Here is a 57671-nt window from a genome sequence, read left to right on the forward strand (position 1 = left end):
GCCGCTGCCGGGGGGTGCGAGGGCGGCGGCGGCGTGCTGCGCCGTGCACCGCCGGCCCGCTCCTCGATGAGCGAGACGGCGGCCGGCGGCAGCCAGGCGGAAGCGGTGCCGCTGTCGTCCCCGCCGGCGGCGAACAGGTGCGGGGCGAGCTGCGACTGCAGGTCGGCGGGGCTGGGCCGGTGCTCGGGGGACATCTGCATGCAGGACTCGACGAGTGGCCGCAGGTCGTCGGGAAGCCCCTGGAGGTCGGGACCCTCGCGCAGCAGCATGAAGACCGTCTCGACCGGGTTCGCGCCGTGGTAGGGGGCATGGCCGGTGGCGGCGAAGACCAGGGTGGAGCCGAGCGAGAAGATGTCGCTCGCCCCGCTGACGCTGCGCGAGTCACGGGCCTGCTCCGGCGACATGTACGCGGGGGTGCCCACGGCGACGTTCGTCATGGTCAGCCGGGTGTTGGACACCCCGGACGCGATGCCGAAGTCGATGACCCGCGGGCCGTCCCCGACCACCAGAACGTTGGAGGGCTTCATGTCCCGGTGCACCAGCCCGGCCCCGTGGATCGACTGGAGGGCCTCGGCGATGCCGGCCGCCAGCCAGCGCACCGCCTGGGTCGGCAGCGGACCGCACTGGCTGACGATTTCCTCGAGGGAGGGCGCCGGGACGTAGGCGGTGGCGAGCCATGGCACCGCGGCACGCGGGTCGGCGTCCACGACGGCCGCGGTGTAGAAACCGCTCACCGCGCGGGCCGCCTCCACTTCACGTGTGAAGCGGACCCGGAACAGCTGGTCCTCGGCCAGCTCGGTACGGACCGTCTTGATCGCCACGCGCCGGCCGGACGCCGAGCGCGCGAGATAGACCAGGCCCATACCCCCGGCGCCGAGCCGTCCGAGCACCTCGAAAGGGCCGATCCGCCTCGGGTCGTGCTGCGTCAGCTGCTCCACCACTCTGCCTGCCACCTCCCCGTGGGGCCTGAAAACCTTCAGCCCCGTGCAGCGTCTCACCGCGGACCGTCCCGGGGTACGCAGCTTGATTGTTCCTGGCGACGGCGGCAGTTGCGAACTCGGGGGCGAAACGGGGTGTCATCCCCGGCCCCCCGGCCCTCATGAGCGGCGATGCATTCGCCTGACCGCCTGCCTCCGCGCGGCGAGCGCACCCATCGGGCGATGAGTCGCACACATGTGTGTAGCCGATATCCAGGCCGAGTTGAAGGAGGACGCGCCCGAGGCGGGCGTGCCGTCGGTCACCCGAGGCGGCGTCAGTCGCGGGTGAGGGCGATCACGGCGAATCGAGCGCCCTGGTCGTCCGCCAGCACCGCATGACGGCCGTACGGGGTGTCCGCGGGCTCCTCGACGACCCGCCCCCCGAGCCGGACCGCGGTCCGGGCGGACGCGTCACAGTCCTCGACGGCGAAGTACACGAGGAAGTACGGGGGCGTCTCGGCCGGCACCCCGGCCGCCATCACCTCGAGACCGCCGACGGCGTGCTCGGGTCCGGGCGACCGGCCGGCGAGGGACCACACGGTGAAGTCGGTGCCGTCGGTGAAGTCGGCCTGCTGGGCGCCGTAGCCGAACACGTCCTCGTAGAACCGCAGGCACCGCTCCTTGTCGCCGTCGCGGGTGTGCACCTCGGTCCAGGCGTACGATCCCGGCGCGCCCTTCAGGGCGAAGCCGGTGTGGGTGCCCGACTCCCAGAGGCCGAAGACGGCACCGGCCGGATCGGCCGCGAGGGCCACGGTTCCGAGGCGGCCGACGGCCAGCGGGCCGACGAGCACCCGGCCGCCGGCCTCCCGGACCGCGTCGCAGCCTGCCGCGGCGTCCGGGGTCGCCACGTAGACGTTCCAGACCGTGGGCATGCGGCCGTCGCCCTGGGGTGCCAGGGCAGCGACCTCCTTGCCGTCGCGCAGGGCGAGCACGGTGAACTCCCCGGCCCGGGTGCCCTCGCGGAAGGTCCAGCCGAACAGCTCTCCGTAGAAGCGCTTGCCCGCTGCGACGTCGGGCAGCGTGGCGTCCGCCCAGCAGGGCGTTCCGTCTGCGAATGCCACCATGGCGCCGGCCTCCTGTGCTGCGGGTCGGTGGAGCGGCCGGCAGCGGTGCCCCGCAGTCCGGCCCCTGTCGTCACTGCGGGCGTTCGCCCGTCGTCGTCGCGGGGTCCATCACGGCGAACACGGCTCCCTGCTGGTCGGAGACGACGGCGAGGCGGCCGAACGGGCTGTCCGCGGGGCCGGACCTGAGCTCACCGCCGAGCCGGCGGACGGTCTCCACGGCCCGGTCGCAGTCGTCGACCCCGAAGTGGACGAGCACGTGCGGCGGGGTCTCGGGCGGGAACCGGTCGTCCATCCTGAGCCGCCCGGCGGCCGCCGTGCCCCCGGCCTCGAAGACCGTGTAGCCACTGTCCGGGACCGGTACCGCCTCCAGCGGCATGACGTCCGGGTAGAAGGCGTCGGCCGCCTCGGCGTTGCGGACGCAGACGGTCGCCCAGACGTACGAACCCGGCTCGCCGTGCTTCTCGAAGCCGGTGTGGCGGCCGGCCTGCCAGACGCCGAAGAAGGTGCCCTCCGGGTCCTGGGCGATCATCATGCGTCCGTAGTCGGCTACATCCATGGGGTCGACGGCCGACCGGCCGCCGGCAGCCGTGATCCGCCGGGCTGTCCCGTCCACGTCGCAGGAGGCGAAATAGATGCTCCAGCTCGGCGGCGAGCCGGTCATCCCGGCGGGAGTGGGCACGACCGCGGCGACGCGCCGCCCCTCCGACCTGGCCTCGGTGTAGTTGCCGAACTCGGGGGAGCCGGCTTCGAAGGTCCAGCCGAGGAGCTCGCCGTAGAAGCGCTCGGCCGCCTCGAGGTCGGGGACCATGGCGTCGGCCCAGCAGGGCACGCCGTCCGGGAAAGCGGCCATGACGAGTCCCCTCTGTGCTGTAGGCCCTGATTTGTTACGTTAGCCGCCCGTCGGGGCGGCCGCCCGCGAGGAGGGCCCGGCCCGCGCGGACGGGCGGCCCGTCACTCCACCGGCCCAATCGGCTCGGAAGCGGAACCGAGCGGCGGCCCTGCCCGGTCGCCACGGCTGTCCACAGGTTGTTGACAGCGCACCACCAGGGGCCGCCGGGACGGTCGGCAAGACTGCGGAGCGGACGGTTCCGCCGCCACTTCCGCACCACACGCCCCTGGTCGCACCACCCGGCCCGCGACCGTCCTGAGCTGGCCGTTCACCCTACGCAGCCGGGCACTCCCCATTTGCCGCTGCCGAATCGCGCTCTCATCACCCGTCGGTAAGCTGACGACATGACAGGACAAGTTCGCACGGTCGACGGACGGGTCGCCGGGCGCCGCGGACAGGCCACGCGGCAGAAGCTGCTCGACTGCCTCGGCGAGATGCTCAGCTCCTCGCCCTACCGCGATGTCAAAGTCATCGACGTCGCCCGCAAGGCGGGAACCTCACCCGCGACCTTCTACCAGTACTTCCCCGACGTCGAGGGGGCCGTTCTGGAGATCGCCGACGGGGTGACCAAGGAGAGCTCCGACCTGACGGAGCTGGTCGCCGGCCGGTCGTGGGCCGGCAAGGCCGGTCGGCAGTCGGCCGAGGATCTGGTCGACGGCTTCCTGTCCTTCTGGCGGAGGCACGACGCCATCCTCCGCGTCATCGATCTCGGTGCGGCAGAAGGGGATAAACGGTTCTACAAGATCCGGATGAAGCTCCTCAACGCCGTGACCAACCCGCTGACGGAGGCCGTCAAGGACCTCCAGTCCAAGGGCAAGATCGACAAGGAGGTCAACCCCTCGGCGGTGGCCGGCTCGCTGGTCTTCATGCTCGCCGCGGCCGCGTCGCACCAGAAGGGCTTCACCACCTGGGGCGTCAAGCAGGCCGAACTCAGGCCGAACCTGGCGATGCTCGTCCACCTGGGTGTGACCGGCCGCAAACCGCCCCGCTGACCCCTCCGCGGCGCACGACGGCCCCGGACCCGGCGCCACCGCGGGCACCTGCGCACACGTCCCGGAACCGGCCTGCGCACACGTCCCGGAACCGGCCTGCCGCCGGCACCACCGGCGCGTCCCGTCCCGCGCCTGCCGTGCGCTCAGCGCCCCGGCCCGCCCCCCGAGGGCGGCGGATCCGTGGCCAGCCGGGCGTGCAGATGGACGTCGCGGAAGGCGTCCCGGCGTCCGCTCTCGTGCATCGCCCCCCGCAGCACGCCTTCGAAGCTGTAGCCGGCCCGCTCGGCGATCCGGCAGGAGACCTCGTGCCCCAGGGCGTGGCCCAGCTCCAGTCGGTGCAGACCCACCTCGTCGAACGCCCAGCGCGTGCACAGCTCCAGCGCCCGCCCGGCGATGCCCCGGCCGCGTGCCTCGGGCAGGACCCAGTAGCCGACCGTCGCCGAGCCCATCTCACGCTCGATCATGCTGATGCCCACGTGCCCGGCCACTTCGCCGTCCGCGACGACGGCGAAGTGCGCGAACTCGCCGCTCTCCCACCCGTCGGCGCGGCTGCGGACGAACTCCCGGGCGTCCGACAGATCGTCCACGGGCCGCAGCTGCGTGTTCCAGCGCAGGAACTCCGGGTCCGTCAGGCCGCGCAGGACCGCATCGGCGTCCCGCTGCTCCCAGCTGCGCAGCTCCAGTCCGTAGCCGCGCAGTTCGGCGGGCTGCAGCGGTTCCCGCTGATGCGCCATCGCGCCCCCTTCGACACCTCGGTGCGCTCCGGCCCTCGCCCTCGTCGAGGACAACCGGGCCGGAACGCACCCACAACGTGATCCTTCCGCAACCGTATCCGACCCGAACTGACCAGTACGCGTCAATCATCCGGCTACGCTCGCCATCATGTCCGACATCACCCCCACAACGCCCGATGGGCCGCCTGCGTACGTCATAGGCGGCGGTCCGGCCGGGCTCGCCACGGCCGCGGTCCTGGGCGCCTACGGTGTCCCCGCCGTCGTCGTCGAACGATCCGGCGCGGTGGCCGCCTCGTGGCGACGGCACTACGACCGGATGACACTGCACACCACCCGGCGCCGCTCGGCACTGCCGGGCTCGCCGATCCCCCGCTCGTCCGGGCGCTGGCCCGGACGCGACGCCATGGTGCGCTACCTCGAGCAGTACGCCGAGGAGCACCGGCTGGAGATCGTCACCGGGGTGGAGGTCTCCCGCGTCGACCGGGCACCGGAGGGTGCGGGCTGGATCCTGCGGGCAACGGGCGGCCGGGAGCCGCGGACGGACGCCGTCGTGGTGGCCACCGGACTCAACCACACCCCGTTCGTCCCGGCCTGGCCCGGCCGGGACGACTTCTGCGGCGAACTGCTGCACGCCGGCCACTACCGGCGCCCGGACCGGTACCGAGGCCGTGACGTGCTGGTCGTCGGAGCGGGCAACACCGGTGCCGACGTCGCGCTCGACCTCGCACAGGGCGGGGCGGGCCGGGTCCGGCTCGCGGTGCGCACCGCCCCGCACATCGTCCGCCGTTCCGTCCTCGGCATACCGGCCCAGTCCTGCGGCATCCTGGCCCGGCGGCTGCCCCGGCGGGCGGTGGACCGGGCGGCCCGCGGGCTCGCCCGCGTCTGTCTGCCGGACCTCGCCCCGTACGGGCTGCCGCAGCCGGAGACCGGGATGTCCGCGCTCCTGCGGGCCGGTGCCGTCCCGGTGGTGGACACCGGGATCGTCCGGTCCATCGGCAGGGGCCGGGTCGAACCGGTCGCGGCCGTGGAGTCGTTCGACGGGGACAAGGTGCGGCTCGCCGACGGCACCGACATCGCGCCCGACACGGTGATCGCCGCGACCGGCTACCGGCGCGGGCTCGAGGACCTGGTGGGGCACCTGGAGGTGCTGGACGAGCACGGGCGGCCCCCGCTGCTCGGACGGCGGGCCCGGCCGGCCGCTCCGGGGCTGTACTTCACGGGCTACACCAATCCGGTCAGCGGCATGCTCCGGGAGATCGCAGCCGAGTCGCACCGGATCGCGAAGGCGATCGCCCGGGAACGGGCCCGCGCAGCGGCGGCCGGCTCCGGTTGACGTCCTGCGACGACCGCCCGGCAGCCCTCAGACCGCCGGGACCGCCGCCGGCGGCGCCTCCGGGCGGCGGCGGATGACCAGCGCCATCAGGGCTGCCGCCGCACACAGCGCGCCGGAGCCGAACCAGGCCGCGTCGTACGAGCCCGTGACGTCGCGCAGCGCGCCGGCGGCGACGGCTGTCAGGCCGGCCCCGATCTGGTGCGCGGCGAGCACCCAGCCGAAGACGATCGCGCCGCCGTCGCCGAAGTGGCGACGGCACAGGGCGACCGTCGGGGGCACGGTGGCCACCCAGTCCAGTCCGTAGAAGACGATGAAGAACAGCATCGGCGGGTGGACCGCGTCCGCCAGCAGCATCGGCAGGAAGACCAGGGAGACGCCGCGCAGGCCGTAGTAGGCGGCCAGCAGTCGGCGTGCGTCGAAGCGGTCCGTGAACCAGCCCGAGGCGACCGTCCCGAGCAGGTCGAAGACTCCGATGACGGCCAGCAGGCCCGCGGCGGCCGTCGTCGGCATGCCGTGGTCGTGCGCCGCCGGCACGAAGTGGGTGCCGATGAGGCCGTTGGTGGAAGCGCCGCAGATGGCGAACGTGCCGGCGAGGAGCCAGAACACCCGGGTGCGGGCCGCGGTGCGCAGCGCGCCGAGAGCCCTGACGGCCGCACCGCCCGCCACCGGCGGCGGCACGTCGGCATCGACGGGGCCGGCGCCGTAGCGGGTGGTGCCGACGTCCTCGGGCCGGTCGCGCAACAACCACAGCACGAGGGGGACGACGGCGAGCGCCGCGGCGGTGACGGCGAGCGTGGCCGTCCGCCAGTCGTACCGACTCGCCAGCCAGGCGACCAGCGGCAGGAAGACCAGCTGACCGGCAGCGCTGCCGGCGGTGAGCACACCGGTGACCAGCCCGCTCCGGGCCACGAACCAGCGGTTCACCACGGTGGCCACGAACGCCGGCGCCATCGAGCCCGTCCCGAGACCGACCAGGACACCCCAGCACAGGATCAGTTGCCAGCTCGCCTGCATGAGGACCGTCAGGCCGCTGCCGGCGGCGACGAGCAGCAGCGCGCCCGCGGCGACCCTCCGCATCCCGAACCGCTCCATGAGCGCGGCGGCGAACGGCGCGGTCAGGCCGTACAGCACCAGGTTGACGGATACGGCGGACGCGATGGTGGCGCGCGACCAGCCGAATTCCGCGTGGAGCGGGTCGATCAGGACGCTCGGGGCCGCGCGGAAGGCGGCCGCCCCGACGAGGGCGACGAAGGCGACGGCGGCGACCCACCAGGCGTGGTGGATGCGCGGGCGCGGGGCCGACGGGACGGTCGCGGACGGGGACGTCGGGACGGGCGGGGCCGACGGGCCGGAGGAGCCGGAGGAGCCGGACGTGAGGGCAGGCAGCACGCCACTTGCCGGTGCGGACGGCGGGGATTCACGGGTCACCGGGTCATCGTCGGGCATCTGCGAGTACGGTGCGAGTGGCCCGAAGGACATGGTTCGCAAGAATCGGGCCGACCCGGCCGGCCCCGCATCAGGCCGGCACCGGCCCGCCAACCCGGCGCACACTCCCCGGCCCCCCGGAGCGCCCCGAGCACCTGGGAGAACCGATGCCGCACGACACCGCCGTCCCGGGCGGCGACCCGGCGGCGGACCCACCCGGCACGGAACCGACCGCGGACGCACCCGCCCGGCCCCACCGGATCGTCGTGCTCGTGCTGCCCGGTGTGATCCCGTTCGAACTGGGCATCCCGTACCGGATCTTCGGCAAGGCCCTCTCGGCGACCGGCCGCCCCCTGTACGAGGTGGTCAGCTGCACGCCCGAGCCGGGCCCGGTCCGCTCGGACGCCGACTTCGGCCTGCACGTCGACCGGGGCCCGGAGGCGCTGGCCGAGGCGGACACGGTCGTCGTCCCGTCGACGTACGAACTGGGACCCATGCACGAGCGGGGCAGTCCGACGGAGCGGCTGACCGCGGCGTTCGCCCGGGTGCGCCCGGGCACCCGGATGGTGTCGATCTGCACCGGCGCGTACGTACTCGCCGCGGCCGGGCTGCTGGACGGCCGCCCGGCCACCACCCACTGGAGCGCCGCCGGCCACTTCCAGCGGACCTATCCCCGGGTCCGGGTCGACCCCGACGTGCTCTTCGTCGACGACGGGGACGTCCTCACCTCGGCGGGCGTCGCCTCCGGCATCGACCTGTGCCTGCACATCGTGCGCCGCGACCACGGAGCTGCGGTCGCCCGCGAGGTCGCGCGGCGCAGTGTCGTACCGCCGCACCGGGACGGCGGCCAGGCGCAGTTCGTCCACCGGCCGGTGCCCGAGCCCGGGCAGCCCGGCACGGCGGCCGCCCGGGCCTGGGCGCTCGCCCGGCTGGACCGCCCGGTGCACCTGCGGGAGTTGGCGGCACAGGAGTCGATGAGCGTACGGACATTCACCCGGCGCTTCCGGCAGGAGACCGGACTCAGCCCCGGCCGGTGGCTCGCGCAGCAGCGGATCGACCGCGCACGCCACCTGCTCGAGTCGAGCGACCTGTCCGTCGACGGGGTCGCCCGGGCAGCCGGGTTCGGCTCGGCCTCGTCGCTGCGCCAGCACCTCCAGTCGGCCCTCGGGGTCTCCCCTACCGGCGGACGTTCCGCTCCCGCAGCGCTACCTGAACTCCCCTTCCGTGAGCGGGCGTTCAGCCGGCGTAGACGTCCTCCACGTACCGCCCGGCGACGGTCAGCTCGCGGAGCCAGGCGTCGGCGGCCCCGGTGCCGCAGCGGGTGCGGTGCGCGTACAGGTCGCGGAAAGCGGTCCGTACGCCCGGCGCCATGCGGCTGCCGTCACCGCACACGTAGACCTTCGCCCCGGCCTCGAGCAGGTCCCAGATCTCATCGCCCTCCGCGGCGATGCGGTGCTGGACGAAGAGGTGTCCGTGCTCGGGTGCCTCGCTGAACACCGGCCGCAGCGAGACCGCTCCGGCCGCCTCGGCCGCGCGCAGTTCGCCGGCGTGGAGGAAGTCCGCGTCGGGGGCGTCGCAGCCGAAGTACAGCAGCGCGGGAGCCCTGCCCGTGCGGCCGGCGCGGTCGGCGACGGCGCCGCGGAAGGGGGCCAGACCGGTCCCGGCAGCCACCATGATCACCGGAACGTCGGAGTCCGGGTCGATGCGGAACGCCTCCCGGCACGGCTGGACCCGCGCCAGGACGGTGTCGCCGGGCGCGAGCGAGGCGAGATGACCGGAACCGGTGCCGCGGTAGGTGCCGCGGCCCGAGCGCGCCGGGGCCCGCAGCACCGAGACCATCAGGTCCGCGTGGCGCGGATCCACCGCCGGCGACGAGGAGACGGAGTAGTGCCGGGTGCGCAGCGGCGGCAGCAGTTCGAGCACCACCGGCCACGGCAGGGCGTCGCGCAGCGCCGGATGGTCCTCGACCAGCTCGAGGACGGTGCGCCCGTCGGGCTCCGCGGCGAGGGCGCGCAGCGCGGCCTGCTCGGGCGGGCAGGGGTTCAGTCCGGCCAGCCGCGCGATCCGCCCTTCCGTCGCCGGGTCCTGCAACTCCAGGTGGTGGGCGAGCAGGTGACGGACGGCGACCGGGCGGTCGAGCGGGAGGGTGTCGCGTCCGGGGCGGCGGGCGCCGATGTTCAGCACCGTGTCCGGATCGGCGCCGAGGAGGGCCGCGGCCCGCTCCACCAGGCCGGGATCGTTGACCGGGAGGACGGACAGGTGGTCGGCGGTGCGGTACTCGGTGCCCTCGGGGAGCGCGAGTCGAAGGAACCGCTTGGTGCGCGGGTGGCCGGGGGCGGTGAGGTCACGGGCCTCGGTGACGGTCATCGGCGTCAGGTCGTGCCGGGCGGCGAGCGCGTCCAGCGGTTCGCCCGCCACCTCGGTCACGACGTAGGCGGGCCCCTCGTCGGCACCGGGCGCGGCGCCGCCGCTCGCCGGGTCGCCGTACCGGGCCAGGAGGGTGTCCCGCAGTTGCGCCGCGAACGCGTCGACGGCGCCGCCGAGATCGGCCGAGGCGTCCGCCTCGACCCGCGGGAACAGCGACTCCGCTCCGAGCGCGGCGAGCCGCTGGTCGATCAGGGTGGGCACCCGCTGGTAGGTCGCCGCCCAGTTGCGGTCGCCGACCCCCAGCACCGCGTACACGGCGCCGTCGGCGGCCCCCGGCCCGGCCTGTTCCGCCCAGGTGACGAAGGCCGCCGCGTCGTCGGTGGGGCGGCCGTTGTAGGACGCGGCGACGACGGCCATCGGCCGGTCCCCGGGCAGCCCGCCGGCCCAGGCGTCGAGCGGGGCGACGTCGGTGTCCGCACCGAGCGCCTGCGCCTCGTCGGCCAGCCGGAGGGCGAACTCGCGGCAGGTGCCGTAGTTGGTGCCGTGCAGGACCAGCAGGCCGGTGCCCTCGACGACCCGGGTGGGCCGTGCCGGGTCGCCGGCCTCGGCCGCCCCGCGTGCCGGAGCTCCCGCCCGTCCGCCGGACAGTGGCAGGGCCGCCCGGTCCGCCACCCGGTCCGCGGACGTGCGCGCGGCGAGCGTCATCCGGAAGCCGTCGGGCTTGAGGGTGAGCGACTCCTTGATGCTCAGGCGGTAGTCGTCGCTGTCGAGGAACCGGTAGCGGTGGGCCAGCATGCCGAGCAGCATGGTCGCCTCGTGCAGCGCGAACTGCCGCCCGATGCAGGCCCGTTCACCGGTGCCGAAGGGCTTGTACGCGTGCGGCGAGCGGGCCGCCTCGGCCTCCGGCGCGAACCGCGCGGGGTCGAACAGCTCGGGGTTGTCGCCCCACACGGGGTCGCGGTGCAGCATCGGCGTGAGCACGGTGACGCCCTGCCCGGCCGGCAGCGACCAGCGGCCGGCGAGCACCGTGTCCTCCCGCGCCTGGCGGCTGAAGGCGGCCGCGGTGGGCCACAGGCGCAGCGTCTCGTTCAGCACCTGGCGGGTGAACGTGAGGCGGCCGACGTCCTCGAACGTCGGGTCGGGGTCGGTGGTGTCACCCCACAGCTCGTCGGCCTCGCGCTGCACGAGCCGCAGTGCGATCGGGTCCTTGAGCAGGTGGTGCAGGGCGAACGACAGGGCCCCGGAGGTGGTTTCGTGTCCGGCGATCAGGAAGGTGATGACCTGGTGGCGGATGTTGGCCGGGTCCAGCGTCGTGCCGTCGGCCGGGTGCGGCTCGCCCAGCATCAGCCCGAGCAGATCGTCGGTGGAGGTGTCCCCGGAGCGCCTGCGGTTGTCGATCACCTCGTCGACCACGGACGCCAGGAAGGCGGCATCGGCGCCGAACGCCTCGTCCTCGGCGGTGTGGTCGCTGCCGGGCATCCGGCCGAGCCGGCGCATGCTCCACTCCAGGGAGCGCACCATGGCGGCGACGAAGGGGTGCGGCTCGGAGCGGGTGAACGACTCGAAGTCGTAGCCGAATCCGGTGAGCCCGATGGTGTCGAGCGTCATCCGCGTCATGTCCTCGGACACGTCGACGGGTGTCCCCTGCGCGAGGTGCCGGTCCCAGGAGGCGACGAGGCGCCGGGCGACGCGGACCATGGCGGGGTGGTAGGCGCGCATCGCCCCGAGGGCGAAGGCGGGCATGAGGATGTCGTGCGCCTTGGACCAGTTGGGCTCGTCGTTGTAGGCGGTGAACAGCCCGTCGGCCGCGAACGCGCGGACCGCCTCCAGCGCCGGGCTCACCCACTTCGCGAAGCGCTCCTCGTCGGCGAGTTCGGTGACGAGGTCGAGCGAGGTGACGAACAGGGCGTCCCGGCCGTGCACCCGCCGCCGGAAGACCGGACCGTGCCGGCGGGCCAGCTCCATGGCCTGCTGGATCGGGGACGCGAGTCCGGGCGAGTTCGAGACATCGACGACCGGGATGTCCTCGGCCTGCTGCGCGAGGGGCGACGCGTTGATCATGTCTCGAGTCTGACTCCCCCGGCCCGCCGGGGCACGGGGAGTCCCTGCATGATTGTGTAGTGGCCCGCCGCCGGCGGGGCTTGCGCCGCCGCTGTGCACCGGATAGGGAGCCGGCACGTGATCGAGGACCCGGACGACCCCGTAACCTGGCGCAACCGGTTCCTGCTGCTGCTGGACCGGATGCCCGCGCCGATCGCCGTCTGCTGCGCCAACGGCGAGGTCGTCCTCGCGAACCCCGCCATGGCCGCCGAGTGGGGTACCACGGCGGGCCGGCTCCCGGGCTGCAATCTGCGCGACTTCTTCCGGCCGCTTGCCGCCGCCCAGTTCGACCGGCTCGTCGAGGCGCTGCGGCTGGGGCGTCGCTCCCGCTACCGGCTTGCCGTCCGGTGGACCGGCCCCGACGGGACGGAGCGGGAGGGCGAACTCACGGTGGATCCGGTCGGCGCCCCCGCTCCGCCGGGCCCGTTGCTGCTCGCGGTGCTGGACGCGCCGGACGGCCGGCCCCCACGGCCCGCGCCCGAGGTGACTCCCGCGGAGACCCGCATCCTGGCGCTGGCCGCGACCGGTGCGACGACCGCGGAGATCGGCCGGACGATGGGCCTGACGACGGACGGGGTCAACTACCACCTGGGGCGGCTGAAGCAGCGCTGGCGGGTGCCCAACCGGACGGCCGTGGTGGCGAAGGCGTACACGCTGGGCGTCCTGGACGCGGGCCGCTGGCCTCCGGGGCCGGGTGAGCCCGGCACTACCTGAACCGGCGGGCACAGACGCCCGGGCCGGGCGGATCAGGTCGGGCGGCGGCGCGCTCGTGCGCGCCCCGAGCGCGGCACGACGGCCGCCGCCCGGATCCGGTGCGGGGCAGGCGGTGAGCCACCGCGGCACCGGGGAACGACCCGCATTCGCCGAGGACCTGCCGGAGGCCCTCGTCGTCCCCTCGCAACGAATCGCTGAACCCAAGAGTGATCAAGCCGACACGTCACGTCAACACCGCATCCGGAATTCGCCCCGTCATGCACGGTTCGCGACGGCGTACCGGGGGGCGCGGACGTGCGGCCGGGGGATCGCACCGTGGTCCAGTTCGCACCAGACCCGCTTGCCCGCGCCCTCGGCCTGCCAGCCCCAGCGATCGGCCAGCCCGTCGACGAGTTCCAGGCCGCGCCCGTCGGTGTCGTCCCGCTCGGCGTGACGCGGACGGGGCGGGCGGGCGCTGCCGTCGGCGACCTCGACACGCACCATGCCCGCTCCGGCCGCCGCCCCTGCCGCAGGCAACTGTATCCGCAGCACGGCCGAACAGCCCGTGTGCAGAACGGCGTTGGTGACGAGCTCCGAAATGAGCAGCACCAGCGTCTCCGCCAGCGGATCGTCGGCGCCCAGCCCCGCCGCGTCGAGCCGGGAGCGGGCCCACCTGCGGGCGCGCCCCACCTCCGCGGGATCGGGTCGTACCACGAGCTGAACCTGAAGCACCTGCACCGCTCACACCATCCGAACCGGCGGGAACATCGCCGCGCGTCTTTGAGTGATCACAGAATGTGACACCGTCGTGACCCAGCATGAGCGACGCTCCGCGGCCCCAACAAGCGCTTCGGGCATATTCCGACGCAAGGAGTACATGTGCTGCATACTGTGCGACGCATCGGCTCCGGGCTCGAACGCCCCATGCACGCACGACGAGGCCGGCGCCCGGGAGGGAACCCCGGGCTCCGGCCTCGTCGTGAGCCGGTGGCTCAGTCCTTGGGCTCGGACGTCGTGTAGTAGCCGGCGAACGCGGTGATGATCTCCTCCTCGGAGATCATGCCGTCGGCGTCCCCGTCGAGCGCGGAGGCGACCTTGCCGCACATCTCGGGCTTCACGCCCAGGACCCGCAGGACGCGCTCGGCGCGGTCCGTGGCGAGCTTGCCGTTGCGCTCCTCGGCCGCCACGTCGAGGACCGCGTGCAGGAACGGGCGCGCGATCTCGGCGAATTTCATGGAGTCGTCGCGCAGCCGCTTGAGCGCCTGGGTGGTGAACTCCTCACGGGTGATGCGCTGATCGCCGTCACGGTCGGCGATCCCCGCCATGCCCTGCCAGAAGGCCTCGGCGCCCTCGTACAGCGCCTGACCCTCGACGGAACGGGCGGCGGTGCCGAACTCCCGGAGGACAGCGGCGGCAGCGCCCTTGAAGTCCTCGCGGGAGATGTAGCCGTTGCCGTCCTGATCGAACGTGGCGAAACGCTCGGCCACCTTGCGGTCGTAAGACTCGCCGGCGGCGGATTCGGCCTTGTCCACGGAGTTACCTCACGTCTCGTAAGAGGGTTGCCGAGGTCAGAACCATACGGATGTCCCGCCCGGCGGCAAAGTTCGTGCAGCGTGCACCGGCGGGCGGAGCGCGGCGGAAAGCGGCTTCGGGCAGCGGGTCGGACTTTCGGGTGGTCCGCGCCCAATGACAGGTCGCGGAATCAGGCGGAGAGCGGGCTCGCAGCTTCGTCCAGTGCCGACGTCACGTCGGCGTACACGTCGAACAGGCGGCGGACGCCGAGCGCCGCGAGGACCCGGTTCACGTGCGAACCGTCCTCGGCGCCCCGGGCCGGGAGGATCAGCCGGAGACGGCCCTGACAGGAACGCATCAGCCGGCGGGCCGCAATGAGGACGCCGACGCCGCTGGAGTCGCAGAAGCGCACCCCGGACAGGTCGAGGACGAGACTTCGGCGCCCCTCCGCGACCGCGTCGTGCACATGCTGGCGCACCGCGGGGGACGTCACGAGGTCCATTTCACCCGAGACCTGCAGGATCGCCCATTCTCCCTGCTCGCCCTCCAACACTTTCAACGTCACGCGCTCGAAGTCCCTTCGCTCGCCTCGGCCGGAAGCAATCCTTCCGGGTCGGCTGCCCGACCGCTCCGGCCCGAAACACGGTTTCCGGTGCAGACCCCCGCACGACCCTATGCGCAGCACGCCGAGTTGCCACCGGCCCCCGGCCAAAGTGACGAGATCTATACCATCGGTTGCTTCGCCAGAGGTGCACATTGCCGCAAAGGGTCCCGCATTCCGGGCCCCGGCGACTACATTCGACGGGACGGAACGGACGCAGCGGTCCACGGCTGCCCGGACCCCGGCATCACGAACAGGCGCGCCGCGGCCCGCCCGGTGCCCACCGAGACGGCGGAGGAGGTGCTGGATGACACAGGAAGCCCCCTTCCTCTGGGACCGCAAGATGCAGCAGCGCCTGACCCGCGGCGAGGCCGCGGCGCTCGGCGAGCTGTACGACCGGTTCGCCTCCCTCGTGCACGGCCTCGCCCACCGGGTGCTGAACGACGAGGCGGCCGCCGACCGCATCACCCGCGAGGTGTTCGCGACCGTGTGGGAGAACCCCGGCACCTACGACCCCAGGCGCGGTTCTCTCCGGTCCTGGATCGCGGACCTCACCCGCCGCGAGGCCGTCGGACTGCTGCGGCTGACCGAGGCCGAACGCGCCCGCACCGGCGGCGGTACGGCCGAGGACGTGGAGGAGAAGGTCCGCCAGGCGTCCGCCGCCGCCCGGGCCGACTACATCAGGTCCTCCATGCCGGCGTCGCTGCGCGCGGCCCTCGAGCTCGCGTACTTCCAGCGCCGCGACTACCGTCAGGCGGCCCTCGACCTCGGCGTCACCGCCGACGAGGCCCGGCGCCGGCTGAGACTGGGCCTCCAGCTGCTGTCCACCGCCGGAGCCGGCCCCGTCCCCGCGCCTCCCGTGCACCGGCGTGCGCTGTGAACGGCCCCGACCGCTCCGGGCCCGAGGGCCGCGACCCGTCCGAGAACCGGCCCGGCGGGGTGCCCCGGATACCGCCGCCGCGGCCCGCCCCCGACGACAGCGGGATGCTGCCGCCGGTCCGCCCGGGCGGCACCCTGCCCGCGCCCCGTGCGGCGGCCGACGACCCGCACCCCGTGCTCCCGCCGCCGTCCGCCGCCGCACCGGATACAGGACGCTACGAGCACAAGGTGCTCAAGGCCCTGCTCGGCGCCTGGGCACTGTCCGCCTGCTCCGCCGAGGAGACCGCAGCCGTCGAGCAGCACCTCAGCGACTGCGCGGCCTGCGCCGACGAGGCCGTGCGGCTGCGCGAAGCGGTCGGCCTGATGCACCGCGAGGACAATCTCGATCTCGATCCGCTGCTGCGCTCCCGCGTCCTGGAGAGCTGCCTGGACCGGCGTCCCGCACGCATCCCGGTCCCCGACTGGGCCGGACCGTACGACGCCGAGACCGCTCGACTGGACGCCCTGCTGCGCGACATGGACAACGCCGAGTGGTCGGCACCCGTGCGGCTGCGGTGGTTCGAGGGCCGGTCGATGGTGGAGCGGGAGAGCAGCGTCGCGGGTGTGCTCGGCCATCTGATGACCGTGGACGGCGCCGTGGCCACGGCGTTGGGCCTCGACGACCCGCTGGGCCCGTCCGCACCGCCCGGGGGCACACCGACCGCACGCACCGAGGCCTACTGGCAGGGAACGGGCGGGAAACCGGGCGACGTCCACGCCCCGTGGCGCCGGCAGGCCCACACCCTGGTGCGCACGCTGTCCTACGGGCGGCCGGACATCGCCGGACTCCCGGTCTCCTACGGCGCGTTCGCACTGCCGCTGCGCGACTCGCTGCTCGACCGCGCCTTCGAGTGCTGGGTGCACGCCGAGGACATCGCGGAGGCCATCGCCTACCCGTACCAGCCGCCGGCGGCCGCCCACCTCAACCGCATGATCGACCTGGCGATGCGCATGCTCCCGGAGGCCCTCGCCCGACGGCGCCGTGCGGGGCTGGCCGGGCCGGCCCGCGGGCCCGCGCTCGCCGGGGCGCCCGGCCGCAGCCTCCATCTGGAGGTGGAGGGCAACGGCGGCGGCGACTGGTACATCGCGCTGGACTCGCCGGCCGCCCGGTCGTCGGAGGAGGGCGCCGTGGCCCATGTCGCGCTGGACGGAACCGAGTTCTGTCACCTTGCCGCAGGGCACATCCCGCCCGAGGAGGCCGCGGCGGGGCAGCTCGGGGACCGGGAAGCCATCCACGACGTGCTCTCGGCAGCCGCCTCGCTCTCGCGGCTTTGACGGGGGCGCGCCCGGCGAAGGCGGAACCCGGCGGAGGGTTCCGGCCCCTGCCCCGGCCGGGGCGTGCGACGCGTCAGTTGAAGACGACGGTGCGGTGTCCGTTGAGCAGCACCCGGTGCTCGCTGTGCCACTTGACCGCGCGGGCCAGCGCCTGGCACTCGACGTCCCGGCCGACGGCGACGAGCTGCTCGGGCGTCACTTCGTGGCCCACCCGCTCGACCTCCTGCTCGATGATCGGGCCCTCGTCGAGGTCGGCGGTCACGTAATGCGCGGTGGCGCCGATCAGCTTCACCCCGCGGGCGTGCGCCTGGTGGTACGGCTTGGCGCCCTTGAAGCTCGGCAGGAAGGAGTGGTGGATGTTGATGATCCGGCCGGACAGCTCCTTGCAGAGGTCGTCCGAGAGCACCTGCATGTAGCGGGCGAGCACGACAAGTTCGACCCGCTCGGCGCGCACCAGCTCGAGCAGCTGCGCCTCGGCCTCCGGCTTGTTGTCCCTGGTCACCGGGATGTGGTGGAAAGGGACGTCGTACGAGGCCGCCAGTTCGGCGAAGTCCGTGTGGTTGGACACCACGGCCGCGATCTCCACCGGCAACGCCCCGATGCTCGCCCGGAACAGCAGATCGTTCAGGCAGTGCCCGAACCGGCTGACCATCAGGACGATCCGCATCCGCTGCTCGACCCGGTGGATCTGCCAGTCCATCGCGAAGGAGTCACCGACGGCGGCGAAGCTGTGCCGGAGCTTCTCCAGGTCCACCGGCGCCTCGGCCGAGAAGTGCACCCGCATGAAGAACAGCCCGGTGTCGTGATCACCGAACTGCCTGCTGTCCTCGATGTTGCAGCCCGTGATGTAGAGGTAGCTCGACACAGCGTGCACGATGCCCTTTTTGTCCGGGCACGACAGGGTGAGGACGTACTGGTCGGGGGCGGCGGACTGCGAGTCGTTCATGGCTCACACCCTCGCACACCCGTGCCGCCGCCCGTCCGTCAGACCGCCTGCGTCGCCGCGGCCAGGCCTTCCAGTGAGAGCGGCGGTACGTCCGGGTCCTCGCCGTCGTTCCCCGCCAGCCGCACGTGCGCCTCCCGGGCGGCCCGTACGGCCTCGGTCCAGGCGTGGTGGTCGAGGTACGCGGACACCGGCGCGTCCGGACCCACCTGGTGCATGATCCGGAGCACCCGCAGCACGGCGGTGTCGACGAGCGCCGCCTCCTGGGAGTCGCGGAAGATCGTGCCCACGTACTTCTCGGCGGACCAGTTGTCGAGCCAGGTGTCCTCGACCAGGCGGTACACGGCGTCGGTGACGTCCCCGTAGCCCTGGGCCCCGGCGAGCCAGCAGTTCTGCTGGAACGTCGGGTCGGAGAGCATGTGCAGCGCGGAGCGCACATTGCAGCGCCAGCGCCACCACGGCATGTCGTTGAGTGGCATGACGCCCATGGTGGTGGAGCGACGGCCCCTGCGGGAAGAGTTCTCCGTACCTTGCACGGTCATCGATCGTACGTTCCTCGGTCGGCGGGACGAACGGCGCCCGGCGTCGGTCACCGAACGTCCCGGTGGAGGCATCCTGCGGTCACGGTCCGTCCCGGTCACCGCCGGGACGGGCCCCCGGCCCTCAGAGCTGCCCGTACTGCCGCTCGGTCAGCCCGTGCTCCCGGGCGATCGCGTTCCACAACTGCGCGGCCCGCTTCTTGGCGACCGTCGCGTCGCCGCTGGCCCGGTTCCCGGCCGCCGTGTGGGCGGTGGCCCGGGCCTTGCCCTTGTGACAGCCCTTCTTGCCCCCGACCTGCTCCGCCCAGGCGGCGTAGTGCAGGTCCGCGGAGGCGGAGGCCTTCCAGGCGGCGTTGAGCGAACCGGCCAGCTCGGTACGGGCCGGCAAGCTGTCGATCTTCGTCTTCGCCAGCCGGGCCACGAGGCTCTTGCGCTGGTTCGCGGCCTCCCGCAGGTCCTTCGCCGCTGCGTCCAGGTTGGTGCACGTCTTGATGCTCGCGACCGCCCTGATCACCTTCGAGCGGCTGTTGTTGCTGTCCGCGAGGAGCGCGTCGAGTGCCTTCGCCTGCTGCACCGCCGGACCGGGGCCCTTCGGCTCCTTGTCCTGCCCGGCCCCCGCGCCACCGGGCTTCTTGCCGTCCGACGCGTCGTCACCGCTGCTCAGCGCGGCGCCGGCGGCCAGGCCGACCACGGCGCAGGCCGCCACGACGATCCCGATGATCGCGGCCGTCGACAGTCCCCTGCTGGAGGCGGCGTTGCGGCGCCCGGCCCGGCTCTGCGGTTCGTACCGGCTCGGCCCCGCGCCCTGGGGACCGTACGGCGGATGATCTCCCCCCGCGGGCGGCATGTGACGTGTCCGGTCCCCCTCCGGCGCCGAGTCGCTGCGGAACAGGCCGTCGAACTCGGCCGGCGGCGGCCGGTCGCCGGGCATGCCCGGCCGGATGCCGAACGGCGCACTCGAGGGGCGGGGCGGCTCACCGCCGGCGACGGGCGGGGCGTGACGGGGCCCGTCGGCCCCGGGGCCTGTGGCCGGGGGAGGAGCGTGCACGCCCATCACCCGGGTCGCGTCCGCGTCGGCCCCGGGTCCGCCCGGCGCGCCCTGGTGCGGACGGCGCCGCCCCAGGAAAGCCGTGCGCTCCGACGCCGGCTCGGCGGGCTCCTCGGGGGGCAGCGGAGCTCCCGGCGTCCCGGAGGCCGGCGGCATGAACCGGGTGGCCTCGGAGTCCGGTCCGGGCGGCGGCCAGGAACCGGCGCCCGGGGCGCCGCCGCGCTGGCCGGACCCGTCGAACGGCGAGGCGTGCGGCTGCTGCGGCGGCAGCATCTGGGTCTCGTCCGCGGCGGCCGGGGACGGCGGCGGCCCTGCCTGGGGATACGGCGGCTGCTGGTACGGCGGCATCTGCCCCGGCGGCTGCGCGGGGGGCGCCGGCGGAGCGGCGGGCGGCAGCGTTCCCGGCTGCGACGGATACGGCCCGCCCGGCGGCAGGCCCGGTCCGCCGTCCGACCGGTGCGCGTCACCCGCGGCGGTTCCGCCCGGGTACGACTGCCCGCCGCCGGGCTCGGATCCCCAGGCCCCGTCCTGCTGCGGCTGCGCCGCAGCCGCCGAGTCCGGGCCCCAGGGCTGACCCCACGGCTGCCCGGCGGCCGGCGCTCCCTGCGGGTCGGGGGCCCAGGAGCCACCGTGCGCGGGCTCTGCGGAGCGGGGGCCGGAGGAGGGCAGAACGACGCCCTCACGCGCGGGCGGGACCGCGGGCAGGTGCGGTTCGTTCCCCTGTCCGTTCTGCGACACCGGAACTCCTAGCGGCTGGCCTGAGGGCTGGACTGAACTGACGGAACCAGCCGTTCACGCTACCGGTTCCCAACGCCCGGCTGCCATGGCCCTGGTGGGCCGACGCCCGCACCCGTACCCCGCCACCCCGACCCACCCGCCCCCGGCCAGCACCGCCGTCGCACCCGGGCCCGGCACCGAGTGGCGGACGTCACGGTTCCGCTCACGTGCGCACCCGGGCCCGCCCACCCCCTCGACCGCGACGGCCGGGTGCGGCACAGTGATCAGCGCACCCGACCCGGGCGACGTCGAGCGCCGGGCGTACGCCTCTCCGAGGAGCACATGTGAGCTGGGCCGGCCGGACCGCCGTGGACATCGCCGCCGCCGTACGCGAGGGCCGGGTGACCCCGCGCGAGGTCGTCGCCGAGCACCTGGAGCGCATAGAACGCCTCGACGGCGGGATCCACGCCTACCGCACGGTCCTCACCGCCCGGGCGCTCGAGGAGGCCGACGCACTCGCCTCCCGGCCCGGTCTCGACCGGCTGCCGCTGGCGGGCGTACCGGTGGCGGTCAAGGACAACGTGCCCGTCCGCGGCGAGGCGCTGCGCAACGGCAGCGCCGCCACCCCGGACACCCCCGCGGACGAGGACCATCCGGCGGTCCGGCGGCTGCGCGAGGCAGGTGCGGTCGTCGTCGGGCTGACCCACGTGCCCGAGCTGTGCGTGTTCGGCACCACCGACGGCCCGTACGGCGTCACCCGCAACCCATGGGATCCGGGGCACACGTCGGGCGGCTCGTCCGGCGGCAGCGCCGCCGCGGTCGCGTCCGGGACGGTTCCCCTCGCACTCGGCGCCGACGGCATGGGCTCGCTGCGCATACCCGCGGCGTGCTGCGGACTGATCGGTTTCAAGCCCGGCTGGGGCGTCGTCCCCGCCGAACTGGGCGGCAGCAACTGGTTCGGGCTGGCGGAGAACGGTCCGCTGGCCACCACGGCCGCCGACGCCGCGCTCATGTTCTCGGTGCTGGCGGGGCGGACGCCCGTGGACCCCGCCGCAGCACCGGCTCCCGCTGCACCGGCCCGGATCGCGGTGTCCACCCGCAGCCCGCTCGTGGGCGTTCCGGTGACGAAACCGTATGCCGCCGCGGCCCGCGGCGCGGCCGGACTGCTCGCCGGGGCCGGCCACCGGGTGGAGTCCGACGACCCGCCCTACCCGGTCTGGCTGGGCGCGGCCGCGCTCGCCCACTGGACCGCCGGCACCGCCGAGGACGCCGAGGGACTGGACCCGCAACTGCTGACCCCCCGCACCAGGCGGCATGCCGCAGTGGGCCGGTTCGCCGCCCGGACACCGCTGCTGGGCAACGGAACGCGGGAGCGGCTGCGGGAGCGGCTGGCCCCGTTCTTCGCCCGGTACGACGCCCTGGTGCTCCCCGCGCTCGCCCGCCGCGCCCCGGCCGCCGAGCCCTGGCACACGCGGAGCTGGCTGCGGAACCTGGCGTCCAACACGTTCTTTTCTCCGTTCACCCCGGTGTGGAACCTGGCCGGCTGGCCCGCACTCGCCCTGCCGTTCGGCACGCTGCCCGGCGGCGCGCCGTGCTCGGTGCAGCTCGTGGCGCCGCCCGGCGGGGAGGACCTGCTGCTGGGTCTCGCGACGGCGATCGAGTCCGGACGCCCCTGGGAGCGCACGGCCCCGCAGCCGTGATGCGGGACCGGCGGGGTCCGTTGCCGCGGTGTCCTGAGGAGGCCCGGCCGGCGGGTCCGGGTCAGCCCACCCCGGCGGCCAGCCGGGCCCCGAACTCCCGCACCACGGCCTCCCGGGCATACGGTGCCAGCCGCTGCCGCAGATCCCGCAGATACCCCTCGCCGATCTCGGAACGCAGCCCGGCGAGCAACTCGGCGGCGCGCAGCCCCGTGCGGCACGCCTCATCCAGCGCCCGACGCTGCACCTGGGCCGACGCCACCAGCACCAGGGCGACCAACCGGCGGCGGACCCGTCCCTCGTCGTGCCCTGCGAACGCCTCCTGCGCATACCGCAGCGCCTCCTCCGGCCGGCCCAGATCCCGGTAGCAGTGGGCCAGTTCGTCGGCGAGGCAGGCACGGTCGAAGTGTTCGATCCACTCGGGCTCGGGTCCGCTGCCCGTGCGGTCCATGGCCGCCACGGCGCGCTCGACGGCGGACTCGAAGCCCCGGCCGTCGCCGAGCAGCGCGTGCCCGCGGGCCTCCGCGGCCGCGAACATCGCCTCCGCGCGCGGAGGCAGTGCGCCGCGGGTGCCCTCCTGAGCGGTCCGCGCGAGCTGGGTGATCTCCCGCGGGTTTCCCAGCAGGGCGGCCAGGTGGCTCATCCCCCACGCCAGCACATGACCGCCGTACCCGCGGTCGCCGGCGGCCTGGGACAGCCGCAGCGCCTGGATGTAGTAGCGCTGGGCGAGGGCCGGGTGTCCGGTGTCGACGGCCATGTAGCCCGCCAGTTCGGTCAACCGGGCCGTGTGCGCGAACAGTTCACGTCCCACGGCCTCGGTGTACGACCCCTCGAGCAAGCCGGAGACCACGCTGTTGAGGTAGTGCACGGCCACGGAGCGCAGATGCCCGCTGCCGTACCGGTGGTCCAGCGCGGTGAGCGCCAGCGTCATGGACCGGACGGCGGCGGCGTCGGACGCGCCCACCCTCGGCCCGGCGTTGCGCGCGACGTGCGGGTCCGGTCCGGTGATCAGCCAGTCGCGGCTGGGCTCGACCAGCGCCGTGGCCGCGACCCCGGAGCCCGGCAGGAAGTCCCGGCGCCCGACGTCGCTGCGCCACAACTCGCGCGCCTGCTCGACGGCCCCGCCGACCGTTGCGGCGAACCGCAGTCCGAGCGCGGAGGAGAGGTCGTCGCCGGCGGCCATCCCGATCTCGTCGACCGTGACGGTGCGCCCCAGCTTGCGGCCGAGCGCCTCCGCGATCAGGGCCGGGGCCCTGCCGCGCGGTTGCTGCCCGCGCAGCCAGCGGGCGACCGACGTCTTGTCGTAGCGCAGGTCGAGGCCGTTCTCGGCCCCGCACGCGTTCACCCTCCGGGCCAGACCGGCGTTCGAGCAGGCCGCCTCGTGGATGAGGGCCTGCAGCCGTTCGTTCGGCCGGCGGGCGCTGAGCGGCCTTGCGGCCATAGGACTACCCCCTCTGCATGACGCGGCAACGACGCCGCTCGTGCGGATCCGGCGCCGGACCCCGACGGCGGGCGTCGCGCTCGGCGGAAGCCGGAAACACCTGAACGCCCACGGGACCCCGGACCTTCGCGGGGAAAGCCGTCAACGAAGCGGACGACGCACAGGCTCTATGCCCTTCGACTATGACGGGAATTCCTGATATTTCTCCCGGTCATGGCGCAGATTCGCCGGTCGGCGCAGCCTTTTCGGCCACGGGGCCCGGGCGCCGCAAGCGGCGAAACGATGCATCGGCCGGGCCGTGCCATGGCGCATTCCCGCGCCCGGCTGTCCGGTCCTCCCGAACGGGAAGCGCCGGACACGCCGCAGTGGCAGCCGGCGCCCGTAACCGATGCCCCCGGCGGCAGTTGTCATGGTCGTGGAAGAGACCGTGACCCCGACCGGAACCTCCCGTCCCGCCCCGCCGCGGGACAGCGAGCTGCTCGACGCCGCGGTGGCCTACGCCCGGGAGCGGCTGTGGGACGTGCACCCCGGCACCTGGCCACGGGGAAACGGTGACTGCTCCTGCGCGGCTGCCGGCGACTGCCCGGCCCCGGGCGCCCACCCCGCGCAGTCGGACTGGGAGGCGCGTGCCACCAGTAACCCGGACACCGTGCGGACGATGTGGGAACAGCGGCCGCGGGCGTCGATCCTCCTGCCGGCCGGCCGCACCTTCGACGTGCTCGACGTGCCCGAGGCGGCGGGCTGCCTCGCCCTCGCGCGGATGCAGCGGCTGCGGCTGCCGGTCGGGCCGGTGGCGTGCACCCCGCACCGCCGGATGCTCTTCTTCGTGCTGCCCGGCACTGCCGCCCACGTGCCCGACCTGGCACGCCGGATGGGCTGGCGGCCCAGCTCCCTCGACCTGATGGCCTGGGGCGAGGGCCACTTCGTCGTGGCGCCGCCGAGCCGCCATGGCGCGCTGGGACCCGCCCGCTGGATCCAGCCGCCGACGTCCGACAACCGGTGGCTGCCGGACGCCGAGGAGATCGCCGGGCCGGTGGCCTACGCCTGCGCGCGGGACGCCGCCTCCCCCTCCGGGAGCACGATGCCGCCGCTCCTCGTACGGGCGGACCCCGGGCCCTCGCGGGTCGTCCTCCGGAGCGATTCGCGCCCCTGGGCCCCGCACCTACGCTGACCCCCGGGGCGGACCGCCCGCCTCTCCCCGGCCGCGGCCGGAGCAGTGAACGGGGGCGCCGCATGGTGCGCAGCGGGACGGAGCACACGCCGGACCGGCAAGGAACAGCGGGTTCACCGGCACCACCGGACGCGGGAGCACCGGGCACGCCGCCCCCGGGACCACCGGCCGTACGGATCCAGGGGCTGTGGAAGCGGTTCGGGCAGCAGGACGCGGTCGCCGGCGTGGACCTGGAGCTGCCGGCCGGCAGGTTCCTCGGCCTGGTGGGCCCGAACGGCGCGGGCAAGACGACCATCCTGTCCATGGTCACCGGACTGCTGCGGCCCGATGCCGGCCGGGTCGAGGTGGCCGGCCACGACGTGTGGCACGACCCGGTGGCGGTGAAGTCCCGGATCGGGGTGCTGCCCGAGGGCCTGCGCCTGTTCGAACGGCTCTCCGGACGCGAACTTCTCGCCTACGTCGGCCGGTTGCGCGGTCTGCCCGGCCGGGAGGTCGACGATCGCGCCGGCCAGTTGCTCGGTGTGCTCGACCTGGCCGACGCGGGCAGCAAGCTCGTCATCGACTACTCGACGGGCATGCGCAAGAAGATCGGGCTCGCCGCGGCCCTGCTGCACAACCCCGAAGTCCTCTTCCTCGACGAGCCGTTCGAGGGTGTCGACCCGGTCTCGGCGCAGACGATCCGCCGCGTTCTCGAGCGCTACACGGCATCGGGGGCCACCGTCGTCTTCTCGAGCCACGTCATGGAACTCGTGGAGAGCCTCTGCGACTGGGTGGCGGTGATGGCCGCCGGCCGGATCCGCGCCCAGGGGCCGCTGGCGGCCGTGCGCGGCGATGCGTCCTCCCTGCAGGAAGCCTTCCTCGAACTCGTCGGCGCCGACCGGACGTCCGGCGAGCACGAGCTGGACTGGCTCGGCGGGGGTACCCGATGAGAACGCCACCGACGACGCCGCCGGCCGCACCGGTCGCGCCACGGGCCTGGTCCGGCCGCCCCGCCCCGGGCCCCGCTGCTTCGGCCACCGCAGTGTTCGTCCGGCTCAAGCTGGCGCTGCTGCGGGGCGGGTTGCGGCAGTCCTCCGGACGCCGGGCGGCGTTCGCCGTCGCCGCCGTGGTGTCGCTGCTGCTGGCCGCGAGCCAGCTCCTCGTCCTGATCGCCCTGCGCGGCCACGAACACGCGGCGGCGGTGGCCGTTGTCCTCGCCGTGGTCCTCGCGGCCGGCTGGGCCGTGGTGCCGCTGCTGGTGCCCGGCGGCGACGAGACGCTCGACCCGACGCGGCTGGTGATGCTGCCGCTGCGGCCCCGCTCGCTCGTCGTCCCGCTGCTGGCCGCCTCGCTGGTGGGCGTCGGACCGGTCTTCGCCCTCGCCCTCGCTGCGGGGTGTGCGATTGCGGTCGCCCACGGTGCGGCGGGGGCGGTGACCGCTGTGCTCGCCGTGCCGCTGACGGTTCTGGTGTGCGTGGCGCTCGCGCGGGCCGTCGCGGCCGCCAACATCCGGCTGCTGACGAGCCGTCGCGGGCGTGATCTCGCCCTGCTGAGCGGCCTGTTCATCGCCATCGGCTTCCAGTTCGTCAACATCGGGGTGGAGAAGCTGACCGCGCCCGGTGGTCTGGCACTGCTGGAGCCGGCGGCAGGCGTACTGCGCTGGGTGCCGCCCGCCTCGGCGGTGGCGGCGGTCCGGGCGTCGGGCGAGGGCGCGTACGGGGAGGCGGCCGTCCTGCTCGGGCTCACCGCCGCGGCGCCGGTCCTGCTGCTGTGGTGGTGGGAGCACAGCCTCACCCGGCTGATGACGTCGCCCGACGGCTCGACGCTCCGGGCCGTGTCGGCACCCTCGCGCAGGGAGCGCGCGGGCTCCGGTCCGGCCGCTCTGCTGCCGGCGGGGCGCAGCTCGACGGTGATGGTTCGGTCCCTCCGCTACGTCCTGCGCGACCCCAGGACCAAGGCGGCGTGGGCGACCTCTCTGGGCATCGGGCTGCTGCTGCCGGTGGTGTCGTCCGTCCAGGGCAACCGGACCCTGTGGACGGCGTGCTGGGCGGCCGGCCTGCTGGGCATGCAGATGTTCAACCAGTTCGGCCAGGACAGCTCGGCCTTCTGGATGGTGGTGCAGACGGTCTCGTCGCCGCGCGACGCGTATCGGGAACTGCGCGGCCGGCTGCTGGCGCCGGCCGCGGTCGGACTGCCGTACGTGACGCTGGTGACCGTCGGCTCGGCGGCGTTCCTGCACCGGTGGCCGGACCTTCCCGAGGTGCTGGGGGTGGCCCTGGCGCTGTTCGGGGCACTGCTGGGAACGGGTGCGGTGGCCTCGGCCCTGTTCCCGTACTCCATCCCGCAGGACAGCGGCTACAAGAACGTCGCGCCCGGGCAGGCCGGTCTGGCCTGGATGAGCATCCTGGGCGGCGTGTTCGCCGGTGCACTGCTGTGTGCGCCGGTGGTGGGACCGGTCGTGTGGCTGCACGTGACGGGCGGGCACGCCTGGCTGTGGCTCGCGCTGCCGGTGGGTGTGGCCTACGGGACGGCGCTCGCGCTGCTGGGGCTGCGGCTGGCCGCTCCACGGACCGCGGCCCGGTTGCCGGAGATCCTGACGGCGGTCAGCAAGGGGTGAGTCGAAGCCGGGAAGCGGTCACCGGTCGCAGGATGCGCCGGACACGTCCTACCGCTCCTTGCCCACCGCCGCGTACAGGACCCGCAGGGTCAGCACGGCGCTGACGGCCAGGAGGTTGTAGCCGAGCAGCGGGTACAACTCCAGCTGCTGGGTGGCGTGCGGGCCGCGGCCGGTGCCCAGGACGAGCATCAGCACGCCCATCAGCCCGGTTCCGGCCGCGAGCAGGGTGACCAGCAGCTGGTGCACCAGACGGGAGACGAAACGCCGGTCGCTCTCGTCGGCGAACAGCCGGAGGCGTGCGGAGAGACGGCCCTGTTCCAGGGAGGTCGTGATGCGTTCCGCCCGTCTGGGCAGCCGCCGCAGCATGGGCAGCAGGGGGAGGAGTTCCTGGGCGACCGTGCGGGCCAGGGCTGCGCCGTCCTGCACCGCGGTGTCGGAGGTGAGGGGTTCCAGGTCCTCCTCGGGAGTGCCCGTCCAGCTCGCGTAGGAGCGGCCCGCTCGGGCGGCCAGCCGGCCCGCCGGTCCGGCGGCGAGGCGCTCGGTGACCAGGCGGGTCGCCACGCCCCGTGCCTCGTCCACCAGGTTGAAGCCGGGCGAGAGTCGGGTGAGGGTGCCCTCGAGGGTGGCCAGCGAGCGGAAGACGGCGGCGACCTCCGGGGGGACGGTCAGCCCGAAACGGGTGAGCAGCCGGAACAGTGAGGAGAACATCTCGGCGTCCGGGTGAGCGGCCGGGCCGAGGTGGCGGGCCATGAACTGGCCCAGTTCACGTTCCAGTTGGAGGGTGTCGACGATCTCGTCGCGGTTCTGCAGCCGGGGCCCGAGGAGTTCCAGTAGGGCGTCGCACATCCCGGGCGGGTCGCTGCGGTCGACGGCGAGAAGCAGATGCTGGATGGCGTCCCGGACGGTGGGGTCGATGCGGCCCACGGAGCCGAAGTCGAGGAGGCCGATCCGGCCGTCGGCGAGCAGCAGCATGTTGCCGGGGTGGGGGTCGGCGTGGAAGACGCCGTCCCGCATGATCTGGCGGAGCATGGCGCCCAGCACCACGCGGGCCAGGGCGTCCCGGTCGAGTCCGCGTGCGTCGGCGGCGGTGCCGGCGCGCTCGAGTGTCACGCCGTCGAGCCACTCCTGGACCAGGACCCGGGCCGACGAGAGGTCGTGGTGGATCCGGGGCACGCGGACGGGGGCGTCCTGGGCGTGGCCGCCGCACGCCGCGGCGACCATTTCCGCGTTGCGGGCCTCGATGCGGAAGTCGAGCTCCTCACGGACCGCGACGGCGAAACCGTCGGCCAGTTCCCGCAGCCCGAGCCCCTGGACGGAGCGGGTGCTCACGTGCAGGCCCTGGGCGATGGCGAGGACGATGTCGAGATCGCGTTCCACGGATTCGCGGATGGCGGGCCGCTGGACCTTGACGACGACCTGGCTGCCGTCGCGCAGGGTGGCGCGGTGGACCTGGGCGATCGAGGCGGCGGCCAGCGGCCGGTGGTCGAACTCGGCGAAAACCTCGCCGACCGGTGCCCCGAACTCCTCGTGGAGCACCGTCTCGACCTCACTCCAGGGTGCGGGCGGGGCATCGCTCTGCAGCCGGCTGAGTTCGTCGACGATGTGCGGGGGCAGCAGGTCCCGCCGGGTGGACAGGACCTGGCCGAGTTTGATGAACGTGCCGCCGCACTCCTCGAGGGCGAGCCGGAGCGAGCGGGCCGCCAGCAGCCCCGCATCGTCGGGGCCGGCGGCGCGCTCGAGTCCGGCCCGGCCGCGGATGTAGCGGCCCAGCCCGTGGCGCATGAAGATCCGGCTGATGCGGGAGTAGCGGCGGGCCCTGAGGGCCCGGCGGTGGAGGGCGCGTGCCCACTGCACCGGGCGGGGCCAGCTGCCGGAGGGGACGAGCACCTCGACGAGGGCGAGCATGGCCATGGCTGCGAACAGGGACAGCGTCAGCGAGACGGTCAGCAGCGCCGCGCGGGTGTCGTTGTCGTCGAGCGCGAAGTTGAACGCCTGGAAGGCGGCCATGCCCGCGGCGCAGGCGACGACGGTGCGGAGCACCCCGACGCGGATACCGAGCAGACGGCGGGCTCCGATGGAGACACCGGTCAGGAAGACCGTGAGGCTCACGCCGACGGCAAGGACGGTGAGAATCCAGTGGGCGGCGTCGTCAAATGCGCTGACGGCCTGGTGCGGCATGACGTGGTGTCCCTCGGCTGGCGTGCGGGGGCGGCGGTGCGGCGGGCGAAGGCGCCCGCCCGGGACGCCGCCCGGTCCCCGGGTGTCCCCGGCCATTAGACAACGATCCGTGGGTGCGGTCAGCATCCCGTCCGGTTGACCGTCCCGCCACGGGGACGCCGGTGTCGGTGCGGCAGCGTCGTCCCCGCACCTCCAGCGGGCCGTTTCCGCTCAGATCGGAAGGACGCGCTCCAGGAAGGGCTCGACGGCAGCCCGCCACCCCTCGGGCCGGTCGTAGTGGACGAGGTGGCCGCCGTCGGAGACCTCGGCGTACACCCCCTGCGGGAGCACGCGGACCATCTCCTGGGCCTCGGCCCGGCCCAGGGAGCCGTCGATGCCGCGGACCACGAGCGTCGGGCACTGCACACCGGAGAGTTCGTCCCAGTGGGCGTCGTGGACCCAGGTGCTCCGCGAGGCGAGCATCTGACGACGTGAGAAGACCGGGCGCCAGCCGTCGGAGCACTCGGCCATGACCTCCGCGTAGAAGTCTCCGCGGGCCGGGTTGGGGCGTTCGAGCTGCGGGTCGTCCTGGCCGAACCAGGTGCGGACGTCGGCGAGGGTGGCGAACGGCAGGGGCCAGGAGTCGAACCACGCCTCCCACTCGAGCTGCGAGCGGGCGCCGAGCGCCGAGGCCCGCATGTCGCTGATGACGAGGGCCCGGACGAGATCGGGCCGGGCCGCGGCGAGCTGCCAGGCGGTGAGCGCGCCCATGCCGTGGCCGATGAGGACGGCGGGGGCGAGGTTCAGTTGGGCGAGCGCGGCCTCGACGTCGGCGACGTACGCCTCGCGGGTGCAGCACCCGTCGGCCGGGCGCTCGCTGCTGCCGTGACCGCGGAGGTCGAGGCTGACGGACCGGTGACGCGCGGAGATCCAGCGGGCGGCGCCTGCCCAGTGCGAGGCACGGCCGGTCAGGCCGTGCAGCAGGAGCACTCCGGGGGCCTGTGTGTCCGCCCCGCCTTCCCGGGTGGGTTCGGTGAACTCCCAGGCCGCGAGCCGCAGACCGCCGGCTCCGGTGACGTCGATACGTCGCGCCATCGGTTCCGGCACCCCCTTTCCCTGTGGCCCGGCCGCATCGGCGGCGGTCGGTTCCCCGGTTCGGTCGGACGGTTCGTTCCGGACCTCCACGCTATCGAACTCTTATTCGAACAAGGTGCATCTGCGCACAACAACCCTCGTTCGAGTGACCGGGCTCAAGGATTGAGCCACGTTGTCGAGGAAAGGAAGTGACTGGGAGGTCCTGGGGATCGGACCCTGGGAGCTCGGGGCTCCGGGTCCCCCCGGGAACACATGGGGAACGGGGGTTCCGGCGGCGCGATAACGCCCCGGAACCCCCGCCGCGGCTCCCGTCGCCCGCATAGCGGGTCACGTCGGTCCGTGCGGGACAACGCATCGTGCCTCCCCTGGCTCGCCGTCCTCGGGCACGGGCCCCCCAGCCCTGCTTCGGCCTTCTCTGCCCACGGTTGCGGCAAGCGCAAACGCCCGGGCCATATGCCTGTGCCACAGAGTCGCACGACCGGGCTCCGCGCGCCCCCCTTCCGGCAGGAATCGGGGAGACCGGATCCGGCAGGGCATCCCCCGGGCGCGGCCGCCGGGTGACCGGTCGCGGGCTCAGCGCTTGGCGACGAACACGTGCGAGGCGATGTCCGGCTCCAGCTCGGCGACCTCACCGCTGCTGCCGACCAGCACCCCGCCGGCCGACTCCGTCACACTGACCACCGAACCGGGCTGCACCCCGGCCCTGCGCAGCGTGTACATCAGCTGCGCGTCCGTCTGGATCGGCTCGCCGATCCGCCGCACGACGACGGTCTTCGCATCGGCCCCGGGGTGGAGGTCCATCAGACTGACCATGCCCTCGTCCAGGAACGGGTCGGCCTCCGCCTGCTCCCCCAGCTCGTCGAGGCCCGGGATCGGGTTGCCGTACGGCGACTCCGTCGGGTGCCGCAGCAGCTCGAGGACCCGGCGCTCCACGGCCTCGCTCATCACGTGCTCCCAGCGGCACGCCTCGGCATGGACCTGCTCCCACTCCAGGCCGATCACGTCGACGAGCAGGCACTCGGCGAGCCGGTGCTTGCGCATCACCCGGGTCGCCAGCCGGCGTCCCTCCTCGGTCAGTTCGAGGTGCCGGTCCCCGGCGACCTGGACCAGCCCGTCCCGCTCCATGCGCGCCACGGTCTGGCTGACCGTCGGGCCGCTCTGGTCGAGCCTCTCGGCAATCCGGGCTCGCATCGGGACCACACCCTCTTCTTCAAGCTCCAGGATGGTGCGGAGATACATCTCCGTCGTGTCGATGAGTCCGGACATGCGCGCCCCTCGATAGCTCGTGCGGTGGCCCTTCCCCAATTCTGACGCATCCCGCGGACAGCGGTGCCGCACCGGCCGGGGCCGCCCTTGACAGGACGCCGTTCCGGCCACGAACGTGATCGACACCACCCGGCACCCGGCGACCGGAAGGACCTGGCGGCCATGACCGAGGACACCCCGGCCGCACGCTTCCTCGACGCGGCCGTCGGCCTGCTGCAACGGGTGCACGAGGAGGAGCAGGAGAACCTCGGCGCGGCGGCCTCCCTCGTCGCAGGCACCGTCGCCGCAGGCGGCCGCCTCTTCGCGTTCGGGGCCGGGCACTCCTCGCTTCCCGCACAGGACGTCGTGTACCGCGCGGGCGGCCTGGCCCTGATGAACCTGCTCGCCGTGCCGGGCGCGACCGGTGTCGGCGCCGGTTCCGCGACCCTCGGCAGCGCGCTGGAGCGGGTGAGCGGGCTGGCCGCGGCCGTGCTCGCCGCCGCCCCGGTCCGGGCCGGCGACCTCCTCGTCGTCGTGTCGCTGTCCGGCCGCAACGCGCTGCCGGTCGAGACGGCCCTGACCGCGCGCTCCCTCGGCCTCACGGTGATCGGGGTGACGTCGCGCGCCTACGCCGACGGCACCGCCTCCCGGCACCACACCGGCACGCACCTGGTGGACCACTGCGATGTCGTCCTGGACAGCAAGATCGCGGTCGGGGACGCCGAGTTGAGGGACGACGGCATCGATGTCCCGTTCGCTCCCGCCTCGACCGTGGTCACCAGTGCGCTGATGCAGGCGCTCATGGCCTCCGCGGCGGTGGACATCGCCGCCCGCGGCATCACCCCGCCCGTACTGAGCTCCGGCAACGTCGACGGCGGGCACGAGCGGAACGGCACGCTGATGGCCGAGCACGCCGACCGGATCTTCTACTGACCTGAACGGGCGTCAGGAACCGGTGGCAGCGAGGCAGGCCGCGAGGTCGAGCGCTGCCGCCACCCGCACCGCCACGTCCTCGGCGCAGGCGGCGTCGGCCCGGCCGAACGCACTGCGGCCCGGCCCCCGGAGAAACGTCAGCACCCCCAACGTCCGTCCCCGGCTGCGCAGGACGACGCACAGCGCGTGCACCACGTCCTCCGGCCAGCCGCGCTCCTGCGCCCACGACCCGGGAACGGCACCGCCACCCGAACTCGCGCGGACCGAGCCGGTGCGCTCGAGCGCCTGGAGTGCGGGATGGCCGTCGAAGTACCCCACGGGGACGCCGCCCGACGCGACGGGCGTGCACGGTCCCGGCGCCCCTTCGGGCGTCCGGGCCACCCGCACCAGCCGGACCGGGTCCTGCGCCGCCACCGCGTCGATCAGCGCGTGGTCGGCGAAACCGGCCAGCGCGAAGTCGACGTGCACGGTCGCCGCATCCAGCGGCTCCTCGCACTCGACGGCCGCCCGGCCGGCCCGGTGCAGCTGGTTGCCGCGAAAGCGGAGCAGGGAGTTCTCCTGCTCCTGCCGCCGGGCGGCGGTCACGTCCTGGAAGAACCAGCCGACCCCGAGCGGGACCGGATCCTCCGCCAGCGGGCCGGCCAGCCGCACGAAGCCGCTGCGCCAGCACCTGCGGGGCGCGTCGGTCCCGGCGATGCGCACCCACACGTCCATCGGCTCGGGCGGAGCCCCCTCGGCGAGCACGAACTGCAGGGCGCCCTCCAGTTCCTCGGCCCCCTGGGAGAGCAGTTCGCCCAACGGGCTGCCGAGAAGGCACGCCCGTTCACCGCCCAGCGCACGGGACGCGTACGGGTTGACCACGGCCGGGCGCAGATCGGCGTCGACGAGCACCACTCCCCAGGCGGCGTCCGCGAACAGGGCCTCGCTCAGCGCGACCGAACGCTCCAGGTCGATCTGGGTGCGCACCTCGCTGAACGCGCAGTACACGCCGGCCGGGCGGCCGTCGGCGCCCCGCACCCCGCACGCCTGGAACCGGACGAGGACCCGGCCGCCGTCCTTGGTCAGCAGCGCGAACTCACCGACCCGGCGGCCCGGCGCGTCCATGACCCCCAGCAGCCGGGTGCGCACCTCGTCGGCGTCCGCGGACCGCACCGCCCAGCCCGCCAGGCCCGGGCGGCCGACGGCCTCCGCGGCCGACCAGCCGAGCATCCGCTCGGCTTCGCGGTTCCAGTGGGTGACGGTGCCCTTCGCGTCGAACGCGCACAGTGCGACGTCCATCCCGTCGAGCAGAGCGGCGAGCAGGTCCGAAGCGCCCGACGAACGGACACGGCCCGCGGGCCGGGAAGCACTCATCGCGCACCCCCTGGTGGACGTGTGCATGCGAAGCACCACATCATTCAACTCCTCTGTGACGCAGAACACACGGAGTTCGGGGAAAGTCACCGCCGGCGAAGGCCCCGGAAAGGGGTTGTGGGACCGCCTTCCGGTACCTAGCGTGTGACGTACACGAGAAGGGAGGTGGTTCGGAAGTGCAGACATACCGGACGCGTGAGGTGACTGCGGGCTAGCGCCCGTCGTCGCACTCTGCGCATCGGCCGGACCGGGACCCTTCCCGATTCGGAAGGCCAGAGGCGTACGTCCGCGTGACAGCGCGGCAGCGCCGGCCAATCCATCGCAGTCACCCGACCCGCGAGCCGCCGGTTCGTCCGACCGGCTCCCCGGCCGCCGTCACGGCGCCCCGGGGACCAGGCTCGCGGGTCGTCTGCGTTCCGCGGACCGACAGGACCGATGTCCCTCCCCGGTCCCGATTGCTGCCGTTCCGGGGCTCCCGGTGGCACGAATAGTCATCAGCAGGCTTCCGCGCGTACACCCGGTGCCGCTAGGAAGCATGCATGTCCTTCCTCAACCGCCGCCGCTTCCTCTCCGCCGCCGGCCTCACCGCCGCCGGCGTTCTCACCACCCGGACCGTCCTGCCCGCCCACGGGGCGACACCCGCCGCCACCGGCGTGTTCCGCCACGGGATCGCCTCGGGCGATCCGCTTCCCGACGCCGTCCTGCTGTGGACCCGGGTCACTCCCACCGACGAGGCCGCCCCGGGCTCCGGCGCCGGACCCACAGTGGACGTCGGCTGGGAGGTCGCCACCGACTCCGGATTCCGCAACGTCACCCGCTCGGGGACGACGCCCGCCGGGCCGCAGACCGACCACACCGTCAAGGTCGACGCGAGCGGGCTCGACGCCGGAACCACCTACTGGTACCGGTTCACCTGCCAGGGCGAGACGTCCGCCGCCGCCCGCACCCGCACCGCCCCGGCCGCCTCCGGCTCCCCGACGGGACTCCGCTTCGGCGTCGTCTCCTGCGCCAACTACATGGGCGGCTTCTTCTCCGCCTACCGTCACCTCGCCGCGCGCACCGACCTGGACGCCGTACTGCACCTCGGCGACTACCTCTACGAGTACGGCGACGGCGAGTACGGCCCCGGCCCCGGGATCGGGCGCGGCCACGACCCGTCAGGAGAGATGGTCACCCTCTCCGACTACCGCCGCCGGCACGCCCAGTACAAGCAGGACCCGGACCTCCAGGCCCTGCACGCCGTCGCCCCGTTCATCGTCACCTGGGACGACCACGAGTCGGCCAACGACGCCTGGAGCGGCGGCGCCGAGAACCACACGCCCGGCGCCGAGGGCGACTGGACGTCACGGATCGCCGCCGCCCGCCGCGCCTGGGGCGAGTGGATGCCGGTCCGCGAACCGGACGCCCGCAGGCTGTACCGCCGCTTCGCCTTCGGCGGCCTGGCCGACCTGTCGTTGCTGGACCTGCGCACCTACCGCAGCAAGCAGGTCGGACAGACCGAACTCGGAGACGTCGACGACCCGGCGCGCAGCATCACCGGCGACGACCAGATGCGCTGGCTGAAGGACAACCTGGCCACCACGAAGGCCCGTTGGCGGCTGGTCGGCAACCCGGTGATGATCGCCCCGGTGGTCTTCCCACCGCTGCCGGACAGCATCGGCCGGCCCCTCGCCGACGTCACCGGGCTCCTGCCGCCCGAGGGCGTCCCGTACAACGTCGACCAGTGGGACGGCTACACCGCGGACCGCCGTGAACTGCTGTCGCACCTGCACGACAACGGCATCGACAACACCGTCTTCCTCACCGGCGACATCCACTCCTCGTGGGCCGCCGACGTGCCGCTCGACGCGGGCACCTATCCGGCCTCGCCGTCGGTCGCCGCCGAACTCGTGTGCACGTCCGTGACGTCGGACAACCTCGACGAGATCACCAAGTCCCCGCCGCGCACGACTTCGGTCGCCGTCGAGGAGTCGATCAAGACCGCCAACCGGCACGTCAAGATGCTGGAGTTCGACTCCCACGGCTACTCGCTGCTCGAAGTGACGCCCGAGCGCGTGCAGATGGACTGGGTCTACATCAGCGACCGCACCGACCGGAACGCCACCGCCCGCCGCGCCGCCGGGTGGCAGGTCGAGGCCGGCAGCAACCGCGTCACCCCGGCCCCGTCCCCCCTCGCCCTCTGATCCGCCGCCTCCCCCGGAGAACCCTGATGCCACGCCATTCCCAGCCCCTGTCCCGCCGGAAGCTCCTGGCCACCGTCGCCGGTGGCGCGGGCGGGCTCATCCTCGGCGGCAGCGCCGTCCCCACGGCCACCGCCGCGCCGGACAGCCGGCTGCGCACCTACGTCCTGGTCGTCGACGGCTGCCGGCCCGACGAGGTGCACCCCGTCCTCATGCCGCGTCTGTCGAAGCTGCGCGACGAGGGCACGAACTACCCCTCGGCACAGTCCATGCCGGTCATGGAGACCATCCCGAACCACGTGATGATGATGACCGGCGTCCGCCCGGACCGCTCCGGCGTCCCGGCCAACGCCGTCTACGACCCGGTCGAGAAGACCGTCCGCGACCTGGACCGGCCGGACGACCTCGACGCGACCACGGTCTTCGAACTGCTCCGCGCCAAGGGCCTGACCAGCGGTACCGTGCTGTCCAAGCGCTACCTGCACGGCATCTTCGGCACGCGCGCCGACGTGCAGTGGAAGCCCGAGCCGCTGCTGCCCGTCACCGGGCACGCCCCGGACGCGTTCACCGCCGACGCGGCCATCGCCATGATCGACAGCTCGGACCCGGACCTGGTGTTCGTGAACTTCGGCGACGTCGACCGGGTCGGCCACAGCGACATCACCGGCACCACCCTCGAGGCCGCCCGGAAGGCCGCCCTCGCCGGCACCGACGCGCAGATCGCCCGCGTCCTGGACCACCTCACCGACACCGGGCGCTGGGAGAACAGCGTGGTCATCGTGCTGGCCGACCACTCGATGGACTGGTCCCTGCCGCACGCCGTGATCACCCTCGCGGCCGCCCTCGACGAGGACCCGCTCCTCGAGGACCACTACGCGATCGCCCAGAACGGCGGCGCCGACCTGCTCTACTGGACCGGCGCCGCCGAGGACCGCGACCGCGCCGTCGGCCGCATGCGGGACATCGTCGCCGCGCAGGACGGCGTCCTCTCGGTCCACGACCCGGCCGAACTCCGCCTCGGCGCACGGGCCGGCGATCTCGTCGCCTATGCCCGGCCGGGCTACCGGTTCTCCGATCCTGCGCCCGTCTCCAACCCGATCCCCGGCAACCACGGGCACCCGGCGACGCTGCCGATCCCCTTCTTCGTCGGCGGCGGCTCCTCGCGGGTCCGCAGCGGCGCGATCAGCAACGCCCCCGCCCGCACGATCGACGTCGCCCCCACGATCGCCGCCCTCCACAACCTCCCCGCCCCCAGCGAAGGCTGGGACGGCACCCCCCGCACCGAAGCCCTCACCTGACCCCGACCCCAACTCCCCCTCCCTCACGACGAAACGACGCCCAACCACCATCCACCCCCTTCCCTTCGACGGTGGACCGGCCGAACCCGGCCGGTCCAGCGCGGAATGCCGAAGCGCAACCGGGCGACCGGCAACGGCGGGAGGGGGACGGAGCCGGAGCAGACAGCCGAAGGGGGACGGGACCGGAGGGTCGGGGTCCTGGACGCTTCCGTGTATTTGTGGGCCGTCAGCGGGGGTGACGAACCAAAACCCCGCTTGCGCGGCCCGTAAATATACGGTCCAGGACCCCGAGCCCGCAGGCCCCGGAACCCGTCACCTCGCCGACGGCCCCAGCCCCTTCACCCGCGCCCCGACGGCCCCGCGTCCGAACCCGGACCCGCGCCCGCACCCCTCACGGACACAGCCGCTCCACCGTCCACTCCGCCCCGCCCCCGCCGTCCCCGCCCGCACCCCGGACGTACCGCAACCGATCGTGCAACCGGTTCATCCGCCCCTGCCAGAACTCCACCCGCTCCGGCACCACCCGGAACCCGCCCCACCCCGGCGGCACCGGAACCCGCTCCTCCGGCGGATACCGGTCCGCCAACTCCCTGTACAACCCGTCCAGTTCATCCCGGGAGCCGACCACGGACGACTGCCGGCTAGCCCACGCCCCGAGCTGCGACCCGTGCGGACGGGTCCGGAAGTAGGCGGCGGTCTCGTCCCGCCCGGTCCGCTCGGCGACTCCTTCGACGATCACCTGGCGGGCGACCGGATGCCACGGGAACAGCAGTGAGACCCGCGGGTTCGCGGTGAGCTCGGCCCCCTTGCGCGAGCCGTAGTTCGTGTAGAAGACGAACCCGCGCTCGTCGTACTGCTTGAGCAGTACCGTCCTCGAGCTAGGCCGCCCCGAGGCGTCGGCGGTGGAGACGATCATGGCGTTGGGCTCGTACAGCCCGCTCATCGCCGCCTGTTCGAACCAGCGGGCGAACTGCTCGACGGGCCCGGGGGCGAGGTCGGCCTCGTCGAGCCCCTCCGTGCGGTAGTGCTCGCGCATGGCGGCCGGGTCGAAGGCCCGGAAGGGCTGCGGTGCGGAATCGGCGTGGGACACGGGCTCATCTTGCAACACGCCCCCGCCGCGGGCACGGGACTCCGGCAGGCGAACCGGAACCGCCCGGGACCCGCAGACCTCCACTCCCGCGGCGGGCCCGGCACGGGCCCGTCACCCGCACACCCGCAACCCCAGCAGCCCGCGACCCCGTCGCTCGCGAACGACCGCCCGACTCGACCGCACATTTTCCCCAGCCGCGCCGTGCGCCAACCCTCACCGGGCGCAACGGTTCCTGTGCGGCACATCACCCTTCCCCGTGCGCCCCCGACCCGTCACACTGAGTCGTCGTGCACCCAGTGCCACCCTTTGCGGAATGACCGGCAACCCGCCCACAGCCCGGGGCACGCCCGGACCGGGAACAGCCGACGGACCCCGGTTCCCGCCGCCGGGGGTGGACGACCCCCGAGCGGGGCATCACCCGGGTGACCGGTCGGGAGCGTGAGCCGCACACCCGCGGACGCGTATCCGCCCCGGCACCGGACGTCACTGACAGCCTGGTCACGAGCCACATGTCGACCACATCCCCGAGGAGCCGCCAGATGTCCGACTTCGTACCCGGACTCGAAGGAGTCGTCGCGTTCGAGACGGAGATCGCCGAACCCGACAAGGAAGGCGGCGCACTGCGCTACCGCGGGGTCGACATCGAGGACCTGGTCGGCCACGTCTCCTTCGGCAACGTGTGGGGCCTGCTCGTCGACGGCTCGTTCAACCCCGGCCTGCCGCCCGCCGAGCCGTTCCCGATCCCCGTGCACTCCGGCGACATCCGCGTGGACGTGCAGTCCGCGCTGGCCATGCTGGCGCCGGTGTGGGGCCTGAAACCGCTGCTCGACATCGACGCGGCGCAGGCCCGTGACGACCTGGCCCGCGCCGCGGTGATGGCGCTCAGTTACGTGGCGCAGTCCGCGCGCGGGCAGGGCCTGCCGATGGTGCCGCAGAAGGAGATCGACACGGCGGAGACCGTCGTCGAGCGGTTCATGAAGCGCTGGCGCGGCGAGCCGGACCCCAAGCACGTGAAGGCCGTGGACGCGTACTGGACGTCCGCCGCCGAGCACGGCATGAACGCCTCGACGTTCACCGCCCGCGTGATCGCCTCCACCGGCGCCGACGTGGCAGCCGCCCTCTCGGGCGCGGTGGGAGCCATGTCCGGCCCGCTGCACGGCGGTGCGCCGTCCCGCGTCCTCGGCATGATCGAGGAGATCGAGCGCACCGGGGACGCCACCGCGTACGTCAAGCACGCCCTCGACAAGGGCGAGCGGCTGATGGGCTTCGGCCACCGCGTCTACCGCGCCGAGGACCCCCGGGCCCGGGTGCTGCGGCGGACGGCCAAGGAGCTGGCGGCGCCGCGCTTCGAGGTCGCCGAGGCACTGGAGAAGGCCGCGCTGGAGGAGCTGCACAACCGGCGTCCCGACCGGGTGCTGGCGACGAACGTCGAGTTCTGGGCGGCGATCGTGCTGGACTTCGCCGAGGTTCCGGCGCACATGTTCACGTCGATGTTCACCTGCGCCCGTACCGCGGGCTGGAGCGCACACATCCTGGAGCAGAAGCGCACCGGCCGGCTGGTGCGTCCCTCGGCCCGCTATGTGGGGCCCGGCTCGCGCAGCCCGCAGGACGTCAGCGGCTACGGCGACATCTCCGGCTGACCTGCGCTCTCTAGGCGTCTCCGGTTCCGACGGACGCCTCGACGCCGGCCCGGTGGTCCCGTGCATCCGCGGCACACCGCCGGGCCGGTGCGCGTCACCTCGCCGCACGGGTTCTCACCGGCACCGCACACCCCACGGGCCTCACAGGCACAGCGCGAACCTTGGCCGGATCCGGCCCCTGAGGCCCCCTGGCGCTTACCCTCCCTTTACCTTCAAAATCGCCATGTCCATGCTCGGCGGCATCGGTGCGTCCCCCCACGCCCCCCACCCGGGGCACCGTCCGCGCCGGGCTTCCGACCGTTCTGGCGCCACGTGCACTTCTTCGCTCCGGCGGGAGATCCCGCCTCCACTGAAGGAGAGAGTTCGTGGGTAGACGCACCCTGCGGTCCCGAGGCCTCTACGCCTCGCTGACCGCCGCCGCCGTGGCCCTGCCACTGGCCCTCGGCTCGGCTCCGGCCGCCGCCGCGCCCGCACCGCCCGGTCCGTCGCCGCTCCAGCAGAAGGCCGAGACCAAGGTCCTCGGGCAACTCGGCGACAAGGACCGCAGCACGTTCTGGATTCGGCTCGGCTCACGGGCCGACGTGTCCGCAGCCCGTGCGGCCGAGTCCAAGGACGCCAAGGCACGCGCGCTGTTCAAGGCCGAGACCGAGCACGCGGAGAAGAGCCAGGCGGGAGTGCGCACCCTGCTGAAGAAGGCCGGTGCGCACTACAAGAGCTTCTGGATCAGCAACACGATCAAGGTGACGGCGGACAAGTCGCTCGCCGAAAAGATCGCAGCCCGCCCCGAGGTCACCGCGCTCGAGGCCGACGATCCGGTCGTCATCCCCGATCCGCTGCCCGGCAAGGACGAGCCGTCCGTCGACGCGGTCGAGTGGAACGTCGACCGCGTCGACGCCCCCAAGGTCTGGACCGACCTGGGCGTACGCGGCGAAGGCGTCGTCATCGCCAACATCGACACCGGCGTGCAGTACGACCACCCGGCGGTCAAGGCCGGCTACCGCGGCCTGAAGTCCGACGGCTCCTACAGCCACGACTACAACTGGTTCGATCCGGCCTCCGTCTGCTCCGGCACCGCGCCCTGCGACAACAACGGCCACGGCACCCACACCATGGGCACGATGGTCGGCGACGACGGCGCCGGCAACCAGGTCGGCGTCGCCCCCGGCGCGAAGTGGATCGCGGCCAAGGGCTGCGAGTCCAGCTCCTGCAGCCGCGACTCGCTCCTCGCCTCCGGACAGTGGGTCGTCGCGCCCACCGACTCCGCCGGTCTGAACCCCCGCCCCGACCTGGCACCCGACGTGGTGAACAACTCCTGGGGCTCCGGCGTCTACGACACCTGGTACCGGGACACCGTCCAGTCCTGGCGGGACGCCGGCATCTTCCCGGCGTTCTCCAACGGCAACAGCGGCCCGAACTGCAACACCTCGGGTTCACCGGGCATGTACACCAACGCCTACTCGTCCGGCGCGTTCGACATCAACAACACCATCGCGAGCTTCTCCTCGCGCGGCACCGGCGAGAACGGCGCGATCAAGCCGGACCTCGCCGCGCCCGGCGTGAACGTGCGCTCGGCCTGGACCGGCGGCGGCTACAACTCGATCTCCGGCACCTCCATGGCCTCCCCGCACACGGCGGCCACCGTGGCGCTGATGTGGTCGGCCTCGCCGGCGCTCCAGGGCGACGTCGCCGAGACGGAGAAGCTGCTCGACGCCTCCGCGACCGACGTCGACAACACCACCTGCGGCGGCACCGCGGCCGACAACAACGTGTTCGGCGAGGGCCGACTGAACGCCTTCGACGCGGTCAGCGCCGCCCCGCGCGGCGCGCTCGGAGCGGTCGCCGGCACCGTCACCTCCGGCTCGCAGCCGCTCGCGGACGCCACCGTCAAGCTGTCCGGCACGATGAACCGGACGCTGACGACCGGCCAGGACGGCACGTACGCGCTGCCGAAGGCCATGGTCGGCGAGTACACGCTGACCGTCTCCAAGTTCGGCTACCTGACGAAGGAGTACAGCGTCACGGTCGTCGAGAACGAGACCGCCACCCGGGACGCCGCCCTGGACGCCGCCCCCAGCGCCAAGCTGAGCGGCACCGTCCGCACCGAGGCCGGGCCCGAGGCGGGCGCCGCCGTCGCCGTCCAGGGGACGCCGGTGAGCACCGAGACCGGCGCAGACGGCACGTACGAGGTCACCCTGCCCGTCGGCTCCTACGACGTCGCCGTCACCCCGGTCAGCCGCTGCGCCTCCGGCACCAGCGTCGCCGTCGAGGTGACGGAGGGCGGTGCCACGAAGAACGTCGATCTGGCCAGCCGGACCGACACCGCCGGCACCAGCTGCCGGCCGGCGGACCGGCAGTTCCCCACGGGGGACACCGAGCTGGAGTACTCCAGCAACACTTACGGCGCGAGGGAGTTCGACCTGCCGTTCCCGGTCGCCCTCTACGGCGACACCTACCGCAAGGCCACCGCGACCATCGAGGGCGTGCTGGCCTTCGGCGACAGCAGCACCACGTCCATCAACCGGACACTGCCGAGCACCCTGAACCCCGACGGGGCGCTCTACCCGTTCTGGGACAACCTCCAGCTCGACGACGAGGCCGGCGTCTACTGGGCCACCCGCGGCACCGCCCCGCACCGTCAGGTCGTGGTCGAGTGGCGGAACGTCATCATCACCTCGTCTCCCTCCAGCGACCGGCAGCGGATCAGCTTCGCGGCCGTCCTGGGTGAGGACGGCGCCTACTCCTTCCACTACAAGGACATCGGCACCGGCAGCTACGAGAACGGCTCCGGTGCGACCATCGGCGCCGAGAACGCGGCCGGCACCGACGCTCTGCAGTACGCGTACAACGAGCCGGCGGTCCGGGACGGCATGACCATCGCCTTCCGCACCGACCGGAGCGCGATCGTCTCCGGCACCGTCAAGGACGACAACGACGGCCTGCCGGTCGACGGCGCCGGCGTCGAGGTCACCCGCGACGGCGCGGCCGTCGGCTCCACCACCACCGGTGAGGACGGCAGCTACCTCGTGCAGGTGCCGGCCGAGGACCGCGGCGACTACACCGTGGCGGTGACCGCCGACCACTACGCGGCAGGCAGCCGCACCGCGTCGCTCACCGGCGGCGAGGTGTCCCGCGAGGCCACGTCACTGGCCACCGGACGAGTGCAGATGCAGTCGCCCGACCTGGAGTTCGTGATCCCGGCCGACGAGACCCGCACCCGCACCATGACCCTCGCCAACTCCGGTTCGGCCACCGACTACACGGTGAGCGAGAAGGACGGCGCGGCCTGGCTGAAGACCTCCCCGGCCTCCGGCAACCTGGCGAAGGACGAGGAGCAGAAGGTCACCCTGACCTTCGACACCGCCGGCGCGGCTCCCGGCTCCGTGCTGCGCGGCACGGTGCAGGTGGCCTCGGACAGCGGCCGGGAACCGGTCCTCGAGATCCCGGTCACCGTGGCCGTCCCCGCGTACCGGAAGGCCCTCGACACCGGCGCCACCGGCTCGACGGTCGACCTGCTCGGCGACAGCTGGGGCCCGGACCGGGCCTACGCGGCCGGCGGCTACGGCTACCTGGGCTCGTCCGCCACGGTCCGCACCACCAAGACCGTGTCCGGCACGGAGGAGCAGGACCTCTTCCGCACCGCGCGGCAGGGCCCGTACGAGTACCGGTTCGACGGGATGCCCGACGGCGTCTACCAGGTCGAGCTGGGCTTCGCCGAGCTGAGCAACAAGGCACCGGACAAACGGGTGTTCGACATCCTCGCCGAGGGGACGGAGAAGGTCTCCAACCTCGACATCGCACTCGAGGCGGGCGGCTCGCACAAGGCCCTGACCAGGAGCTTCACGGTCGAGGTCAAGGACGGGCAGCTGAACCTGCGGCTCGTGGCGGTCAAGGGCAAGAGCCTGGTGAACACCCTCCGGGTGTCCCACCGGCCCGACCTGAACGGCTGACACGCTGATCCGGGGCGCTGGCCGATGCGTTGCTGAAGCCGGTGCTCCGAGGGGGGCGCGGCTCCGCCCGGTCACGGGCGGGGCCGCACCTGCCGCGCTTCGCCAACTGCCTGCCGACAACAACGCGTTCGGCGGCTCGGAAAGAACGAGTGAGGAACGAAACTGATGACCGTTGCGCTCTCGGTCCGCCAGCACGTCGCCCTACGCGCGATGCTGGTCGTCGCGGCTGCCGTGGCCTCGGCTGCCGGCTGCACGGTGTCGGGCGGCGGCGAGAGCGCGGCAGCATGCGCACACGTGGTGACCTATGAGGATCGCAAGTACCACGGTGTCGCCAACATCGACTTCACTGTCGGGGAAGAACTCGGCACCGCCACCCAACCGCCCTGTTACGACACCGGGCGCCGGACCGAGGAACGTGCCACCGAGTCGACCGCCCACAAGGTCGAGGGACTTGACCCCGACATCGCCATCGCGGTGGGGGACCCTGATGACGCCCACCTCATGGTCTCCGGGGCCAACAAGTCCCTTCCCCCCGAGATCGAGAAGCTGCGCGACCGCCCCTGATGCCGCTCGCGCGCCCGACAGGGGGCTGCCATCAGCGGGAACACCACGATCGCACCCGTCATGTGGAGCCTTGGGGGGACTCGCCCCTGTCAACTACGGTCCTGATTGGCCTGGTTCAGCTGGTCGTCGAGGATGCGCGCCCACTGCTCGACGACACGTTCGCGGCGCGCCCGGTCGTCGGTGAGCACGTTGGCGAGGCCCAGGCCGCGCGCCATGTCCAGCAGACCCTGCACGGTCTCCCGTACACCGGGGACGCTTTCGTCCACCCCGAGGAGTTCGACCGCCATCCGGTGCGTCTCCCGGCCGACCCTGGCCTCCAGGGCCGTCACCCGGGGCCGCAGCCGTTCCTCGTTCGACGCCGCCACCCACAGCTGGAGCGCGGCGCGGAACAGCGGGCCGGTGTAGAGGTCCACGAGCCACCGCACGATCACCGCCGTCCGGGCGCTCGACCCCTCGGGCGGCAGATCGCCGGATAGCGCCAGCACCGCTGCCGAACGTTCCTCGGCGACGTGCTCCACCGCCGCCGTGAACAGGTCCTCCCGGGTGGGGAAGTGGTGCTGCGCCGCCCCGCGGGACACCCCGGCTCGCTCGGCGACCACCGTCACCGTGCTGCCGGTCCAGCCGTACTCGGCGAGGCACGCCACGGCTGCTTCCAGCAGGCGCTGCCGGGTGGCGCGGCTGCGGTCCTGCTGGGGGTCCCGCGCGGCGGCGCGACCGCTCACGTCAGCCACGTGGGGTCACGGCGCTCCAGGAAGGCCGTCATGCCCTCCCGGGCCTCGTCGGACGCGAACAGCCGCGCCGACTGCTCGGCGAGCGCCTCGGTGTCGCGGTCGAAGGCGCGCAGCACGTCCGCGGTGACCAGCCGCTTGGACTCCTCCAGCCCCTGCGGCGAGGCCCGGCGCAGCCCGTCGAGCACGGGCGCGAGGGCTTCGTCGGCGGCGCCGTCGGTGGCGAGAGTGACCAGTCCGATGCGGGCGGCCTCGGCGGCGTCGAACTTCTCGCCGGTGAGGTAGTAGCGGGCGGCGGCGCGCGGTTCGAGGCGGGGCAGCAGCGGCAGGGAGATCACGGCGGGGGCGAGGCCGAGCCGGGACTCGGTGAAGGCGAAGGTGGATCCCGGACCGGCCACCGAGATGTCGCAGGCGCCGAGCAGTCCGAGGCCGCCGGCCCGTGCGTGGCCGGTGATCCGGGCGACGACCGGCTTGGGCAGTTCGACGATCGTCCTGAGCAGCCGGGCCAGCCCCAGCGGGGCCGCCGTCGGGGCGTCGTCGGCGCTCGCCTCGCTCAGATCGGCGCCCGCGCAGAAGGTGTTGCCGGTGTGGGTGAGTACGACGGCGCGGGCGTCCGGGTCGGCGGCGGCGTCGGCCAGTCCCGCGTGCAGTTCGGTGACCAGGCGGCTGGAGAGCGCGTTGCGGTTGTGGGGCGAGTCGAGCGTGAGGACGGTGATGCCGCGTTCGGTGGCGCGGCGGACGAGGGGTTCGGTCTCCGTCATGTGGGCCTGATCCTTCCTGGGCGAACGGGCCTGCCCCCGCTCCCGGTAGCCTGCGCGCGGTCCGCGGCGGAGCGCGTGCAGCGGCCCACGGGTGGCCGGAGCGCGGCACTCAGAGGGTGGCAGCGGCCCCAGAAACAATCAAGCGCGCCTGCATGGTTCGACGACCAGGCCCGTGACGCCGGTGCAGTCGGCGCAAGGGCTACCGATCCGTCATTTCAGGATGATTTACCGCCAGGCACCCACAACTCGTCGACGACAAAACCCGGTTCCGGATACACAGGCCTGTGGGAAGCGCTCCACGAACTCATCGAGCGGGAAACCATCGAGGTCCCAGGGAGTCCGGTTGCTCAGCATCAATGTCGCCGTTCTGCTCGCTGTCATCGTCGTCGTCCGACTGCGTCGCCGAACCGAGGCCAGAAGCCGGTTCGACGACAAGCTCGGCGTGGTCATCGTGCTGGCGCTGGGGGTGCTCATTGCCCCGACACCGCTGGGCCAGGGAATTCTGGATGCCCTGGGCGAACTCGTGGGCGGTTTCTCCCGGGCAGGCATCTGAGTTGAACAATCTCGCATGGTCGTTCCTGGCCGGTTTCCTGGTGACCGTGATCGCGTTCACCGTTGTTTCGCTGGTCGTGATGACCGGATTCGAGGAGCCGATTGCAGGATGACTGAGCGACTCGGGAGCGCTGATGCGGCGGCAGCACGTGCTCGCGTTGGTCGCGGCGGTGCTGTGTATCGGGGCCGAACTGTGGGTGCGCGTGGAGACCGCCATCCGACGGTGAGGCCGTCGCAGACCCCGTCCGGGGCGGGCGCAGGTCGCGCCCGCCCCGGACGGAGGGTGTCAGAGCTGCCGGTAGTAGATCGCAACGGGGAACGGAACGCACCCGATGCTCTCGTAGAGGGCACGGCAGGAGCGTGGAAGGCATCCCCGCCGGTGCCGATCTCGACCACCTGCGCGCCGAGTTGTCGCATCGCGTCGAAAGCGTGCTCACACAGGACAGTACCCACGTGGTCCCGTCGGTGCTCCGCCCCGACCGCGAGGATCACGACGGTGCCGTTCCTGCGGCCCGGGTCGACGGTCCAGGCCACATAACCGGCGATGGCACTGCCGATCTCGGCAATCGCGACGCACTTGTGCCGCCTGGGGTCGTGGAGTTCCGCGACCTGCTTGCGGTAGTCACCGCGAAACGGTCCGCGATGCGCCGGACGCCGGCATCCGGACCGCGGCCCGTGGGGCCGGTCGAGGCAGCGCGCCTCAGGTGTCGGCCGACCCCGGTTCCGCGGGCACGGCGTCGGGGGTGTCCTCGCGGTGGAGGAAGGCGCCGAGGAGGTCCCCGACGGGATGGTCGGCCTCGGCGGGGTGGCGCAGGGCGACGGTGGGGTCGATGGTGTAGCGGTTGCGGCGGCCCACCCGGGTGCGGGTCAGGTATCCGGACGCTTCCAGGTCGGCGACGATGATCTGCACTGCCCGCTCGGTGATGCCGATACCTGCGGCGACGTCACGCAGGCGGACCTCCGGGTCTCCGGCGATGCGCAGGAGCACCCGTGCGTGGTTGGTCAGAAACGTCCACTGGTCCCCACGTGCCGGTGTCGTACCCATGCCCTCCATCATACGAACCGCACTTCGGGCATCCACCCTCCTCATGCGAATCTTTATTGACGAATTTTTTTTCGCGTAATTATTGACGGGCATCGGATTACGGAGGGACGATTGGGGCATTCCGTTCCATAGGGAAGGAGGGTGGCGCCATGACCCGACAGCCCCTGCACTCCGCGCATGACGGCGTTCCCCGCCCCGGACGAACGGGCCTTGCACAACCGGTGGCGGCAGTGCTGACCGACCGGGTGGACGATGTGGCGGTTGCCGAGGCCGCGGTGCGGATGGCACTGACCCGCCGCGTTCCGCTGCTGCTGATCGTCGCGATGCCCCCGCGCATCCGCCGCGCCTCCCTCGCACCGACCTCCGCGCCGGTGCGAGCCGTACTGGCCCGCGTCATGCCGAAGGTGGGCCCGCACGGAACGGGCTGCATCCCCGAGGTCCTCCACCTGCCCGCGGGCAGAGGTTCGCGGCTGGCGGCGGCGGAGGCGTTGCTGGCACTGGCCACCCGTCACCGGGCCCCGCACGTGGTGGCGGCCCGCCGCGGCCCCGAAGGGCTCGACGGGCTCGCGCTGATCGAGGCCGCGGCCCTGCGCAGCGGCCCCTCCGTTCACGTGGTCGCCCCCGCCCGGTCCCCCCGGCACCCGCTCTCGCCGTAGCGCCTTTGCGTCCTTCCCTGCTCCGGAGAGGAACCGTTCGCGATGAATGACCTGTCGTTCGCCGTCCCGCTGTGGGTATGGGCCGCAGTCACCGTCGGCATCGGCGTGATGCTCGCCGTCGACCTGATCGCGCACCGCGACAACCACGTGATCGGCTTCCGCGAGGCAGCGATCTGGAGCGGCGTCTGGATCGCCATCGGCCTCGGCTTCGGTCTCATCCTCTGGGCGTGGCAGGGCGGGGAGGTGTCCTCCACCTACTACGCCGGCTACCTGATCGAAAAGGCCCTGTCGATCGACAACGTCTTCGTCTTCGCGCTGGTCTTCTCCTTCTTCGCCGTGCCCGACGCCTACCAGCACAAGGTCCTCTTCTGGGGCGTCCTCGGAGCCCTCGCGGCCCGGCTGGTGTTCATCTTCGTCGGCGCCGAACTGCTCCAGGTGTTCTTCTGGACCGCCTACCTCTTCGGCGCGTTCCTGATCTGGACGGGCTGGAAGATGGCCGTGTCCAAGGACGAGGAGGTTCACCCCGACCGCAATCCCGTCGTCCGCCTGGTCAAGAAGCTCATCCCCACCGACCCGAAATTCCACGGCTCCCAGTTCTTCGTCCGCATCAACGGCAAGCGGGTGGCCACGTTGCTGTTCGTGGTCCTGGTCGCAGTGGAGGCCACCGACCTGATCTTCGCCGTCGACTCCGTGGCCGCCGTACTCGCGATCACGACCAACACCTTCCTGGTGTGGACCGCCAACGCCTTCGCCGTACTGGGCCTGCGAAGCCTGTACTTCTGCCTCGCCGGACTCCTGCGCCGCTTCGCGTACCTGCACTACGGCCTCGCGGTCCTGCTCGTCTTCGCAGGCGTCAAGCTCATCCTGTCCGAGACCCCGGTCGGCAAGCTCCCCATCCCCCTCACCCTGGGCGTCATCGCCGGGACGATCGCCGTTTCCATCGCCTGGTCGCTGATCTCCACCCGCAACCGGCCCGCCGAAGCCGACGAGGCGCCGACCGGGACCGAAGCCGGTTCCGCAGGCAGCGGCGATACGGGCCCCGACCGCTCCACCACCGCCCGCGGCCCGCACGGAACGGGACCGCCTTGACGCCAACTCGGTGCGCCGCCCGCCCGATGCGGGGCCCCGTCAGGGACGGCCGGAATGAGCGAGAGCAGAAGGAGTCCGGGCCCCCTCAACAGCCACGCCGCGGCGGCGGACCGCCCGCAGCGCCGGGTAGGCCCGGCGGCGGAACACTCATGCGTCGATGCCACCTCGTACGCTCGCCATGAGCGTGACGACGAACCGGCCGGCTGCGGCGGCTACTCCCCCGCAGGCTTGACGGGAACCCAGTACGCGATCTCCCAGCGCACGTCGGGCACCACGATCGTCGCCGTCTCGACCGGCCGCCCGTCGGTGGCGCAGTAGGTCCGCTCGATCACGGTCACCAGGTCGCCGACGGCGATTCCCAGCAGGTTCGCCTGCTCCTGCGTGGCGCGGGACGGGCGTGGCACTTCGAGGGCCGCCTCGACCTCGACACCGATGGAGCGCATGCGCTCCACCACGCCCGCACCGGCCAACGGCCCCATCTCCGGCAGGACGACCGGCGTGCCTCCGGTGACCGCCATCGGCTCCCAGGACTCACTGAGCTGGACGGGCAGTCCGTCGCCGAGGAATTCGTAGTGCGTCACGACGCACGGGTCGCCGGGGGCGATGGCAAGGCGGTCCGCAATGTGGTCGGGCGCCGGTGTCCGGGCCGCACTGCGCGACTCCCAGGTACCCGCCAGCCCCTTCTCCCGCATGTCGGCACGGAACGGCGATCCGCCGCGCATCTCGCGGTGCTGCGACCTGACCATGCGCAGCCTCTCGCGCGGACGGCGGACGTAGGTGCCCGATCCGGCTCGGCCTTCGAGCAGGCCCTCGATGATCAGCCGCTCCATGGCCCGTTGGGCAACGCTCTGCCCGACCCCGTACTCGGCGGCGACGGCAGCCCGGGACGGAAGCCGGTCGCCGATGACCCACTCCCCCGCAGCCAGGCGTTCACGCAGCCGATCGGCGATCTGCAAGTACGGCGTCTCTCGCGGCAATTCGGGCTCCCCGCAGGGTCGGGCGTCGACATTGACAAGTTAACCCATCAGGTGCAAGCTGAGCATTCAGATGCACGTTGTGTAATCAAGCACTCACTCATCGGGGGAGCATCGTGCCGAGTCCGCGAAGCCGCGCCATCGCCCTCGCCGCCGCCCTGAGCGCGGCGACAGGCAGCGAGCCGACTGTTGCCACGCTCCCCGACCGCTTCCGCATCGAGGTCGAACTGCCCCGTCGCATCACCCGTTCGGGGATCGACCTCATCGTCGCCGCACTGGACGACGTGACCGCCTACGGACACCGCAGCGCCACGGGCACCGCCCCCGCGGTCCTGTGGGCCGACATCGCCATCGCAAGGGGAGACCATGACCGCGGGCCGAACCACGCCTCAACCGGAGCCGTGCGCCGTGTGCCGGCAACTCACCGCGCAGAAGGTGCAGGCCCGTGAGAGCGGCGACCTGAGCCGTGAGACCGACTGCATCGTTCTCTTCCGACGGCATGAGCAGCAGGCGCACCGGGAACGCACCTGACTGCGGGACCCTTGACAGCGCATGGCACGGGCGAAGCGCCGGTGTGCCAGCTGGGCGCGTTGGTGACGTTACGGGCTTTCGCCGCCCGGAGGGCCGTGGTTGACGGTCAGGGCTGCTGCGTACTCCTCCGGCACGGTCCGGCCCGCTAAGGCCGGCGAAAGGTACGGCTCCAAGGCACCTGACACGTCCAGGAAGGGCCCGAACCGCGCACACCATTCACTGCGCGCGGTTGCGTCGGGAAACCCCCGGAAAGCCGCGACTTCGGGATCCCGTTCACCCCAGCGACGGTCCGCTCGCCGCTGCGGTACTTGGCGTGGCTGCCGCGGGTCGAGATGTGTTCGAAGCCGCCGCGTTCGAGGGCCTTGGCAACAGCTGCACCGGAGAGGCCGGTGGGAACAGCAGGGGTCATGCGACACGCACCTCGACCGGGGCAGTGATCACGTCGGTGACCTCGGGTGCCGGGGCGTCCTCGAAGTACAGTTCCAGCGCCTCACGCAGGTTTTCCAGGGATTCCTCGATGGTCGCGCCCTGAGAGGTGACCTCGACCTGGAGGCAGCGCGCCACGTACCACTCACCCTCATGGGTGATCGCAGCGGTCAGGTGCAGTGCGTCAGCCGTCATACCGCCAGTCTGGCACGCACCGCCTCCACCGAGCAGCAGCTTCTCCTCCTGTCACCCGCGTCCATCCCCCGCTGCCGCCGGGTGGGAGGGACACCGGTTCGGGTGTCCCCTCCCGTACCGTCAGCCGTCAGCCGGGCCCTACGGCCGGTCGGCGGCGCGGAGTTCGCGGCGGAGGATCTTGCCGCTGGCGGCGCGCGGCACCTGCTCCACGAACGCGACGCGCCGCACCTTCTTGTGGGGGGAGACCCGCTCGGCGACGTACGCCATCACGTCCTCCGCGGTGAGCCCCGCACCCGGCTGCCGGACGACGAACGCCTTCGGTACCTCGTTGCCGTCGGCATCCGGCGCGCCGATGACGGCGGCGTCGGCGACCTGGTCGTGGGTGAGCAGCACGGCCTCCAGATCGGCCGGGGCCACCTGGTACCCCTTGTACTTGATCAGCTCCTTCACCCGGTCGACGATGAACAGCCAGCCGTCGGCGTCGACGCGTCCCACGTCGCCGGTGTGCAGCCAGCCCTCCGCGTCGACCATGGCGGCGGTCTCGTCGGGCCGTCCGAGGTAGCCCTTCATCACCTGCGGCCCGCGGATGACGACCTCACCCTCCTCGCCGACGCCGAGGTCCCGCGACCGGTCCTCCAGGGCGACGATCCGCATCTCCGTGTTCGGCAGCAGCTTGCCGACCGAACCGGGCGCCGGATCGGCCGCGTTCAGCGGCACCACGTGGGTGCCGGGCGACAGCTCCGTCATCCCGTACGCCTGCATGATCGGCGGCAGCCCGAGCCGCTTCGAGCAGGCGGCCGCGAGGTCGGCGTCGAGCGGGGCCGCGGCACTGACCACGTACTCCAGCGAGGAGAGGTCGTGATCCGCGACGACCGGGTGCTTGGCAAGGGCGAGCACGATCGGCGGGGCCACGTACAGCGCGTTGACCTTGTACGTCTCGATCGCGGTGAGGAACTGCTCCAGGTCGAACCGGGGCAGCACGACGACCGTCGAGCCGTTGCGCAACGGCGCGTTCATCAGCGCGGTGAGCCCGTAGATGTGAAAAAACGGCAGGACGGCCAGCACACGGTCGCCGGGGCCGCTGGGGATCAGCGGGTGGATCTGGGCGAGGTTGGTCGCGATGCTCCGGTGGGTGAGCATCACGCCCTTGGGCGCGGCGGTCGTACCGGAGGAGTAGGGGAGCACCGCCACGTCCCGGGCCGGATCGATGTCGACGACGGGTTCCGGTGCGGTCGAAGCGAGCATGTCGAGGATCGAGCGGTGGCCTTCCGCCTGGTCGCAGACGAACACCTCCTCGACGCGCAGCGGTTTGCCCGTCCCGTCGGCGGCGGCGATGGAGGCCAGTTCGACGGCGGCGCGGGCCGCGGGCAGCAGGGCGGAGACGGTGACGACCCACCGGGCGCCGGAGTCCCGCAGCTGCTTCGCGAACTCGTCCGGCGTGGCGAGCGGATGGACGGGGGTTACGGCCGCTCCGGCCCGGGTGGCGGCGTAGAAGACGGCCGGGTAGGCGATGGTGTTCGGGCTGTGCAGGGCCACCACGTCACCCTTGCGGACCCCGATGTCGGCGAAGGCCGCGGCCATGCGACGGCTGGACTCGTCGAGCTGCCGGTGCGTGACGGTCATGCCGCTGACACCGTCGATCAGTGCCGGGGTGTCGCCGTACCCGGCGGCGCGGCCGAGCACAGCGTCGTGGATGGGCAGGTCGACGACGGGGACGTCGGGGTACTCGCTGCGGAACACCATGGCGGAACCTCTCCCTCTGTGGTTTTCCGGTCCCCGGGGCGGCCGGGCTCCGGTCCGTGGCGGTGCGGCGGTGCGGCCGGCCCTGCGTTCCCTGGGTCACGCCCTTCGGGAGCGCCGGGCCTGTGCCTGCCCAGCCCGGCGGTCTCAGTACGACTTGGGGAGACCCAGGGACTGGTGGGAGACGAAGTTGAGGATCATCTCGCGGCTGACGGGCGCGATCCGGGACACCCGGGCTGCCGTGATCATGGAGGCGATGCCGTACTCGGTGGTGAGCCCGTTGCCGCCGAGGGTGTGCACGGCCTGGTCGACGGCCTTGACCGCCGCCTCCCCCGCCGCGTACTTGGCCATGTTGGCGGCCTCGCCCGCCCCCATGTCGTCGCCCGCGTCGTAGAGCAGGGCCGCCTTGCGCATCATCAGCGCGGCCAGTTCGAGCTCGATGTGGGCCTGGGCGAGCGGGTGTGCGATGGCCTGGTGGGCGCCGATCGGCTCCTTCCACACCTGCCGGGTCTTCGCGTACTCGACGGCCTTGCCCAGGGCATGGCGGCCCATGCCGAGTGCGAACGCGGCGGTCATGATCCGCTCGGGGTTGAGGCCGGCGAACAGCTGGAGCAGGCCGGCGTCCTCGTCGCCGACGAGCGCGTCGGCGGGCAGCCGGACGTCATCCATCACCAGCTCGAACTGCTTCTCCGGGGCGGCGAGTTCCATGGGTATGTGGTGGTACGCGAACCCGGGGGTGTCGCGGGGGACGACGAACAGGCAGGGCTTGAGCTTGCCGGTGCGGGCGTCCTCGGTGCGGCCGACGATCAGGGTGGTGTCGGCGATGTCGACGCCGGATACGAACACCTTGCGGCCGGTCAGCAGCCAGTCGCCGGTGTCCGGGTCGCGGCGGGCGGTCGTGGTGATGCGGTGCGCGTTGGAGCCGGCGTCGGGCTCGGTGATGCCGAAGGCCATCTTGGCGGAGCCGTCGGCGAGGCCGGGGAGCCACTTCTGCTTCTGCTCGTCGGTGCCGAAGCGGGCGATGACCGTGCCGCAGATCGCGGGCGAGACGATCATCAGCAGCAGGGGGCAGCCGGCAGCTCCCAGTTCCTCGAGGACGATCGCGAGCTCGGTGATGCCGGCTCCGCCACCGCCGTACTCCTCGGGGAGGTTGACGCCGAGGTAGCCGAGTTTGCCGGCCTCGGCCCAGAGTTCGTCGGTCTGCCTGCCCTCGGCGGTGACGGTGGTGAAGTACGCGCGGCCGTAGCGGGCGCCGAGGGCGGCGACGGCCTTGCGGAGGGCGGCCTGTTCCTCGGTTTCGAGGAGGGCGGGGGTCGGGGCGGCGGGGTTGGTGGGGCCGGGCTGGGTGGGCATGGGGCGGGCTCCTCCCGGGGTGGCGGGGCGCGTGCGCTGTGCGGGGGCGGGTTGCGCGGTGCGGGGTGGTGGTGCCGGGTGGTGCGGGGTGCATGGCCGGGGCGGTACGGGGTGCGGGGGCGGTACGGGGCCGGGGCCTCCGGCGAGGGGGTTCCTGGACCGTATATTTACGGCCGCGGCCGGCCACAAATACACGGAAGTGTCCAGAAACCCCCTCCCCTGCGGCCCCGTCCCCTCGCGTGAGTGGTCTCCGGTCCCGCAGCACGGCGGTCGAGGTCAGTGGGCCCGTTTCCGTCGACCCCGCTCCCGCGGTAGGGGGTGGGATGGGGGTGGTGGGTGGGTTTCCGTGGGTCTGCCGGTTGAGGTGTGGGGGGTCTCGATTTCGCTGTCGAGTTGGAGAGTTCAGGGCTGGGGTTTCGGGTGGTTGGGCGTCATTGGGGTTCGTCGTTCGGGGTCACGACGGCCAGGAGGGTGCCGACGTCGACTTGGGTGCCGGGGGTGGCGTGGAGGGCGGTGAGGGTGCCGGCGGTGGGGGCCGTGATGCGGTGCTCCATCTTCATCGCCTCCAGCCAGAGGAGGGGTTGGCCGGCCTCGACGGGGTCGCCGACCGCGACGTCCGCGACCCGGATGACGGTGCCGGGCATGGGCGCGAGGAGGGAGCCGGGTTCGGTTCGGGCGGTGGGGTCCGGGAATCGCGGCAGGGGGGTGAAGGTGAAGGCGCCGAGCGGGCTGTCGACGTGGGTGCGGTCGTGGGTGGTGACGTCGAAGGTGCGGGCGATGCCGTCGGTTTCGAGGGTGATCGCGGTGGGCGTGGCATGGAGGAGGCGGGTGGTGGGGTCGTCGGTGCGCAGGCCGTCGCGGGTGTGGTGGTACGCGATCTCGTGGACGGTGCCGGACGGTTCACTGCGGTAACTCTTCGTCCGGGGTGCCGAGATCACGTTGCGCCAACCACCCAGCCGCAAGGGGAGGGTGGGGCCTGCGGCGTGGGCGGTCGCTTCGGCCAGGGCGGCGGCGAGGGCGGAGAGGGCTTCGGCGGACGGGTCGGGCGGGGTGTTGAGGTCCGCGAGGTGGCGGTCGTAGAAGCCGGTGTCCAGGCGGGCGGCGGCGAAGTCGGGGTGGCGCAGGGAGCGCACGAGGAGGTCGCGGTTGGTCACCGGCCCGTGCAGGTGGGCGTGTTCCAGGACGTACGCGAGGCGGCGGACGGCCTCGGCGCGGGTGGGGGCCCAGGCGATGACCTTGGCGAGCAGGGGGTCGTAGTGGACGCTGATCGCGTCGCCGTCGGTGATGCCCGAGTCGAGGCGGACGTGACGGGTCTCGGGCAGTCGCAGCCGGTGCATGACGCCGGTCTGGGGCTGCCAGTCGCGCGCCGGGTCCTCGGCATAGAGGCGGGCCTCGACGGCGTGGCCGGACGGCGCCGGGGGCTCGGGGTCGAGCGGTTCGCCCTCGGCGACGCGCAGTTGGAGGGCGACCAGATCGATGCCGTGGACGAGTTCGGTGACCGGGTGCTCGACCTGGAGGCGGGTGTTCATCTCCAGGAAGTGGGCCCGTTCGCCGGAGACCAGGAACTCGACGGTGCCCGCGCCCCGGTAGCCGATGGCGCGGGCCGCTTCGGCGGCGGCCTCGTGGAGGGTGGCGCGGAGGTGGTCGGGGAGGCCGGGCGCCGGGGCCTCCTCGATCACCTTCTGGTGGCGGCGCTGGAGGGAGCAGTCGCGGGTGCCGAGCACCCGGACGGCGCCGTGGTCGTCGGCCAGGACCTGCACCTCGACGTGCCGGCCGCGTTCGACGTACGGCTCGACGAACACCTCGCCGTCGCCGAACGCCGAGGCGGCCTCGGTGCTCGCGGCGGCCAGTTCGCCGGGCAGGTCGGCAAGGTCGCGGACGATGCGCATGCCGCGTCCGCCGCCGCCGGAGGCAGCCTTGACCAGCAGGGGCAGGTCGCCGTCCGTGGCGTCGCGGGGGTCGATGGCCGCGAGCAGCGGAACACCGGCCCGCGCCATGAGGTCCTTGGCCCGGGTCTTGGACGCCATCGCCTCGATCGCCTCGGGCGGCGGCCCGATCCAGGTCAGCCCGGCGTCGAGGACGGCGCGGGCGAACTCGGCGTTCTCGGAGAGGAATCCGTACCCGGGGTGGACGGCGTCGGCGCCGGCGGCCAGGGCGGCTTTCACCACCAGGTCGCCGCGCAGATAGGTGTCGGCGGGCGCGTCGCCGGGGAGGCGGACGGCGGCATCGGCCTCCCGGGTGTGGGCGGCCCGGGCGTCGGCGTCCGAGTGGACGGCGACGCCTGTGATGCCCAGTTCGCGGCAGGTGCGGAAGACGCGGCGGGCGATCTCGCCCCGGTTGGCGACGAGGACGGACTGGATCACGGGAGCCTCACATCCGGAAGACGCCGAAGCCGCCCCGCGCGCCCTCCACGGGTGCGTTGTGGACGGCCGACAGGCACAGGCCGAGGACGGTTCGGGTGTCGCGCGGGTCGATGACGCCGTCGTCGTAGAGGCGCCCGGACAGGAAGTGCGGGAGGGACTCGGACTCGATCTGCTGCTCGACCATGGCGCGCAGGGAGCTGTCCGCCTCGTCGTCGTACGGCTGTCCCTTCGCGGCGGCGGACGCGCGGGCGACGATGGACAGGACACCGGCCAGCTGCTGGGGGCCCATGACGGCGGCTTTGGCGGACGGCCAGGCGAACAGGAAACGCGGATCGTACGCCCGTCCGCACATGCCGTAGTGACCGGCGCCGTAGGAGGCGCCCATGAGCACCGACAGGTGCGGGACGCGGGAGTTGGAGACCGCGTTGATCATCATCGCGCCGTGTTTGATGATGCCGCCCTGCTCGTACTCCCGGCCGACCATGTAGCCGGTGGTGTTGTGCAGGAAGACCAGGGGGATGTCGCGCTGGTTGGCGAGCTGGATGAACTGCGCGGCCTTCTGTGACTCCTCGCTGAACAGCACGCCCTGCGTGTTGGCGAGGATGCCGACCGGGTAGCCGTGGACGGCCGCCCAGCCGGTGGCCAGGCTGGAGCCGTAGAGCGGCTTGAACTCGTCGAAGTCCGAGCCGTCGACGACGCGGGCGACGACCTCGCGCGGGTCGAA

Annotated in this window: 46 protein-coding genes and 2 pseudogenes (1 of these 48 running past the window's edge); 20 read left to right on the forward strand and 28 right to left on the reverse strand. The window is 73.0% G+C overall.

The window, feature by feature from the left end; all coding sequences use genetic code 11:
• The 3 genes from M1E25_RS05295 to M1E25_RS05305 form a co-directional block, all read right to left on the reverse strand.
• On the reverse strand, nucleotides 1-941 hold a 941-nt coding region (locus M1E25_RS05295), incomplete at its 3' end, for a serine/threonine-protein kinase (RefSeq protein ID WP_251410357.1).
• 311 nt (nucleotides 942-1252) lie between these two features.
• The gene (locus M1E25_RS05300) at nucleotides 1253-2041 is read right to left on the reverse strand and encodes a VOC family protein (protein WP_251410360.1); all 789 of its coding nucleotides are present in this window, start codon (nucleotides 2039-2041) and stop codon (nucleotides 1253-1255) included.
• A 70-nt stretch (nucleotides 2042-2111) separates the two neighbouring features.
• Entirely contained in the window at nucleotides 2112-2891 is a 780-nt protein-coding gene (locus M1E25_RS05305) for a VOC family protein (protein WP_251410363.1), read from the reverse strand.
• 383 nt (nucleotides 2892-3274) lie between these two features.
• Here M1E25_RS05305 and M1E25_RS05310 point away from each other — a divergent pair, with 383 nt between their 5' ends.
• Complete coding sequence (locus M1E25_RS05310) at nucleotides 3275-3922, forward strand: TetR family transcriptional regulator (RefSeq protein WP_251410366.1); 648 nt, start codon at nucleotides 3275-3277, stop codon at nucleotides 3920-3922.
• A gap of 143 nt (nucleotides 3923-4065) precedes the next feature.
• On the opposite strand, the gene M1E25_RS05315 is transcribed toward M1E25_RS05310, so the two are convergent.
• Complete coding sequence (locus M1E25_RS05315) at nucleotides 4066-4656, reverse strand: GNAT family N-acetyltransferase (RefSeq protein WP_251410370.1); 591 nt, start codon at nucleotides 4654-4656, stop codon at nucleotides 4066-4068.
• 148 nt (nucleotides 4657-4804) lie between these two features.
• Between M1E25_RS05315 and M1E25_RS05320 the strand changes: the two genes are divergently transcribed.
• Complete coding sequence (locus M1E25_RS05320; RefSeq protein WP_251410372.1) at nucleotides 4805-5989, forward strand: flavin-containing monooxygenase; 1185 nt, start codon at nucleotides 4805-4807, stop codon at nucleotides 5987-5989.
• Between the two features lie 27 nt (nucleotides 5990-6016).
• Here M1E25_RS05320 and M1E25_RS05325 read toward each other — a convergent pair whose 3' ends face one another.
• Entirely contained in the window at nucleotides 6017-7435 is a 1419-nt protein-coding gene (locus M1E25_RS05325; protein ID WP_251410376.1) for an MFS transporter, read from the reverse strand.
• A gap of 146 nt (nucleotides 7436-7581) precedes the next feature.
• Here M1E25_RS05325 and M1E25_RS05330 point away from each other — a divergent pair.
• Nucleotides 7582-8604, forward strand: a pseudogene (locus tag M1E25_RS05330) (GlxA family transcriptional regulator); the annotation flags it as partial.
• Between the two features lie 46 nt (nucleotides 8605-8650).
• Here the strand turns inward: M1E25_RS05330 and M1E25_RS05335 are convergent.
• The gene (locus M1E25_RS05335; RefSeq protein WP_251410379.1) at nucleotides 8651-11842 is read right to left on the reverse strand and encodes a bifunctional cytochrome P450/NADPH--P450 reductase; all 3192 of its coding nucleotides are present in this window, start codon (nucleotides 11840-11842) and stop codon (nucleotides 8651-8653) included.
• Between the two features lie 117 nt (nucleotides 11843-11959).
• Between M1E25_RS05335 and M1E25_RS05340 the strand changes: the two genes are divergently transcribed.
• Nucleotides 11960-12595, forward strand: a complete 636-nt coding sequence (locus tag M1E25_RS05340) for a LuxR C-terminal-related transcriptional regulator (protein ID WP_372500524.1) — start codon at nucleotides 11960-11962, stop codon at nucleotides 12593-12595.
• Between the two features lie 255 nt (nucleotides 12596-12850).
• Here the strand turns inward: M1E25_RS05340 and M1E25_RS05345 are convergent, their stop codons facing one another.
• The 3 genes from M1E25_RS05345 to M1E25_RS05355 all read right to left on the reverse strand — a co-directional run bounded on the left by M1E25_RS05345 (nucleotide 12851) and on the right by M1E25_RS05355 (nucleotide 14651).
• Entirely contained in the window at nucleotides 12851-13312 is a 462-nt protein-coding gene (locus tag M1E25_RS05345; RefSeq protein WP_251410383.1) for an ATP-binding protein, read from the reverse strand.
• A gap of 254 nt (nucleotides 13313-13566) precedes the next feature.
• Complete coding sequence (locus M1E25_RS05350) at nucleotides 13567-14106, reverse strand: EF-hand domain-containing protein (RefSeq protein WP_251410386.1); 540 nt, start codon at nucleotides 14104-14106, stop codon at nucleotides 13567-13569.
• A 170-nt stretch (nucleotides 14107-14276) separates the two neighbouring features.
• Nucleotides 14277-14651, reverse strand: coding sequence for an STAS domain-containing protein (locus M1E25_RS05355; RefSeq protein WP_251410389.1), 375 nt, complete (start codon nucleotides 14649-14651; stop codon nucleotides 14277-14279).
• A gap of 343 nt (nucleotides 14652-14994) precedes the next feature.
• Between M1E25_RS05355 and M1E25_RS05360 the strand changes: the two genes are divergently transcribed.
• Nucleotides 14995-15567, forward strand: a complete 573-nt coding sequence (locus M1E25_RS05360; protein ID WP_251410392.1) for a sigma-70 family RNA polymerase sigma factor — start codon at nucleotides 14995-14997, stop codon at nucleotides 15565-15567.
• On the forward strand, nucleotides 15564-16880 hold the full coding sequence (locus M1E25_RS05365; protein WP_251410395.1) for a zf-HC2 domain-containing protein: 1317 nt from the start codon (nucleotides 15564-15566) through the stop codon (nucleotides 16878-16880). Before M1E25_RS05360 ends, M1E25_RS05365 begins: the two co-directional genes overlap by 4 nt.
• A gap of 73 nt (nucleotides 16881-16953) precedes the next feature.
• Here M1E25_RS05365 and purU read toward each other — a convergent pair whose 3' ends face one another.
• The 3 genes from purU to M1E25_RS05380 form a co-directional block, all read right to left on the reverse strand.
• Nucleotides 16954-17826, reverse strand: coding sequence for a formyltetrahydrofolate deformylase (gene purU, locus M1E25_RS05370; protein ID WP_251410398.1), 873 nt, complete (start codon nucleotides 17824-17826; stop codon nucleotides 16954-16956).
• A gap of 38 nt (nucleotides 17827-17864) precedes the next feature.
• Nucleotides 17865-18365 carry an SCO4402 family protein gene (locus tag M1E25_RS05375; protein WP_251410401.1) on the reverse strand — a complete coding sequence of 167 codons (501 nt, stop codon included), beginning with the start codon at nucleotides 18363-18365 and terminating at the stop codon, nucleotides 17865-17867.
• A gap of 121 nt (nucleotides 18366-18486) precedes the next feature.
• Entirely contained in the window at nucleotides 18487-20148 is a 1662-nt protein-coding gene (locus M1E25_RS05380; RefSeq protein ID WP_251410404.1) for a hypothetical protein, read from the reverse strand.
• Between the two features lie 323 nt (nucleotides 20149-20471).
• Between M1E25_RS05380 and M1E25_RS05385 the strand changes: the two genes are divergently transcribed.
• On the forward strand, nucleotides 20472-21827 hold the full coding sequence (locus tag M1E25_RS05385; RefSeq protein WP_251410407.1) for an amidase: 1356 nt from the start codon (nucleotides 20472-20474) through the stop codon (nucleotides 21825-21827).
• Between the two features lie 61 nt (nucleotides 21828-21888).
• On the opposite strand, the gene M1E25_RS05390 is transcribed toward M1E25_RS05385, so the two are convergent.
• Entirely contained in the window at nucleotides 21889-23265 is a 1377-nt protein-coding gene (locus M1E25_RS05390; protein WP_251410410.1) for an NsdA family TPR-like regulatory protein, read from the reverse strand.
• A gap of 427 nt (nucleotides 23266-23692) precedes the next feature.
• Here M1E25_RS05390 and M1E25_RS05395 point away from each other — a divergent pair, with 427 nt between their 5' ends.
• The 3 genes from M1E25_RS05395 to M1E25_RS05405 all read left to right on the forward strand — a co-directional run bounded on the left by M1E25_RS05395 (nucleotide 23693) and on the right by M1E25_RS05405 (nucleotide 27032).
• A complete protein-coding gene (locus M1E25_RS05395; RefSeq protein WP_251410413.1) occupies nucleotides 23693-24436 on the forward strand; it encodes a bifunctional DNA primase/polymerase in 744 nt (247 codons plus the stop codon).
• Between the two features lie 62 nt (nucleotides 24437-24498).
• Nucleotides 24499-25365, forward strand: a complete 867-nt coding sequence (locus tag M1E25_RS05400) for an ABC transporter ATP-binding protein (protein WP_251410416.1) — start codon at nucleotides 24499-24501, stop codon at nucleotides 25363-25365.
• A complete protein-coding gene (locus M1E25_RS05405) occupies nucleotides 25362-27032 on the forward strand; it encodes a transporter (protein WP_251410419.1) in 1671 nt (556 codons plus the stop codon). Before M1E25_RS05400 ends, M1E25_RS05405 begins: the two co-directional genes overlap by 4 nt.
• 48 nt (nucleotides 27033-27080) lie before the next feature.
• Here the strand turns inward: M1E25_RS05405 and M1E25_RS05410 are convergent, their stop codons facing one another.
• From M1E25_RS05410 to M1E25_RS05420, 3 genes are all read right to left on the reverse strand, one after another.
• Entirely contained in the window at nucleotides 27081-29210 is a 2130-nt protein-coding gene (locus M1E25_RS05410) for an ABC1 kinase family protein (RefSeq protein ID WP_251410422.1), read from the reverse strand.
• Between the two features lie 210 nt (nucleotides 29211-29420).
• On the reverse strand, nucleotides 29421-30284 hold the full coding sequence (locus M1E25_RS05415) for an alpha/beta fold hydrolase (RefSeq protein WP_251410425.1): 864 nt from the start codon (nucleotides 30282-30284) through the stop codon (nucleotides 29421-29423).
• A 573-nt stretch (nucleotides 30285-30857) separates the two neighbouring features.
• On the reverse strand, nucleotides 30858-31550 hold the full coding sequence (locus tag M1E25_RS05420) for an iron-dependent transcriptional repressor DtxR (protein WP_251410428.1): 693 nt from the start codon (nucleotides 31548-31550) through the stop codon (nucleotides 30858-30860).
• A gap of 162 nt (nucleotides 31551-31712) precedes the next feature.
• Here M1E25_RS05420 and M1E25_RS05425 point away from each other — a divergent pair, with 162 nt between their 5' ends.
• Entirely contained in the window at nucleotides 31713-32462 is a 750-nt protein-coding gene (locus M1E25_RS05425; RefSeq protein ID WP_251410431.1) for an SIS domain-containing protein, read from the forward strand.
• 12 nt (nucleotides 32463-32474) lie between these two features.
• Here M1E25_RS05425 and M1E25_RS05430 read toward each other — a convergent pair whose 3' ends face one another.
• Nucleotides 32475-33815 carry a PAS domain-containing protein gene (locus M1E25_RS05430; protein ID WP_251410435.1) on the reverse strand — a complete coding sequence of 447 codons (1341 nt, stop codon included), beginning with the start codon at nucleotides 33813-33815 and terminating at the stop codon, nucleotides 32475-32477.
• A 539-nt stretch (nucleotides 33816-34354) separates the two neighbouring features.
• On the opposite strand from M1E25_RS05430, the gene M1E25_RS05435 reads away from it, so the two are divergent.
• Entirely contained in the window at nucleotides 34355-35998 is a 1644-nt protein-coding gene (locus tag M1E25_RS05435; RefSeq protein ID WP_251410438.1) for an alkaline phosphatase D family protein, read from the forward strand.
• Between the two features lie 26 nt (nucleotides 35999-36024).
• On the forward strand, nucleotides 36025-37293 hold the full coding sequence (locus M1E25_RS05440) for an alkaline phosphatase family protein (protein ID WP_285830412.1): 1269 nt from the start codon (nucleotides 36025-36027) through the stop codon (nucleotides 37291-37293).
• Between the two features lie 391 nt (nucleotides 37294-37684).
• Here the strand turns inward: M1E25_RS05440 and pdxH are convergent, their stop codons facing one another.
• Nucleotides 37685-38329, reverse strand: coding sequence for a pyridoxamine 5'-phosphate oxidase (pdxH, locus tag M1E25_RS05445; RefSeq protein ID WP_251410643.1), 645 nt, complete (start codon nucleotides 38327-38329; stop codon nucleotides 37685-37687).
• A 593-nt stretch (nucleotides 38330-38922) separates the two neighbouring features.
• On the opposite strand from pdxH, the gene M1E25_RS05450 reads away from it, so the two are divergent.
• The 3 genes from M1E25_RS05450 (at nucleotide 38923) to M1E25_RS05460 (ending at nucleotide 44534) form a co-directional block, all read left to right on the forward strand.
• Nucleotides 38923-40023, forward strand: coding sequence for a citrate synthase 2 (locus tag M1E25_RS05450; protein WP_251410440.1), 1101 nt, complete (start codon nucleotides 38923-38925; stop codon nucleotides 40021-40023).
• 365 nt (nucleotides 40024-40388) lie between these two features.
• The gene (locus M1E25_RS05455; protein WP_251410443.1) at nucleotides 40389-43970 is read left to right on the forward strand and encodes a S8 family serine peptidase; all 3582 of its coding nucleotides are present in this window, start codon (nucleotides 40389-40391) and stop codon (nucleotides 43968-43970) included.
• A 165-nt stretch (nucleotides 43971-44135) separates the two neighbouring features.
• Entirely contained in the window at nucleotides 44136-44534 is a 399-nt protein-coding gene (locus M1E25_RS05460) for a DUF6281 family protein (protein WP_251410446.1), read from the forward strand.
• 89 nt (nucleotides 44535-44623) lie between these two features.
• Here the strand turns inward: M1E25_RS05460 and M1E25_RS05465 are convergent, their stop codons facing one another.
• Together M1E25_RS05465 and M1E25_RS05470 are read right to left on the reverse strand one after the other, a co-directional pair.
• On the reverse strand, nucleotides 44624-45265 hold the full coding sequence (locus tag M1E25_RS05465; RefSeq protein WP_251410449.1) for a TetR/AcrR family transcriptional regulator: 642 nt from the start codon (nucleotides 45263-45265) through the stop codon (nucleotides 44624-44626).
• Nucleotides 45253-46023, reverse strand: coding sequence for an enoyl-CoA hydratase family protein (locus tag M1E25_RS05470; protein ID WP_251410452.1), 771 nt, complete (start codon nucleotides 46021-46023; stop codon nucleotides 45253-45255). The genes M1E25_RS05465 and M1E25_RS05470 overlap by 13 nt, the downstream gene beginning before the upstream one ends.
• A 343-nt stretch (nucleotides 46024-46366) precedes the next feature.
• Here M1E25_RS05470 and M1E25_RS05475 point away from each other — a divergent pair, with 343 nt between their 5' ends.
• Nucleotides 46367-46576 carry a hypothetical protein gene (locus tag M1E25_RS05475; RefSeq protein WP_251410455.1) on the forward strand — a complete coding sequence of 70 codons (210 nt, stop codon included), beginning with the start codon at nucleotides 46367-46369 and terminating at the stop codon, nucleotides 46574-46576.
• Between the two features lie 434 nt (nucleotides 46577-47010).
• On the opposite strand, the pseudogene M1E25_RS25870 reads toward M1E25_RS05475, so the two are convergent.
• A pseudogene (locus tag M1E25_RS25870) lies at nucleotides 47011-47364 on the reverse strand (hypothetical protein); the annotation flags it as partial.
• The gene (locus tag M1E25_RS05480; RefSeq protein WP_251410459.1) at nucleotides 47276-47620 is read right to left on the reverse strand and encodes a helix-turn-helix transcriptional regulator; all 345 of its coding nucleotides are present in this window, start codon (nucleotides 47618-47620) and stop codon (nucleotides 47276-47278) included. The gene M1E25_RS05480 and the pseudogene M1E25_RS25870, both read right to left, overlap by 89 nt.
• A gap of 149 nt (nucleotides 47621-47769) precedes the next feature.
• On the opposite strand from M1E25_RS05480, the gene M1E25_RS05485 reads away from it, so the two are divergent.
• A complete protein-coding gene (locus M1E25_RS05485; RefSeq protein ID WP_251410462.1) occupies nucleotides 47770-48276 on the forward strand; it encodes a universal stress protein in 507 nt (168 codons plus the stop codon).
• A gap of 42 nt (nucleotides 48277-48318) precedes the next feature.
• Nucleotides 48319-49365, forward strand: coding sequence for a TerC family protein (locus tag M1E25_RS05490; protein WP_251410465.1), 1047 nt, complete (start codon nucleotides 48319-48321; stop codon nucleotides 49363-49365).
• 212 nt (nucleotides 49366-49577) lie between these two features.
• Here M1E25_RS05490 and M1E25_RS05495 read toward each other — a convergent pair whose 3' ends face one another.
• The gene (locus tag M1E25_RS05495; RefSeq protein ID WP_251410468.1) at nucleotides 49578-50342 is read right to left on the reverse strand and encodes a GntR family transcriptional regulator; all 765 of its coding nucleotides are present in this window, start codon (nucleotides 50340-50342) and stop codon (nucleotides 49578-49580) included.
• Nucleotides 50343-50455: 113 nt separating this feature from the next.
• Here M1E25_RS05495 and M1E25_RS05500 point away from each other — a divergent pair, with 113 nt between their 5' ends.
• Nucleotides 50456-50788, forward strand: a complete 333-nt coding sequence (locus M1E25_RS05500; RefSeq protein WP_251410472.1) for a hypothetical protein — start codon at nucleotides 50456-50458, stop codon at nucleotides 50786-50788.
• Nucleotides 50789-51275: 487 nt separating this feature from the next.
• Here the strand turns inward: M1E25_RS05500 and M1E25_RS05505 are convergent, their stop codons facing one another.
• The 5 genes from M1E25_RS05505 to M1E25_RS05525 all read right to left on the reverse strand — a co-directional run.
• On the reverse strand, nucleotides 51276-51491 hold the full coding sequence (locus M1E25_RS05505) for a type II toxin-antitoxin system HicB family antitoxin (RefSeq protein ID WP_251410475.1): 216 nt from the start codon (nucleotides 51489-51491) through the stop codon (nucleotides 51276-51278).
• Between the two features lie 138 nt (nucleotides 51492-51629).
• Entirely contained in the window at nucleotides 51630-53234 is a 1605-nt protein-coding gene (locus tag M1E25_RS05510) for a 4-coumarate--CoA ligase family protein (RefSeq protein WP_251410478.1), read from the reverse strand.
• 144 nt (nucleotides 53235-53378) lie between these two features.
• A complete protein-coding gene (locus M1E25_RS05515; protein ID WP_251410481.1) occupies nucleotides 53379-54584 on the reverse strand; it encodes an acyl-CoA dehydrogenase family protein in 1206 nt (401 codons plus the stop codon).
• A 431-nt stretch (nucleotides 54585-55015) separates the two neighbouring features.
• Nucleotides 55016-56947, reverse strand: coding sequence for an acetyl/propionyl/methylcrotonyl-CoA carboxylase subunit alpha (locus M1E25_RS05520; protein ID WP_251410484.1), 1932 nt, complete (start codon nucleotides 56945-56947; stop codon nucleotides 55016-55018).
• 7 nt (nucleotides 56948-56954) lie between these two features.
• Nucleotides 56955-57671 carry the final stretch of an acyl-CoA carboxylase subunit beta gene (locus tag M1E25_RS05525; protein WP_251410487.1) on the reverse strand. The gene runs 882 nt beyond the window's last position, so the window shows 717 of its 1599 coding nt (coding positions 883-1599); the start codon falls outside the window, past its right edge — the gene reads right to left on this strand; it ends in the stop codon at nucleotides 56955-56957.

The sequence above is a fragment of the Streptomyces meridianus genome, from assembly GCF_023703325.1.
In the GTDB taxonomy this organism is placed as follows: Bacteria; Actinomycetota; Actinomycetes; order Streptomycetales; family Streptomycetaceae; genus Streptomyces; species Streptomyces meridianus.

What these genes read in the sequence shown, in the direction of transcription:
- M1E25_RS05300 (WP_251410360.1), bottom strand. Translation starts at nt 2,041, where the DNA reads ATGGTGGCATTCGCAGACGGAACGCCCTGCTGGGCGGACGCCACGCTG.
- M1E25_RS05305 (WP_251410363.1), bottom strand. Translation starts at nt 2,891, where the DNA reads ATGGCCGCTTTCCCGGACGGCGTGCCCTGCTGGGCCGACGCCATGGTC.
- M1E25_RS05310 (WP_251410366.1), top strand. Translation starts at nt 3,275, where the DNA reads ATGACAGGACAAGTTCGCACGGTCGACGGACGGGTCGCCGGGCGCCGC.
- M1E25_RS05315 (WP_251410370.1), bottom strand. Translation starts at nt 4,656, where the DNA reads ATGGCGCATCAGCGGGAACCGCTGCAGCCCGCCGAACTGCGCGGCTAC.
- M1E25_RS05320 (WP_251410372.1), top strand. Translation starts at nt 4,805, where the DNA reads ATGTCCGACATCACCCCCACAACGCCCGATGGGCCGCCTGCGTACGTC.
- M1E25_RS05325 (WP_251410376.1), bottom strand. Translation starts at nt 7,435, where the DNA reads ATGCCCGACGATGACCCGGTGACCCGTGAATCCCCGCCGTCCGCACCG.
- M1E25_RS05335 (WP_251410379.1), bottom strand. Translation starts at nt 11,842, where the DNA reads ATGATCAACGCGTCGCCCCTCGCGCAGCAGGCCGAGGACATCCCGGTC.
- M1E25_RS05360 (WP_251410392.1), top strand. Translation starts at nt 14,995, where the DNA reads ATGACACAGGAAGCCCCCTTCCTCTGGGACCGCAAGATGCAGCAGCGC.
- purU (WP_251410398.1), bottom strand. Translation starts at nt 17,826, where the DNA reads ATGAACGACTCGCAGTCCGCCGCCCCCGACCAGTACGTCCTCACCCTG.
- M1E25_RS05375 (WP_251410401.1), bottom strand. Translation starts at nt 18,365, where the DNA reads ATGACCGTGCAAGGTACGGAGAACTCTTCCCGCAGGGGCCGTCGCTCC.
- M1E25_RS05390 (WP_251410410.1), bottom strand. Translation starts at nt 23,265, where the DNA reads ATGGCCGCAAGGCCGCTCAGCGCCCGCCGGCCGAACGAACGGCTGCAG.
- M1E25_RS05400 (WP_251410416.1), top strand. Translation starts at nt 24,499, where the DNA reads ATGGTGCGCAGCGGGACGGAGCACACGCCGGACCGGCAAGGAACAGCG.
- M1E25_RS05405 (WP_251410419.1), top strand. Translation starts at nt 25,362, where the DNA reads ATGAGAACGCCACCGACGACGCCGCCGGCCGCACCGGTCGCGCCACGG.
- M1E25_RS05410 (WP_251410422.1), bottom strand. Translation starts at nt 29,210, where the DNA reads ATGCCGCACCAGGCCGTCAGCGCATTTGACGACGCCGCCCACTGGATT.
- M1E25_RS05415 (WP_251410425.1), bottom strand. Translation starts at nt 30,284, where the DNA reads ATGGCGCGACGTATCGACGTCACCGGAGCCGGCGGTCTGCGGCTCGCG.
- M1E25_RS05420 (WP_251410428.1), bottom strand. Translation starts at nt 31,550, where the DNA reads ATGTCCGGACTCATCGACACGACGGAGATGTATCTCCGCACCATCCTG.
- M1E25_RS05425 (WP_251410431.1), top strand. Translation starts at nt 31,713, where the DNA reads ATGACCGAGGACACCCCGGCCGCACGCTTCCTCGACGCGGCCGTCGGC.
- M1E25_RS05430 (WP_251410435.1), bottom strand. Translation starts at nt 33,815, where the DNA reads ATGAGTGCTTCCCGGCCCGCGGGCCGTGTCCGTTCGTCGGGCGCTTCG.
- M1E25_RS05435 (WP_251410438.1), top strand. Translation starts at nt 34,355, where the DNA reads ATGTCCTTCCTCAACCGCCGCCGCTTCCTCTCCGCCGCCGGCCTCACC.
- M1E25_RS05440 (WP_285830412.1), top strand. Translation starts at nt 36,025, where the DNA reads ATGCCACGCCATTCCCAGCCCCTGTCCCGCCGGAAGCTCCTGGCCACC.
- pdxH (WP_251410643.1), bottom strand. Translation starts at nt 38,329, where the DNA reads ATGCGCGAGCACTACCGCACGGAGGGGCTCGACGAGGCCGACCTCGCC.
- M1E25_RS05450 (WP_251410440.1), top strand. Translation starts at nt 38,923, where the DNA reads ATGTCCGACTTCGTACCCGGACTCGAAGGAGTCGTCGCGTTCGAGACG.
- M1E25_RS05460 (WP_251410446.1), top strand. Translation starts at nt 44,136, where the DNA reads ATGACCGTTGCGCTCTCGGTCCGCCAGCACGTCGCCCTACGCGCGATG.
- M1E25_RS05470 (WP_251410452.1), bottom strand. Translation starts at nt 46,023, where the DNA reads ATGACGGAGACCGAACCCCTCGTCCGCCGCGCCACCGAACGCGGCATC.
- M1E25_RS05480 (WP_251410459.1), bottom strand. Translation starts at nt 47,620, where the DNA reads ATGGGTACGACACCGGCACGTGGGGACCAGTGGACGTTTCTGACCAAC.
- M1E25_RS05485 (WP_251410462.1), top strand. Translation starts at nt 47,770, where the DNA reads ATGACCCGACAGCCCCTGCACTCCGCGCATGACGGCGTTCCCCGCCCC.
- M1E25_RS05490 (WP_251410465.1), top strand. Translation starts at nt 48,319, where the DNA reads ATGAATGACCTGTCGTTCGCCGTCCCGCTGTGGGTATGGGCCGCAGTC.
- M1E25_RS05505 (WP_251410475.1), bottom strand. Translation starts at nt 51,491, where the DNA reads ATGACGGCTGACGCACTGCACCTGACCGCTGCGATCACCCATGAGGGT.
- M1E25_RS05510 (WP_251410478.1), bottom strand. Translation starts at nt 53,234, where the DNA reads ATGGTGTTCCGCAGCGAGTACCCCGACGTCCCCGTCGTCGACCTGCCC.
- M1E25_RS05515 (WP_251410481.1), bottom strand. Translation starts at nt 54,584, where the DNA reads ATGCCCACCCAGCCCGGCCCCACCAACCCCGCCGCCCCGACCCCCGCC.